Genomic DNA, 57359 nt, shown 5'->3' on the forward strand with positions numbered 1-57359 from the left:
GCCACCGCGTCCGCGCTGACCGCCTCGAACACCACGGCTTTCGCCTGCGCGTCGGCCGCGCAGTACTCGACTTCCTCGGGCTTGGCGCGCCAGTTCAGCGGGGTGGCGATCACGCCCAGGAACTGGCAGGCCCAGTGCAGGGTTGCCATCTCGATCCGGTTCTGCAGGACGATCAGCAGGTGGTCGCCGCGTCCCAGGCCCAGCGCGGCCAGGCCGGCCGCGGTGCGCTGGATGCGCTCGTACCACTCGGTATAGGTCAGGCGCTGCTCGCCGTCGACCACCGCCGGCGCATGCGGGCTGCGCTCGACGCTTTGCAGGAATGTGCGTCCAAGGTCCAGCACGATGTTCTCCTCCTTTTGATTTCGAATATGTTCTGTTATGCGTTCACCAGGCGCGCCTGCTCGGCCGGCCCGACCTCGGCATGGCCGGCGGTGTCGGGCGCCATCCCGGCTCCACGCGGGACGCCGCGGCGCTCGGCCGCCGTCTCCAGCACGGCCTTGACGATGTTGGTGTAGCCGGTGCAGCGGCACAGGTGGCCCGACAGCATCTCGCGCACCTCGGCTTCGGTCGGATCCGGATTGCGACGCAGGTAGTCGGTGCAGGACATCAGGATGCCGGCGGTGCAGAAGCCGCACTGCAGCGCGTGGTTGCGGCGGAAGGCCTGCTGCAGGTCGGACAGCTCGTCCTGGCCCCGGTTCAGGCCCTCGACAGTGTCGACCTTGCAGCCTTCGGCCTGGACCGCCAGCGTCATGCACGAGCGGCCGGCCACGCCGTCGATGTTCACGGTGCAGGCGCCGCAGACGCCGTGCTCGCAGCCGACGTGGGTGCCGGTCGCGCCCAGTTCATGGCGCAGGAAATCCGAGAGCAGGGTGCGCGATTCGCACGTGCCGCTGCGGCGCTGGCCGTTCAGGACCAGCTCGATGCGCAGGAGGCCGTCTTTTCGGTAGGTCTTCATGGGTTTGCCTTATGCGTTTGCCTTGTGAATCGCGGCGCGGCCGAGATGGCGCACCAGCTGCCGCCTGAAGCTGGCCGAGGCGTGGTGGTCGTCCTTCGCTCCCAGCTCCCAGGCGAAATCGTTGATCGCGGCGTCCAGGTCGGCGCCGCCGATGCGTCCCCAGCTGCGCACCCGCGGCCGGTCCGAAACCCCGCCCACGGCCAGGCGGATGCTGTCCGGGCCGACCACGGCCGCCACCGCGCAGATCGCGAAGTCGCCGTGGCGCCCCGCGAACTCGTCGAAGGCGTAGCGCAGGCCCTGCCGGGCCAGCGGGTAGCGCACTTCCTCGACCAGCTCGTCGGCGGCGCGCGCCGTCATCAGCATGCCCTGGAAAAAATCCTCGGCCGCGACCACGCGCCGGCCGCGGCGGCTGCGCAGCACCACCTCGCCGCCCAGGGCCAGCAGGGCCAGCGGCAGCTCGGCGCTCGGGTCGGCGTGGGCGACCGAGCCGCATACGGTGCCGCGGTTGCGGATCTGGAAGTGCGAGATGTGCGGAAAGGCCTGGGCCAGGAGCGGCACTTCCTGCGCCAGGGACGGGCGCCATTCGACGCTGCCCTGTGTGGCGGCGGCGCCGATCGCCAGGTGGCTGTCGGTCGTGCGGATGTAGTTCAGGTCCGGCACGCGCGAGATGTCGATCAGGACGCTGGGCTGGGCCAGGCGCAGGTTCAGCACCGCCATCAGCGACTGGCCGCCGGCCAGGATGCGCGCGTCTTCTCCAGCATCGGCCAGCAGGGCGACGGCTTCGTCGGCACTGTCGGGACGGGCATAGTCGAATGCTTGCGGTTTCATCGTTTCACTCCAAACAGGGCCAGCAGGCGTTGCCACAGGCCGGGTTTCGGAACAGGCAGGTCTGCGGCCACTGTCGTGGCACCGGCTGCGCCCTTGCCGCCGGCCTCCTTCCCGAGCTGCTCGAACAGCTGGTTCAGCACGATCTTCGCCGCGCCCTCCAGCATGCGGCTGCCGACCGCGGCAACCTTGCCCGACACCTGCGCGGCATAGTCGTAGCGCAGCAGGGTGCCGCCGCCTTGCGCTTCGAGCGTGACCAGGCCGCTGCCGCTGGCGCTGCCCACCGAGGACAGGCCCGAGCCCGCGAGGCGCAGGCTGCGCGGCGGATCGAGTTCGGACAAGGCGACTTCGGCCGAGTAGCGCGCCTTGATCATGCCCACGCCCACGGTGACGTCGGCGCGGTAGCGGTTTTCGCCTGCCGGCTCCAGGGCATTGCAGCCGGGGATGACCTTGGCCAGGGCCTGCGGGTCGAGCAGCACCCGGAACACGGCGTCCGGTGCGGCGTCGAGCACGACCTCGCCGCGCGCGGCCAGCGATTTACCGCCCTTGGCCGGCCTGCTTGCCGCACTCTGCGCGGCGTGGGCGCCCGGCGCCGAGTCGGCCGCCAGCGGCGCATGGTCCGGCGCGGCCGGCGCGACCTTCGCGTTCTTCGAGGGCGGCGGTTCCTCGCCTCCGATCAGTGCCATCACCTTCGAGGGCGTCATCGGCAGCACGATGTCGGCCACGCCGAGGGCATCGGCGATGGCGTTGCCGATGCAGGCCGGGGTGCTCATGTTGTTGCCTTCGCCCAGGCCCTTGGCGCCCAGCGGCGTGAAGGGAGAAGGCGTTTCCAGGTGGATGATCTGGGGTTCCGGCACCTCGCAGGTGGTCGGCATCAGGTAGTCGGCGAAGGTGCCGGACTGGAAGCTGCCGTCCTCGCCATAGCGGAACTCTTCCATCAGCGCCGCGCCCAGGCCCTGGGCAAAGGCGCCGCGGATCTGGCCGTCGGCCAGGGCCGGGTTCAGGATCTTGCCGGCGTCGTGCGTCGTGATGTAGCGGTCGATGGTGACGCGGCCGGTGTGGCGGTCGACCTCGACGCCGCAGGCGTCGAACGCGAAGCCGTACGCGGCCGAGGTGTTCACGCGGTCCTGCTCGTCGGGTGCGCCCAGTTCCGGCGCGGTCCAGAAGGCGGTCTCGCGCAGGCCCGCTTCCACGCCGGCCGGCAACAGGGCCGGCGCCCAGTGCGGGCTGGCGGCCATGCGCAGGAAGGGTAGCGACCTGCCCGGGTCGCCCTGCACATGCACCTTGCCGTCGGCGAACACGACCTCGCCTGCGGTCACGCCCAGCTGCGGGGCGGCGATCGCGGCCAGCTTGTCGCGCAGCTTGACGGCGGCCAGGTGGACGGCGCCGGCCACGGCGCCGGCGAAGCGGCTCGAGTAATTGCCGGCGGCGACGGACCAGGCGTCCTTTTGCGTATCGAATTCGACGTTCACCGCGACGCCATCGGGCACGATGCCGAACACGTCGGCCACGACCTGGGCGCACACGGTGCGGTGGCCCTGGCCGGCCGGCGCCGAGGCGATCGTGACGTTGACGCCGCCGAGCGGGTCGATGGCCACGCTGGCCGAGGCGATGGCGCCGTTCTTCGGGCCGGCCTTGGCGCGCGCCTCCTTCGGCAGCACGGTGGTGATGTAGCCCATGTTCGAGATCGAGGGCTCGACGATGGCGGCGAAGCCGATGCCGTACAGGCGCCCTTCGGCGCGGGCGCGCTCGCGCTTTGCGTACAGCTCGGCCAGGCGGCCTTCGCTTTCCAGCAGTTCCAGCGCGCGCTGGTAGTTGCCGGAGTCGATCAGGGCGCCGGCCGCCGCATGGTAGGGGAAGGCGTCGGCCGGGATGAAGTTGCGGCGGTAGAGTTCGAGCTGGTCGATCTGCAGTTCGACCGAAATACGCTGCATCAGGCGCTCGAGCGCGAAGTAGACCTGGGGCCCGCCGAAGCCGCGCACCAGGCCGGCCGGTGTCTTGTTGGTCAGGACCACGCGGTTGCGCACCGACAGGTTCGGGATCGCATAGGCGCCGGTCAGGCAGCCGTGCATGCGGTAGAAGGTGGCCGGCTCGGGCGCGCGCAGGTAGCCGCCGCAATCGTCGAACTGGTCGTAGTCCAGGGCCGTGATGCGGCCGTCGGCGTCCAGCGCCGCGCGGATGGTCGAAAGGCGGTTGGTGGCCGAGGTCAGGCCGGACAGGTGCTCGAGGCGGTCCTCGACCCACTTGACCGGCGCGCCGGCCTTGCGCGAGGCCAGGCACATCAGCACCGCGTACTGGAACACCGCGTGCTTGACGCCGAAGCTGCCGCCGGAATCGCGGAAGGTGCGGTGGCGCAGCTTGTGGCCGGGCACGCGCAGGGCCAGGGCCATCACGGTATGCAGCGAAAACGGCCCCATGAAGTTCGAGGCGACGTCGTAGCCCTCCTCTTCCGACAGCCAGTCGGCCACGACCACCGCACCTTCGATCGGGGTGCAGGAATTGCGCGGGTAGCGCACCGTGAGCGCGACCGTATACGCCGCGTTGGCGAACGCCGTCTCCGGGTCGCCGTAGCGGAAGCTGCGGTCGCTGACCACGTTGCTGCCCACCCCTTCGTGCAGCACCGGCGCGTCCGGCAGGATCGCTTCGTCGATGGTGGTCACAGGGTCGAGCTGGGTATAGTCGACCATGACCAGGTCGGCCGCATCCTCGGCCAGGTAGCGGTTCTCGGCGACCACCACCGCCACCGGTTCGCCGACGTAGCGCACGCGGTCCACGGCCAGCGCCCACATCTCCATCGGCGCCTTGACGCCGACCACGAAGGGTTTCGACCAGGCCGCGATGTCGCGGCCGGTGAGCACCGCACGCACGCCGGGGGCGGCCTCGGCGCGGGCGGTGTCGATCGCGTTCACCACGGCGTGGGCATGGGGCGAACGCACCACGACCGCCTGCAGGGTACCCGGCTTGACGCCGACGTCGTCCCCGTACTGGCCGCGGCCGACGAGCAGCGAGACGTCTTCGATGCGCTGCATCGGACGGCCCAGGAAAGGCTGCTGCTGCGTCTCCTCGGCGCGGTGATGAATCTTCATTTCCATGCTCTCAAGCCTCCCTGCGGTGATGCCTTGTTTGCTCGATTTCAGTATAGGGATGGCAAAGCATCACGACAAATAATGTTTAATGAACTTATCCATCAGAAATCGTGATGAATAGGGCGGCAGTTCCCCGCCCGCATCGGCCAGGCTTACTGCCCGGCCTGCCTGGCCTGTCGCTTCGCGCGCTGCCTGCTCAGATCGTCCGTGCCGGCTTGGCCCGGCGTGCCGATGCCGAGCGCGCGCTTTTCTTCCTCGCCCATGCCGGCGTGGCCGCTGCCGTGGAACAGGGTGCGCCACAGGCCTTTCCTGAGGTCGCTGGTGCCGAACAGGGCGTCGCAGATCGGGAAGGTGAGGTTGAAATTGCGGGTCGCCATCAGTTCCGGATGGTGGTGGATCACGTGCATGCGCCGCACCGTGTTCACCAGCGGCAGGCGGTCGAGGAAGGGGCTGTCGACCACGTGCGAAGCCGTGTGCAGGGCCTCGTACATCAGGAAGTAGGCGGCCATGGTCAGCATCGCGATGTAGCCGGCATTCGCCGACCAGAGCCAGCCCACCAGCAGCGCCGGCGGCAGCGCCGCCAGCACGAACATCACCGGGGCGAAGGGCGGGAAAAGCAGGGCCCGCCATTCGCGCTGGCCCTGGTATTCCAGTGTCACGTGGGTGAAGAACTGGTGGTGCACCGCGCAGTGCCGCTTGTAGACGGCATTGAAGTACTTGCTCGGGCGGTGCAGCAGGTAGCGGTGGGCCGCCCATTCGGCCCAGTTCCCGAACAGGAAGATCGGCAGGACGATCATCCATTCCTGCCAGCGCGCATTCTCGATCTGCATTGCGCACCAGGCGATCACGCCGCCGGTGAACAGCAGGGTGAAGCCGAGGTGCATCTCGCCCCGGTACCAGGATGGCGTCGCGGCGACGTAGTCCTGGCGGAAGCGGTGCGAGCGTTCATGGATCTTCTGGTCTTTCGCATGCATGGCTGTCTCCTCCATGTTGATTCTGTCGATACGTGCGACGCTCAGTGCTGCTCGGCCGGCTCGTCCAGCTTGCCGATGGTCTCGGGCACGATCAGGGCGCCGATCAGGAAGATCACGCTGATCCCGGTCAGGAACAGGGCCAGCGACATCGGCACGTCGGTCGGCATCGGCGAGGCGAGCGAGACGAAGGTCGGCAGCACGCCGCCGATGGCAAAGCCGATGTTCCAGGACAGCCCGGTGCCGGTGGCGCGGATCGTGGTCGGGAAGCGCTCGTTCAGGAAGATCAGGATGGGCGCGTAGCCCATGCTGCCGAGCATGCTGAAGACGATCACGAAAAAGCCCAGGGTCACGGCGTCGGTCACGCCCGGCATCAGCAGGGCGATCGCCGGCAGCAGGATCAGGCGCAGCACGCCGACCCAGACGAAAGTCTTCTTGCGGCCGATGAAGGTACTCAGGTGGCCGGTGGCGATCGAGGCCACGATCACGCCGATACTGGCCAGCATCAGGATGAAGCCCGCGGTTTCGGCCGGGGTGCCGTTGACCACCTTCAGGTAGGTCGGCAGGAAGCCGGAAGTGAGGTAGTAGCCGGCGCCGCCGCCGATGGTCAGCAGCAGGTTGACCAGCAGGATGTTACGGTACTGGCCGGTGAACAGGGTGCGGATCGGATTGGCCATCGGGGCCGCGGCCGCCTTGCTGCGCGCCTTGGCTTCCTGCAGCTTCTTGAACATCGGCGACTCTTCGAGCTTGCCGAAGATGGTGATGCCCAGTACGGCGCTGATGATGCCGGTGAAGAACATGCAGCGCCAGCCCCATTCCTCGAACTGCTCGCCCGGGAACGCGGCCGACAGCGCGTAATAGGCGATCGAGGCGAACAGGGCGCCCAGGCCGGCGCCGCCGCCGCCGATCAGGCCCGAAACGGCGCCGCGCCAGCGCGGCGCCACCGACTCGGTGCCGATGGTGTGGGTCGCCGCCACCACGCCGCCCACGAACACGCCCTGGATCAGGCGCAGGATGATGAAGAGAATCGGCGCGGCGATGCCGATGGTGGCGACCGTCGGCAAGAGGCCAAAGGCGGCCGTGGAAACGCCCACGCCGATCATCGACGCGATCATGGCGCGCTTGCGGCCCTTGCGGTCGGCGTAGGAGCCGAACAGGGCCGAGCCGAGCGGGCGCATCAGCAGGGTGACGCCGAAGGAGGCGTACACGGCCGCCAGCGACAGCATCGCGTGTTCGGACGGGAAGAAGAGCTTGCCGATGATCGGCGCCACGAACAGCAGGATGAAGAGGTCGTACAGGTCGAGCGACCAGCCGATACACGAGGCGACGACCGCCCTGAGTGTATGGCGGTTGTTTTCCCGCTCTGCGATGAGGGTTTGGTTGGTGAGCACAGCCATTTTTCGTCTCCTGGGTATGTGTGACATCCGGCGCCAGCCGGCGCCGTGGATTTGCTGCTGGATTGTGGTTCTGCGGTGCTGCGGCGACGGGGGTGTCAGCCGGGCTCGACCAGGACGGGCTGGCCGCGCGGGTGGGGCGTTCGTCGTCGCGCGAGGATGGCGTCGGCGATCTTCTCGGCCATCATGATCGTGGGGATGTTGGTGTTCGCCGAAGGCAGGCGCGGCATCAGCGAGGCGTCGACCACGCGCAGGTTCCGCACCCCGTGCACGCGTCCCTCGAAGTCGGTGACGGCGTCGCGCTCGCTCGCGGGCCCCATGCGGCAGGTGCCGCTGGCATGCCAGACGCCGAACACGCTGCGCCGGATGAAGTCGTGCAGCGCGGCCTCGTCGGCCAGCAGGGCGCTCATGCGCTGGCCGCCGGTGACGAAGCGCTCGATGATCCAGCGCCGCAGCGGCGCCGGCACGTCCAGCGCGGCGCCCAGCACCCGGGTCAGCAGGGCATTGGCGGGCGTGTGGCGGCTGAGCGCCTTGACGCGTTTCGAGAACGCGGCCGGGAAGAAGTCGCCGGCGTGGCGGTGCAGTTCGCTGTTCCGGACCACCTCGGCCAGGCGGCGCACGCCGATCGCCATGCGCTGCAGGTCGCGCTCGTCCGACAGCAGGTTGAGTTCGACTTCGGGCGGCGCCAGCGGATCGTTCGACGCGATGCGCACCTGGCCGCGCGAATACGGCCGGTTACACCAGAGGAAGAACAGGCCGAGGCGGTTGCCGAGCGCATGCCAGGCGGCGCGGGTCGCGCTCGACAGGTACATGTCGGACGCGTCGCAGCCCTCCAGGTTCGAGGAAAAGCGGGCGGCCGCCATGCTGGCGCGGCGGCGCGCCAGCGGCATGCGAAATTCCGGCGCGAGGAAGTGGCAGAAGGTCAGGGCCGGGTGGTCCTGCAGGTTGCGCCCGACGCCCGGCAGGTCGGCGGCCACGGGGATGCCGAGCCGGCCCAGCGCCTCGGCGTCGCCAATGCCGGCATGCAGCAGCAGGGCCGGCGACTGCAGGGCGCCGGCCGAAACGATCACCTCGCCGGCGTCGAAGCGTACCCGGGTCCCGGCGGCGTCGATTGCGGTGACGCCTTGCGCGGCGCCGCCCGCCAGGTGGATGCGCTCGACGCGCATGCCCGCCAGGATGCGCAGGTTGGGCCGGGCGCGGGTGGCGGTGTCGAGATAGCCGACCGCGGTCGAGACGCGGCGGTCGTCGATGTTCGAGAAGGCGGCCGGGAACAGGCCGTCGCCGAAATCGCCGTTCTGGTCCGGCAGGTAAGGGAGGCCGGTGCGCTTCAGGCCATCGGCGAAGACGTGGCAGAAGCGCGGCCAGTCCTGCGGCCCGATGCGGCGGATCGGCACCGGCCCGCTGCCCCCGTGCAGGGGCGAGTTGCCGTAGTCGAGGTCGCGTTCGAGCTTGCGGAAGTAAGGCAGCACCTCGTTCCAGCTCCAGCCGGCGGCGCCCTCCGCGGCCCAGCCGTCGTAGTCGCGCGGCAGGCCTCGGTTCGCGGCCTGGACGTTGATGCTCGAGCCGCCGCCCATGACCCGGCCCTGCTCGTACACCTTCAGCGGGGAGCTCGCGGTGGCTTTCGCCTGCAGCGCCGGCCAGATGTAGCGTTCGCCGCAGAACAGCGGCATCGGGTAGCTGTCGAGGATCTCGGCCGGCACCGCGCCGGGCGGCGTGTCGGCGCCGGCTTCGATCAGAGCGACCCGCAGGTCCGGATTGCTCGAGAGCCGGTTGGCCAGCACGCAGCCTGCCGAGCCTCCGCCCACGATGAGGTAATCGAATCGTTCCTGCGCCGTCTCCACGTGCGTCTCCTTCCATGTCTGGTGCAGGGACGGCGCCTTCAGGCCGCCATGCCACTGCTTATATGACAGAAGGGTAACGCGGAACGATCATCTATTCTAATAATGTTTGTTTATGCGTAATATCACTTTATCTGATGGAGGCCCGGGGCGAAGCGAGGGCGCCGGGCCGTTCAAGCGTGCTCGACAATAAAGCGGCCGGCCTCGGCAATGATGCGTTCGGCGGCCTCGCGGTAGGGCGAATGCCCGCAGCCGGGCAGGATCAACAGCTGCGTCTGTGGCGCCAGGCGCGCGATGCCGCGCACCTGCTCGAGCGTGCCGTATTCGTCGTCCTCGCCCTGGATCGCCAGCAGCGGCACGCGGATGCGGGCGACTTCCTCGCGGATATCCCAGGCGCCAAACGCCGGGTCCAGCCAGGCATCGTTCCAGCCCCGGAAGGCCGAGTCGACGTCCAGGTGGTAGCGCGCCAGCCGTTCGCGCAAGGGACCTTCCAGCCAGGCGCTGCGCGCCTGGCGGATCGCGGCCAGGCCGACTTCCTCGACCATGATGTGCGGCGCCATGACCACGATCCCGCTCAGGGCGTCACTGTGGCGCGCCCCGTGCAGCAGCGCGATCGAGGCGCCGTCGCTGTGCCCGAACAGCCAGGGGCGTTCGATGCCGAGTTCGGCCAGCAGGGCCGGCAGCACTTCCCAGGCCTGCTGGTGCATGAAGTCGAAGGGCAGGGGCTCGTCCAGTGGACGCGGCGTGGAGCGGCCGTAGCCGTAGCGCGAGAACACCAGGCCGCGCAGGCCGTTGGCACGGCAGAAGCGTTCGGGAAAATCCTTCCACAGCGCCACCGATCCCAAGCCTTCGTGCAGGAAGACGACGGTCGGGTAGCGCGAGTCGGGCAGGCCGACCCAGGCAATCTCATGGCGCAGGATACGGCCGCGCCAGGCGATGTCGGCGAAGTCAGGATTGGGGGCGGACGAAGTCATCGGCATGGGCAGTGAGAGCAAATGGTGCGGGCGCAGCGGCGGCAGACCCCTGCGCGCCAGGTGCGGGGCATTCTAGCATGCCATGTCGCGCAATCCGGGCTTCGGATACCTTGCGCAATTCAGATACCGACCGGTATAATTCGCGCCCCTTCAAGTTTTGGTCCCCCATGAGCTCTCCCACCTGCCTGCGCCTCGGCGTATCCGCTATCCTGTTTGCGCTGAGCGCCTGCACGGTCGGTCCCGACTTCCGCCGTCCCGCCACGCCGGCCGTCCAGGCCTCGTTCGCCTCCGCCGACACTGCGCAGCCGAGCAAATTGGTCGAAGGCGCGCTCGATCCCTCCTGGTGGAAGCTGTTCAAGGATCCGGTCCTGGTCGACCTCGAGCGCGAAGCGATCGCCGCCAACCTCGACCTGCAGGCCGCCGCGGCACGTGTCGCGCAAAGCCGCGCCGCGCTGCAGGTCAGCGGCGCCAGCCTGCTGCCGAGCGTGAGCGCCGGCGCCTCCACCACGCGCCAGCGCGCCAGCGGGAAAGGCACGAATGCGCTGGCCGGCAAGACCGCGTCCTCGCCCTTCAGCCTGTCGCAGGCCGGCTTCGACGCCAGCTGGGAGCTCGACCTCTGGGGCCGCGCGCGCCGCCTGCAGGAGGCCAGCGCCGCCCAGGTCGAGGCCGCGCACTACGACGCGGCGGCAATGCGGGTGTCGATGACGGCCGAGGTCGCGCGCGTCTACCTGGAACTGCGCGGCGCGCAGAACGACCTGCGCGTGGCCCGCTCGAATGCCGAGATCGCGGCCAAGAGCCTGCACGTGGCCGAGCGCCGCCGCGCCCAGGGCGTGGCCACCGAATTCGACACCTCGGTCTCGAAGGCCCAGTTGGCCAGCTTCGAAGCGGCCATTCCCGAGCTGGAAGGGCGCCGCGATGCGCTCATGAATGCGTTGGCCCTGCTGCTGGCGAAACCGCCGCGCGCGCTCGACGCCCAATTGGCTTCGGCTGCCGAACTGCCCGGCCTGCCGGCAGAAGTCCCGGTGGGCCTGCCTTCGGAACTGGCGCATCGCCGTCCCGACATCCTGCGCGCCGAAGCCCGGCTGCATGCGGCGACGGCGGCGATCGGCGCCGCCAAAGCCGATTTCTACCCGAGCATCAGCCTCGGCGGCAGCGCCGGCTTCCAGGCGCTGTCCTTTTCGCAGCTGGGCGATTGGGGCGCACGCCAGTTCGCCCTCGGCCCGGTGCTGCACCTGCCGATTTTCGAGGGCGGGCGCCTGGCCGGCAACCTGGCGCTGACCGAGGCGCGCCAGCAGGAAGCGGCGATCGGCTTCCAGAAGACCGTGCTGGCCGCCTGGCATGAAGTCGACGACGCCTTGTCGGGCTACCGCCGGGTCCAGCAGCGTGCCGAGCGCCTGGACGTCGCCGTGCTGGAAAACCGCAAGGCGCTGGTCCACGCCGAGCGCCGCTACGCGCAGGGCGCCGCCGACTATCTCACCGTGCTGGTGACCCAGCAGCGCCTGCTCGACAGCGAGAACGCCGCCTCGCGCGGCCGCACCGAGACGGCGCTGGCGATGGTCGCCCTGTACAAGGCCCTGGGCGGCGGCTGGGAACCGACGGGAGCCGGGCAATAATGGCGGCGCACGGTTTGTCCGCAGCCGCTGCGACCCCGGCCGGCACGCCGTCGCCTGCCGCATCAGTGGCCGCGGTGGCCCCGGTGGCCCCGCCTGCGGCCCACCCGTTCGGACTGCGCCTGCTCACCGGCGTCTTCGGCGTTTTCGTTGCCGCCATGATGTCGGGCCTGAACAGCCGCATCGGCGGCCTGGCCCTGGCCGACATCCGCACCGCCTTCGGCATGGGCGTCGACGACGGCAGCTGGATCAACAGCCTGTACGCGGCCTTCGAGCTGGCGGCGATGCCGTTCTCGGCCTGGTTTGCCGTGACCTTCTCGTTCCGCCGCTACCACCTGGCGGTGGTGGCCGGCTTCGCATTGTTCGGCATCCTGACGCCGCTGGCGCCGAACGTGACCGTGCTGCTGGCGCTGCGCTGCCTGCAGGGCTTGTTCGGCGGCCTGCTCATCCCGGTGCTGATGGCCGCGGCGCTGCGCTTCTTCCCGCTGCCGCTGCGCCTGTACGGCCTGGCGCTGTACGCGATGACCGCGACCTTCGCGCCGAACGTGGCGACCTGGCTGTCCGCCACCTGGACCGATTCGCTGCACATGTGGCAGCTGCTGTTCTGGCAGACCGTGCCGCTGGCGCTGTTTTCCATGTGGGCGGTGGCCTGGGGCATTCCGCAGGACCCGGTGCGCCTCGAGCGCTTCAGGCAGATCGATTGGCCGGGCCTGGCGGCGGGACTGGCCGGCCTGGTCATGCTCGGCATCGGCCTGACCCAGGGCGAACGCCTGGACTGGTTCAACAGCACCCTGGTGTGCTGGCTGTTCGGCGCCGGAGGAGGGCTGCTGGCCATCTTCCTGGTCTGCGAATGGTTCCACCCCATGCCCTTCATTAAGCTGCAGCTGCTGAACCGGCGCAACCTGGGCCTGGGCTTCACGGTCTTCGTCGGGCTGCTCGTGGTGCTGCTGTCGAGTTCGCTCCTGCCGGCGAACTACCTGGGCCACGCCTGGCATTTCCGCACGCCGCAACTGGCGGTGATCGGGCTGGAAGTCGGCCTGCCGCAGTTCCTGCTCGGGCCGGCGGTGTCGTGGCTGCTCTATAAGAAGTGGGTCGACGCGCGCTACGTGTTCGCGTCCGGCCTGGTGCTGATCGCGCTGGCCTGCCTGGCCGGCTCGCGCATCACGCCGAACTGGATGGCCGACCAGTTCGTGCTGGCCCAGGCGCTGCAGGCCTTCGGCCAGCCGATGGCGGTGATCTCGCTGCTGTTCCTGGCCACCAGCGTGGTGCAGCCGATGGAAGGGCCGCAGGTCTCGGGCATCGTCAATGCCCTGCGCGTGCTCGGCACCCTGGTCGGCAGCGCCGTGGTCGGGCGCCTGCTGGCCGTGCGCGAAGCCATGCACGCCAACGTGCTGCTGGACGGGGCCGCGAACGGACCGCGCCTGGCCGGGGCGCTGCCGCCCGAGGCGCTGGCCGGCGTGGCGCACCGCGTTTCGCACCAGGCTTTCGTGCTCTCGATCGCCGACAGCTACCTCGTGCTCGGCGTGCTGGCGCTGCTGCTGGTGCCGCTGGTGCTCTCGCTTCATTACATCGTGCCGCCGGCCCTGCCTCCAAAGAACAACTGAAAACCATACCGACATCATCAAGGAAAACCATGTCGCTACCAAAAACCGCAAAAATCACCGTTGCCGTGTTGCTCGCCGCCGTGCTGGTCGGCAGCGCCTATTCGTACAGCTACGGTGGGGGCCATGGCCCGCGCCAGAGCACCGACGACGCCTACATCGCGGCCGACTACACCCTGGTCGCGCCGAAGGTGGCCGGCAACGTGGCCGAAGTGCTGGTCGAGGACCACCAGGCGGTGAAGAAGGGCCAGCTGCTGGCGAAGATCGACGACCGCGATTACATTGTGGCGGTGGACATGGCGAAGGCCGACCTGGCCCAGGCCGAGGCCGACCTGGCGCGCCTGCGCGCAGCCATCGCCCAGCAGGGCAGCGCCATCGAGCGCGCCGCCGCCGCGATCGCCGCCGGCAACGCCACCCTGAAGTTCGCGCGCGCCAACGAAGCGCGCTACCGCGACCTGTCGTCCGACGGATCGGCCACCCTGCAGGACCGCCAGCAGGCCGAGTCGCAGGCCGAAGCGGCCGCCGCCCAGCACAAGGCCGACACCGCGGCATTGGCCAGCGCGCGCCAGCAGGTCGACATCCTGAAGGCCCAGGCGGCCCAGGGTGAAGCCCAGGTGGCGCGCAGCAGGGCCGCGCTCGAGGCGGCGCAACTGCATCTGTCGTACACAAAGATCCATGCGCCGATCGACGGCGTGGTCGGCCAGCGCACCGTGCGCGTGGGCGCCTATGCCCAGGTCGGCGCGGCCATGCTGGCCGTGGTGCCGCTGCAGTCGGCCTATGTGGAGGCAAACTTCCGCGAGACCCAGCTGGCGCGCATGCGCGTCGGCCAGGCGGTCGACATCGCGGTCGACATGCTGCCGGGGACGACCCTGCACGGCCATGTCGCGAGCCTGGCGCCGGCCAGCAGTGTTTCCTTTTCTCCAATTGCACCGGATAATGCGACCGGCAATTTCACGAAAGTGGTGCAGCGCCTGCCGGTGAAGATTCTCATCGATCCGGGCCAGGATGCCGCGCGCCTGCTGAAGGTGGGCATGTCCGTGACCCCGACCGTGATGCTGGAAGGCGGCGCATCCTGATCGCGCCTGCCGATTGACCTGCCGGCCCTGGCGCCGGCCTGAATGGAACAGAGGATGATGACCGAACACGACACCGCCACCAGGGACCAGCCCCTGCCCCGACGGCCCGCCCGCCTGACGCGCGAGCAGAGCCGGGCCCAGACCCGCGAGCGCCTGCTGGCCTCGGCGGCGGTCGTGTTCGCGCGCGAAGGCTACGCCGGCGCCTCGGTCGACCGCATCGCGGAAGAGGCGGGCTATTCCAAGGGCGCGCTGTATTCCAACTTCGCTTCGAAGGACGAGCTGTTCTTCGAGCTGTTCGACTACCATGCAGGCGGCCAGGCCGAGGAGTTGTGCCGGCGCCTGGATGCGGCTGCCGACGCCGACACGGCGATCGCCACCGTGTGCGAGTGGGCCAGCGGGCTGCGGCACGAGCCCGACCTGCGCCTCCTGGTGCTGGACCTGACGCGCCTGGCGCGCAACGACACCGCACTGTTCGAGCGTCATACGCGCCTGTTCGACGAGCAGTGGACGGCGGTCGGCGAGCGCCTGGCCAGGATCTTCCCGGAAGGGCGTTCGCCGGTGGCGCCGCTGGTGCTGGGCGCGCTAGTGATGGAGCTCACCTACGGCAATGCGATGCAGCTGCACGCCGAGCTCAGCGCGGGAGACCTAATCGGGGTGGCCCTGCGCGCGCTGCGCGACGCCCACCGCAAGGCGGCCGCACGATGATCCTGAAGACCGCACTGCTGTTCGTCGCGACCGCCATCGCCGAAATCGTCGGCTGCTTCCTTCCCTACCTGTGGCTGCGCAAGGGAGGCTCGGTCTGGCTGCTGCTGCCGGCCGCCGCCAGCCTGGCGCTGTTCGTGTGGCTCCTGACCCTGCATCCGGCCGCGAGCGGGCGCGTCTATGCGGCCTACGGCGGCGTGTATGTCGCCACCGCCCTGGCCTGGCTGCGCTTCGTCGACGGCGTCGAACTGTCGCCCCTGGACTGGATCGGCGCGGCGATCGCCCTGTGCGGCATGGCGATCATCGTCTCGGGCTGGAGCCGGCAGGGCTGAGGCCAGGTCCCGTTTCTTTCCTTCGCATCGCCAGCCTTCCCGGTCCTTCCGGCGCAGGCGCGCCATCCCGCTTCCTTCATGTCCGGTCGCCTCGCGTGCGTCCTTGGCCGGCACACGCTCGTCTTTTTCGCTAATGATTTTGAATTCTCATCTTTTAATGATACTGAATTCTCATTATAATTAGCCCAGCCGCTTCTCGCGCTCCCAACAAGAACTCAACGCCATCCGATAAAGGAACCGTCCGATGCACCACTTCGCCTGCAAACGCACGCCGCTCACCTTGTCCATCATGCTGGCCTTCGCGCCCCTGGCCGCGCACGCCCAGACCGACACTTCCCGCCTCCACGCCGATCCGGACAGCATCCCCACCGTCGTGATCTCGGCCAGCGCGCTGGGCGTGCTGAGCGACGACATGGTGACGCCCGTGACTTCCCTCGGCGGCGGCGAACTGGTGCGCGCCCGCGAATCCACGCTGGGCGAAACCCTGGGCAGCCAGCCCGGCATCACCTCCAGCCACTTCGGCGCCGGCGCCAGCCGCCCGGTGATCCGCGGCATGGACGGTCCGCGCGTGAAGATCCTGTCCGACGGCGCCGAGATCCAGGACGCCTCGACCATCAGCCCCGACCACGCGGTCGCCTTCGAGCCGGTCCTGGCCGAGCGCATCGAAGTGCTGCGCGGCCCCTCGGCTCTGGCTTATGGCGGCGGGGCGGTGGGCGGCGTGGTCAACATCCTGGACCGCAAGATCCCTACCGCGATGCCGGAAAAGCCGGTCGAAGGCTCGATGGAGCTGCGCGCCAACACGGTGGCGCGCGAAAAGACCGGCGCCTTCGAGCTGACCGGCGGATCGGGCAACGTGGCGGTCCACGCCGAGGGCGTCAAGCGCGACGCCGGCGCCTACCGCGTCGGCAGCGGCTGGGAGGGGAACGAGGGGGGCGGCCGCGTTCCCGGCAGCTTCAAGAAAACGGAAACCGGCAGCGTCGGCCTGTCCTGGATCGGCGAGCGCGGTTACATCGGCGTGGCCTACACCAGGGAAAGCACCGAATACGGCATTCCGGGCCACCACCACGAATTCGGTTCCTGCCACCCGCACGGCGACCACCTGCACTGCGGCGGCCACGAGGAAGAGGAAGGCCACGAGGGCCACGACCACGAGCACGAACACGAGGAAGGCGAAGTGCCGGTCGTGAAGCTCGACAGCGACCGCTGGGACATCCGCGGCGAATACCGCGAACCGCTCCCCGGTTTTGCCAGGCTGCGCGTGCGCGCCTCGACCACCGACTACCGCCACGACGAACTCGAGGACGGCATCGTCGCGACCAGCTTTTTCAATAAAGCGCACGACGGCCGCGTCGAGTTCGAGCACAAGCCGCTGGCCGGCTGGCGCGGCGTGGTCGGCGCCCAGGCCAGCCGCCGCGACTTCAGCACGGTCGGCGAGGAAGCCTATGTGCCGGCCACCGTCACGAAGAAGCACGGTGTGTTCGTCACCGAAGAATACAAGTGGCAAGACTGGCGCTTCGAGGCGGCCGCCCGCCACGAGTGGCAGGACATTGCGGTGGACAGCAACATTCAACGCGACACGGATGCACGGGCCACCTCGCTGGCGGCGGGCGCGGTCTGGAAGTTCAGCCCGCAGTATTCGCTGCGCGCCTCGCTCTCGCGCAGCCACCGCCTGCCGACCGCCGAGGAGCTGTATGCGGACGGCGTGCACCTGGCCACCAGCACCTACGAGATCGGCAACCAGGACCTGGGCAAAGAGACCTCGAACAACCTCGACCTCACGCTGCGCAAGTTCGCGGGCGCCACCACCTTCTCGCTGAGCGCTTTCCACAACCGCGTGAAGAACTACATCCACGCCAACACGCTGGATAAGCACGAAGGCTTCCAGCTGGTCGAATACGCCCAGCGCGACGCCGTCTTCACCGGCCTGGAAGGCGAGGTGCGGCGCCGGTTCTCGCCAGTCTTCAGCGCGACCGTCTTCGGCGACATGGTGCGCGCCCGCTTCGAGGATGGCGCCAACCGCAACATCCCGCGCATCCCGCCGCACCGCTTCGGCGCGAAGCTCAACGCCGACTGGCAGTCCTGGCACGGGATGGTGGAGCTGGTGCGCGTCGGCCGCCAGGACGACGTCGCCCGGTACGAGGGCGAGACCGGCGGCTACAACATGCTCAACATCGGCACCCACTACACGACCCGCATCGGCAACGTGCCGGCCCAGTTCTATGCGCGCGTGAACAACCTGACGGACGAGCTGGCCTTCAACCATACCTCCTTCATCAAGAACGCGGCGCCGCTGCCCGGCCGTAACCTGACGGCCGGCCTGCGCCTGGTGTTCTGATCGCACAGCAGCAGGGCGCCATTCACATTCTGGAGAATCCGATGAAAAACCTGATCAGGCTCGGCGACTATGCGGGCATCGCCGCTTCCATGCTCTGCCTCGTCCACTGCGTCGCGGCGCCGCTGCTGGTGCTGGCCTTCCCGGTGCTGGGCCTGGGCGGGCACGACCACGCCTTCCACGACATGCTGCTCGCAGCGGTGACGCTGCCGGTGCTGCTGGCCCTGCTGCCGGGCTACCTGGCGCACCGCGATCCGGTCGTGCTGCCGCTCGGGTTGCTGGGCCTGGCCTGCTTCCTGGCTGCGGTCTTCTTCGTCGGCCCGCGCTACGGCCAGGGCGCGGAAACGGCGCTGGCGATCGCGAGCAGCGTGCTGCTGGTGGGGGCGCACCTGCGCAATCATCGTGGATGCAAGCGCTGCGTGGCGGCCAAGGGCGACGGGCGGGCTGTGCACTGATCGTTGAACGCGTGGGCGGCAAAGCCGCCTATCGTGGCCCGGTCCACCCTACGGGTCTACGGGAGAAGTACACGAAAGGCGGGCAGCAGGACGTAGGGTGGACGGGTTCCCCGTCCACGCGTTCAAATCACGCCTGCATGGACGCGCCAATGGACCTTGTTCAACGGCACTGGCTGCACAAGCCGTACAAGGTCAGTTCGTGCGACTCGAGCACGAAGCCCTCGGGCGTGAGCTTCTTCATGTCGCCCGGGCAGGCGTGCACTTCATACACCTTGTCGCAGCCCCGGCAGTGGAAATGGTGGTGATGTTCGTGTCCGGCGACCTCGTAGCGGTCGCCTCCGCCCGGCAGCGACACGGTCGCAATGTCGCCGGACTCCAGCATGGCCTTGATGTTGCGGTAGATGGTGGCCATGCCGATCCCCGGCACCACGCCTTGCGCGTGTTCCAGTATTTCCTGCGGCGAGAGCGGGCGTCCGGCAGCGGCAATGCACTCCTGGATGGCCTTGCGCTGTCGTGTGTTTCGTTCCATTCGATCGATCCTTCGGCGGGCGGCATGAGCAAGGCGGTATTATCGCGCGATTCGCCTCCGGCCGGTACTGCGCGGCCCGCCGGCCGCCCGAAGTCCTCGAGCCCTTACGCTTTCCCGCGCCACACCACGCGGTTGCGCCCGTCCTGCTTGGCCCTGTACAGATGCCGGTCCGCCGCCTCGAACAGGGCGCAGACCGCTTCGCCGCCGGCCGGATCGAAGGTGGCGCCGCCGGCGCTGGCGGTGAGCCAGGGCGCCACGCTCGAGCCTGCGTGAGGGATCGCCAGCAGCGCCACCGCTTCGCGGATCGTGTTTGCCACGTGCGTGGCCTGGCCGGCGTCGGTGTCGGGCATCAGGAGCACCAGCTCTTCGCCGCCGTAGCGCGCCGCCAGGTCGGCCGGGCGCCGCATGTGGGAACCGGCGGCGCGGGCGACGGCGCGCAGCGCGCGGTCTCCGGCTGGATGCCCGTACAGGTCGTTGAACTGCTTGAAGCAGTCGACGTCGAGCAGGGCCAGCGACAGCGGCTGGCCGGTGCGGCGTGCGCGCTGCCACTCGACCGCATAGACCTCGTCGAAGCGGCGGCGGTTGGCCAGTTCGGTCAGGCCATCCACGTTCGCCAGGTGCTCGAGCATGCGGCGCTGGCGCACCAGCTGCAGGTGCAGGGCCACCCGCGCCAGCACGACGGTGGCGTTGAAGGGCTTGGCGATGTAGTCCGAGGCGCCCATCTTCAGGCCCGCGGCCTCGTCCTCGGGACGGTCCAGGCCCGAAATGAAGATCACCGAGACATGCTCGGTGGCGGGCGCGGCGCGCAGGCGGCGCAGGACTTCATAGCCGTTCATGTCAGGCATCATGACGTCGAGCAGGACCAGGTCGGGCACGTGGCGCGCGGCGCGTTCGAGCGCCTGGGCGCCGTTTTTCGCGAGCAGCACCGTGTACTCGGGCTGCAGCAGTTCGCACAGGACGTCGCGGTTGATGGCGTCGTCGTCGGCGACCAGGACCTTTTGCGGTTCCGGGCTCATGCAGGTTCCTTCAGGTCGACGCCCAGCGCCTGCGCCAGTTGCGCCAGCGGCGCCAGCGCGGCCTGGTATTCCAGCTCCTCGACCGCGGCATGGATGGCGCCGACCAGGGCCGCGTATTCCGGGCCCGGCAGCAGGGCCTGCAGCTCGCCGGCGGCGTCGCGGGCGCGCGCATCGTCGTCGGTCAGCCACGCTGCCAGCCGCCTGATCAAGCCCGGCAGCAAGCCAGCCGGCGCCGGCGCTTCCGGGCGCGCCGCACGCGGGCTGACCAGTTCGCCGAAGCCGTCGAGCACCGTGTCGAGCGCCTGGATCAGGGACGGGACCAGGGCCGCCGGCGCCTTGGCGTCGCCGGCCCGCAGCTTTTCTTCCACCTGGGCTGCCTGGCTCGAGAGCGCATGCGCGCCGACATAGGCCGCGCTCGACTTCAGGTTGTGCGCCAGCGCCTGCACCGGCGCGCGCTTGCCGGCCGCCAGGGCGTCGGCCAGCTGGCGCGGCGCCTGGCGGTACTCCTGGAGGAAGCTGCGCACCCGCTTGAGCAGGCGCGCCTGCTGGCCGTTGACCCCGGCCAGGGCAAGCTCCCAGTCGACGCCCGCGATGGCGGGCAGCACCACCGGGACGGCCGGCACGGCCAGACTGGCGCGCGGCAGCGGCGCGCCCGCGTTGATCCGGCCCGCCAGGCGCTGCGGGTCGATCCAGGTGAGCAGGGCGCGCAGCAGCTGCTCCGGGTCGATCGGCTTGGTGATGTGGTCGTTCATGCCCGCCGCCAGGCTCTTGTCGCGGTCGCCCGCCATCGCGTGCGCGGTCATCGCCACGATCGGCAGCGCGCGCAGGCGCTCGATCGCGCGGATGCGGCGCGTGGCGGTAAGGCCGTCCATCTCGCGCATCTGGATGTCCATCAGCACCAGGTCGTAGTCGCGCTCCTGCACCATGCGCAAGGCCTCACGCCCGTGCACCGCCACCTCGACCTGCACCGGCGCCGCGGCCAGGAAGTCGAGCGCCACCTCGCGGTTGTTGGTGTTGTCCTCTACCAGCAGGACGCGCGCGCCGCGCAGCCTGGCCAGCTCGCGCGCGCCGGTGTCCACGCGCGCCGGCGGGTTCGCCCCGGCCAGTTCCGGCCGCAGCACCTGCAGCAGGCTGTGGTAGAGCAGGGCCGGACCGACCGGCTTGTTCAGGAAGCCGTGCAGCGGCAGCTGGCCCTCGTGCTGCTGCACCGTCTCGCGGGTGCAGGCGCTGACCATCAGGATCGCCGGCGGCGCCGCCAGCCCGGGCTCGGCATGGATGCGGCGGATCGTCTCGACCCCGTCCCAGCCCGGCATCATGTAGTCCATCAGCACGACGTGGTACGGCATGCCGCGTTCGCTGGCGCTGGCCAGCAGCGACAGCGAACGCTCGCCTGAATCCACCGCGTGCGCCGTCACGCCGAAGGCGTCGAGCATTTCGACCAGGGCCTCGCGCGCGCTCTCGCTGTCGTCCACCACCAGCACGCGCACCTGCTGCAACGGCGCGCCGGGTGCGGCCACGGACCCGGCTTCCTCGCCCACGCCCAGTTTCACCGAGAAGCGGAAGCAGCTGCCCACGCCGGGGGTGCTGGTGACGTCGATGCTGCCTTCCATTAGTTCGACCAGCTGCTTCGAGATCGACAGGCCCAGGCCGGTGCCGCCGTACCTGCGCGTGATCGAGCCGTCGGCCTGGCTGAAGGACTGGAACAGCTGCGCCAGCTGGGCTTCGTTCATGCCGATGCCGGTATCGCTGACGGAAAAGCGCAGGGTGGCGGCGTCCGGACCGTGTGCGGCCGCCTCGACCGCGACGACGATCTCGCCGCGCTCGGTGAACTTGACGGCGTTGTTGGTCAGGTTGATCAGGATCTGGCCCAGGCGCAGCGGGTCGCCCACCAGGCGCGCCGGCACGCCGCGCCCGACCCGGAACACCAGCTCGACGCGGCGGGCGTCGGTCTTGATGGCGGTCAGGCTCGACAGGTGTTCGAGCAGCTCGTTGAGGTCGAAGGGAACGCGCTCGAGCGTCATCTTGCCGGCCTCGATCTTGGAAAAGTCGAGGATGTCGTTGACGACGCCCAGCAGGTGTTCGCCGGCGCCCAGGATCTTGCCGAGGTAGTTGCGCAGCTTCGGGTCCGGATCGGACTTCAGCGCCAGGCGGCTCATGCCGATGATGGCGTTCATCGGGGTGCGGATCTCGTGGCTCATGTTGGCCAGGAAGTCCGACTTCATGCGCGTGGCCGCTTCCGCGCGCAGCATCGCGCTCTGGATCGCCTTGGTGCGCAGGCCCAGGATGCGCATGAAGATCAGCATGTCGATCGCATTGCCGAACTGCAGCGCATGCATGGTCCAGAAGTTCGCCGGCAGGGCGCCGTTGATCATCTGGCTCAGCACCAGGGAGCTGGAGAAGCTGATGGTCCAGCCGACCAGGAAGTAGATGCCGACCGGGTCGCCGCGGCGCGCGCGCATGAAGGCGCCCGGCAACCCGAGCAGCATCGGCATGATGCCGAGGGTGGAAACGATGGCGACCAGCATGTCGACGCCGATCAGGTCGAAGCCGTAGGCCAGCGCGGCGATCACGCACAGCGCCGCGCCGCTCTTCATCAGGCGGCTGAAGGTGCGGTCCATGCCGGGCCGGGCCAGCGCCTGCTCCACGAAGAGATAGGCGCCGCAGGAAGCGGTCAGTGCGAACAGGCCGCCGGCGTGGATGTTGAGCCAGGCGTTGTTACCCCAGAAGTACTGGCTGCCCAGGCCGAAGAACTCGGCCGAGAAGAGCGTGGTCCCGACAATCATCAGCACGAACTTGGCGAACAGCGGCTCGCGCAGGTTGAACCACTGGGCCAGGCCGTAGAGCACCAGGCACAGGAACAGGCCTGCGAGCATCCCCTGCAGCATCTGCTCGCCCAGGGCCGCGGCGTGGTAGACGGTCGGCTGGGCGAAGCGGATCGGCAGGATCATCGCGCCCGTGTTCTCGATGCGCAGGTAGATGTCGTGGCGCTCTCCCGGCGCCAGCTCGAGGATGAGGGCTGGCGTGCGTGTGCTGCGCGCGGCCTCGCTGAGCGGCTGCAGGTTGCCGGCCAGGCCATGCTGGCGCACGCGGCCGTCGACCGTGACGAACATCTCGACCCGGTTCAGCACCGCATAGTCGATCGCCATGATCCAGCGCCCGACGCTGTGCTCCGGTACCGTGACCGGAATGCGCAGCCACAGCACGTCCTTGTGCACGCCGAGGGTGGCGTAGGCGAGCGTAGGCGGTGCAAAACGCGCGCCGCTTCCCAGCACGGCATCGATATCGAGCCTGCCGCCGGGGTCGGCCAGGATGGTGACGGCGGGCCAGGCCTCGACTTCGCCGACGCGGTCGTCCAGCACCAGCGCGGCTGGCGTCTGCACCGGCTGCGCCGCCTGCGCGGACAGCGGCAGGAAACCCAGCAGCGTGACCAGCAGCGGCAGGATGGCCAGGAACGGCGCACGGAGCAGGGCTGCGCAGGCCGCGCGCAGGAAGGACCGGCCGGGCAGCTGGCGCGCCATCATGCGGCCTTGCGCTGTTCGCGCATCGCGGGACGGGCCGGCGCCGACGCCGCCGGTCGCAGGCGCTGTTCGAGCGCGTTCATCCACTTCGGCGCCTTCGGGGGCAGGCCCCAACGATGCACCGCCTGGCCGAAGAACCAGCCGTAGCGCGAGCCCAGCACCTCGCTGGCCCAGCCGGTGGCGCCGGCGATCAGGACGATATGCAGCGCCGCGCGCACCCGGCAAGTGGATGGCGCTGCTCCAGCAACAGGCGAACATCGCCAGCGATCCGATGATCAGGAGCCGCGTGGTGTCGCCCGGTCCGCGCGTCGCAAGAAGCGCGAGGGACAGGGCAAGCAGGATGAACATGATGCGGGGGAGCCGGCGCTGCAAGGACTTCATGACATGACCCTTGTGGGAGAGTGATCAGAAGCGGTAGTCCATGCGTACGGCGACCGAGCGCGGTTCGCTCGGCACGGTCATGCCGAAGCTGTCGATGGTGACCGGCGCGACCTTGTCCTCGAGGTTACGCACGCGCAGCAGCACGCTCCAGGGCGAACCCGGGGACGCATAGCCGAGCGTCAGGTCGGTCTCGCTGCGGCCGGGCACGCGATAGCGCAGCAGCTGGTTCGGGATGCCGATCTGGTAGTCGCTGGAGATGCGCGAGAACAGGCCGGCCGTGAGGGTGCCGTCGGCCACTGCGAAACCCTGCTCGGCGCCGAGCGTCAGGACGGCGCTCGGTGCGCGGTCGAGCTTGTTGCCGGCCCAGGAATGCACGCCGTCCGGGCTGTAGGACACGTAGTGGGCGTCCATCAGCGCGAGGGTGGCGGACAGGCGCGCGCTGGCCGTCGGCCTGAGCGCGCCTTCGATTTCCAGGCCCTTGACGCTGGCGACCCCGGCATTGCTGGTGACGAAGCGCGGCACGCCCTGCACCATCGTCACGCCGGACAATTGCAGGTTGCTGTAGTCGTAGCGGTAGGCGGCGAGGTTCAGGCTGGCGCGCTTGGCCCAGAAGCGGCTCTTCATGCCCAGTTCGAACGACTTCAGCGTCTCGGGGCGGTAGAGCAGGGTGTCCGCGGGCACGGCGATGATGGCCGGGCACGCGACTCCGAGCGTGCGCGAACCCGCCGCGCAGCCGTCGTTGAAACCGCCGGACTTGTAGCCGGTGGCGACCGTACCGTAGAGCAGCGTGGAGGGACCGGCGTCGACTTCCAGGCCGAGGCGCCAGGTGGTCTTGCCTTGCTCCAGCGCGGCGGCGTTGGGCATCGCAAAGTCCGTCCCAGGATTGAACACCGGCCCGGCCTGCAGGTTGGTCGAGCCGATGCGCGACTTCTCGTCCTCGGTGCGGCGCGCGCCCGCGGTCAGGCGCAGGTTGTCCAGCACGCGCCAGGTGGCCTGGCCGAACACGGCGCGGCTCTTCGAGACCACGGGACCGGCCGGGAACACGTAGTAGGGCGGCAGGCCGATCGGTTCCAGGTCGCGGAAGGTCGCGAGCTGCGTCATGTCTTCGCGGAACCAGTAGACGCCGGCCTGGGCCGACACCGGGGCGCGCTCGTCGCTAGCCAGGCGCAGCTCGTGCGAATCCTGCTCGTACTCGCCTTCGAAGAACTGGCGCACGCCGAGCGCGTAGCCCGGCACGATGCGGTAGTAGTAGTTGACCAGGAAGTCGTGATCGAACTGGCGGTGGGCGCCCAGGTAGTGCAGGGTGGCCGGACCCAGTTTCCATTCGAGCTGGGCCGACAGGCCCTGGGTGTCGCGGCGGCTGTGGCCCTGCTCGGGTACCGTGTTCGGCGGCACGAAGGCGTTCGTGAGGCGGGCTTTCGTGCCGGCGTCGTAGGGCACCGGACTGCCGGTCTCGACGCCGCGGTAGAAATTCGTGTCCGGGACGATCACGTCGTTGTTGTCGTGCTGGACCGTGCGGTCGTAGCGCAGCAGCAGGGAGGCGTCGCCACCGATGCGCAGCCGGGCTGACAGGCGCGCGGCGCGGTCGTCGCGGTCCAGGCCGAGTTCGTGCGGCGTGCCCTGGGCGTTGTGCAGCAGGCTGTCGCGGCGGTTCACGGCCACCGCCGCGCGCAGCGCCAGCGCATCGTTCACCGGCAGGTTGAGCACGCCGTCCGCCTTGCGGCTATTGTGATTGCCGAGCTCGACGCCGACGGCGCCTTCGAGCCTGTCGCCGGGCTGGTGCGAGATCACGTTGACGACGCCGGCCGTGGTGTTGCGGCCGTACAGCGTGCCCTGCGGGCCGCGCAACACCTCGACGCGGTCGACGTCGAGGAAGTCGAGGTTCTGGCTGTGCGGACGGGCGATGTACACGCCGTCCAGCATGAAGGCGGCGGAGGGCTCGCCTTTCTCGGTCGCGTCGGCATTGCTGACGCCACGGATGGTGATTCTCAGGCCGTCGGCGGCCCCGTCCAGGTGCACGCCGGGCAGGCGGGCGGCAAGGTCGGATGGACGACTTAAACCGGCTTTGGCCAGTGCGGCGCCGCTGAGCACGGACAAGGCCACCGGCGTCTTCGATTCCGGCGCCGCGGTGCGTTGCGCGGTGACGACAACTTCCTGGATCTGGCCGCCATCGGCGGCCGGTACTACTTGTGCCTGCGCACCACCCCAGGCCAGGCCCGAGATGGCGGCAGCCAGCAGCGTAAGGTTCGAACGAACCTGACGGTTGGACATGCTTTCCCCTAGTTTCTGTTTTATTGCGCCAGCAGCCATGAGCGCCTGGGCCGTCCGGCGCTGGCCTCGCCGTGTGTGTTTTTTCTTTCGACACATCGTCCGGCTGAGTGTGAGCTTCGCAGTCTATCAGGACACGTAACCGGGAAATAGGATTTTTGAACGTTGACGTATGGAAACGACAACGGCGCACTGTCCAGTGTAAACAAACAAGCGAAGAATGTTGGCTAGACAAGACGGTAGCGCGCCCGGTAGGGCTGGAAGCCGACGCGGCGCTTGAATTCGCGCAAGCCGTGCTGGGCCCCGAACCAGGTGTCGTACATGAACCAGTTGACGCGGCGCGTTTCGATGAGCCCGCAAATAATGTGCGACAACAGCAGATACATGATGCCGTCGTTGCCCCTATAGCCCATCAGCTGGTCGGTTGCGACAAAATTGCCGTACAGGGCAACATTGCAGTAAGCCGCCAGCCGGCCTTCGGCATCGAAGACGCCGTGGCACTCGCAGTGGGGTTCGTGCGGATAGGCGCTCCTGCGCGTCAGGTAAGAGGCGTCCATTGGCCGCCCCTGGCGTTCGGGGGAAGAAGTGTGGATGGCATGGATTTCGTCGAGGTGTTCGTTGCGGTCGATGCGCTGCAGCCGGTATCCGCGCGCCGTCGCCTTGCGACTCTGGTGGCCGGCATGGCCGTGCTGGCGCACGGCATGGAGATAGGATGCGGGGGTGTCGAAGCGGCTGAGGTCGATCAGGGCGGCGCCCATGGCCTTGTTGCCGAACACCTTGTAGCGCGGGTGCGGACGCGTGAAGTTGGCGTAGACATCGGGGATGGCCGCCGGGTTCAGGCGGCGTTCGAAACAGAGCTGGGCCACCGGAAGACGAGCCAGTTCGAGGGCAAAGTTCGCAGCTTTCATCAGTTTTGCTAATGGTTCGGGCGTTTGCATAAGCTCACCTCATACTGTTGGGGTGGAGGAGGTCCCGTCCGTCTGCGACCATGACTGGTGTAGCGTCAGGACCGTGCGCGTAAGAAGCAAAGCCATCCCTAGCGACTACGCCCGGCTGTTCTCGCCGGTTGACATTGACTTGCACGAGTATGTCAAGTTGGAACGTCATATAACTGAACAGTTCCGTAACAACGGCTGATTTTGCACAAACCGCAAGCGAGGCCGGGCCGTAAGCTTGGTCGCATTCCCTGTCCAGGCGCCGCCCATGGAAGCGAGCACACAGCCGACCGATCGCAGCATCATTCCTCCCTGCCGGGAGCCTTGCCCCTGGCCGAATGAGGCCTTTGCGGCGCGGGAGGGACGCCATGAGCGCTGACATGCACGCCGACACGGGCGCACCACCACGCGTGAGCGTGCTGGTGCCGACCTTCGAGCAGGCCGCCTTCCTGCCGCGTGCGCTGGACAGTCTCTTCGCCCAGACGCTCGCCGACTGGGAAGCCATCGTCATCGACGACGGCAGCATGGACGACACCCGCGAGGTGCTCGCGCCCTGGCTGGAAGACCCGCGCCTGCGGCTCGTCGCGCACGAGCGCAACGAAGGCCTGGGACGCACCCTGAATACCGGCCTGTCGCTGGCGCGCGCGCCCCTGGTCGCCTACCTGCCGAGCGACGACCTGTTCTACCGCGAACACCTGGCCCGGCTGGCCTCGCTGCTGGAGCACGACAGCGGCGCCGTGCTGGCGGTGGCGGCCATGCGCCACCACTACAACCGCGAAAGCGAGGGCGCGCTGCCCGGGCAATGGCTGCAATTGGTGCAATGCATGCACCGGCGCTGCGACCTGCGCTGGATCGAGCGCGCCGAACTCGAGTCCGACGACCTGGACCGCCTGTTCTGGACCCGCTTGCGCGCACGCGGGAAGCTCGTCCACACGGGCGCCGTCAGCTGCGAATGGGTCGACCATCCCGACCAGCGCCACAAGCTGATGCAGGAGCCCGAGGGCGGCCTCAACCCCTTTCGCCAGCGCTACCGCGTGGCCGGACCGCTGCGCTTTCACTCGACGAAAGGCAATGCGGTCGACGAAGCGGCGCAGTACCGCGCGGCGCGCGCGCAGGCGGCAGCGCCGGCAGGTGCGCAGGAATCTGCAAATCCGGCGCAGGACGGGCCGGGAGGCGGGCTGAAGATCCTGCTGGTCGGCGAGCTGGCCTACAACGCCGACCGCGTGCTGGCGCTGGCCGAGCGCGGTCACGCCCTGTACGGCCTGTGGATGCGCCGCCCCTACTGGTACAACACCGTCGGGCCGCTGCCCTTCGGGCAGGTGGAAGACCTGCCGTATCCCGGCTGGCGCGAGGCGGTGGCGCGCCTGCAGCCCGATATCATCTACGGCCTCCTGAACTGGCAGGCCGTGCCCTTCGTCCACGAGGTGATGCTGGCCACGCCCGGCATTCCCTTTGCCTGGCATTTCAAGGAAGGCCCCTTCATCTGCCTCGAGAAAGGGACCTGGCCGCAGCTGGTCGACCTCTACCGCCGCGCCGACGGACGCATCTTCAGCAGCCCGGAAATGCGCGACTGGTTCGACACCGTCGTGCCCGGCCTGTCGCACACGCGTCCCTCGCACGTGCTCGACGGCGACCTGCCGCGCCGGCACTGGTTCGCGGGCGAGCACGCCGCCCTGCTGTCCGCCGGCGGGGACGCGCTCCACACCGTGGTGCCGGGCCGCCCGATCGGCCTGCATCCGCACACCGTGGCCGAGCTGGCGGCGCACGACGTGCACCTGCACTTCTATGGCGACTACACCCAGGGCCAGTGGCGCGCATGGATAGACAGGACGCGCACGCTGGCGCCGCGCCACCTGCACCTGCATCCGAACGTCGACCAGGACCGCTGGGTGCCCGAATTTTCGCGCTACGACGCCGGCTGGCTGCACGCCTTCGAGAGCGTCAACGGCGGCGAGCTGCGGCGCGCCAACTGGGACGACCTGAATTACCCGGCGCGCCTGGCGACCCTGGCCGCAGGCGGCCTGCCGATGATCCAGCGCGACAACGCCGGTGCCATCGTCGCCACCCAGGCGCTGGCGCAGAAGCTGGGCATCGGCGTGTTCTACCGGACGATTCCCGAACTGGCCGCACGCCTGCGCGACCGCCAGGCAATGGGCGCCACGCGCGAACGGGTGCTGGCCGCGCGCACGGCATTCTGTTTCGACACCCACGTGCCGGCGCTGCTCGACTTCTTCCGCACGGTGATCGCGAGCGAAGGGGCGGGGAGCCGGAAGCCGGGGTAAGGCAGGCGTGCGGCCGTCCACGCGTTCAGCCAGAAATGGCGCCCCGCATTCGCAAGGCCGCGCCCGCACGCGCCCCGCTGTCGCCAGGCCTGCGTCTCCTCGGCAAAAAAAAAGCGGCGCAAGCTTCTCCGCTTGCGCCGCCGCCGGCAATCACCGCCACACACGGTGGCGCCGGCCCGGTACTCAGTACGACATCGGCACCCGCAGCATCAGCGTCACGTCCGGCGTATCGCGGGTCAGGCCGGCGCCGACCGCCACGCTGAGCGTTCTCTTGTCGCTCAAGCGGTAGGAGTAGCCGATCAGGAGCGTGCCGAGCTGGGTGCGCACCGAGCCCGGCACGGCGCGGCCGGCCTGCTTGGTGCGGCCGACGGAGTTGTGGTCGTAGCCGACGCTGAACGAGGCCTTGTCGTTCAGGGCCAGGCCCATGCCGAAATTGAAGCCGAACACGCCGCCCGGCGCCACCTCGCCCAGCGGCTCCTTCTCGCCGCCCAGCACGGTGCGTTCGACATTGCTGCGCTTGAAGTTGTGCAGGTAGCTGAAGCTGCCGAAGAACACCGCCGGGTCGGACGGGAACAGCCAGGTCAGGCTCGGCTGCAGCGAATAGAAGCCGGAGCCGGTCGGCAGTTCCAGCGGCAGGCCGCTGCCGGTGACGTTCTCGCCGATGCAGCGGCGGGTGCAATCGGTGATGACTTCGAAGGGGTCCTTGCCGGTGCGCGACTTGAAGCGCAGGCCGCCGATGAAGAAGGGCTTGTCGACGCCGCCGTCGTTGAGCTGGTAGCGGGCCGCCAGTTCGACGTCGCCCACGGCGTGGCCGCTGGTCTCGAACGCGCGTTCGACCGCGGTGCCGGTAAAGACTTCGCGGCTGACGGTGGCGTCGCTGCGGTAGACGTAGGGCAGCTTGGCCTCGACCTCGAAGCGGTTGGTGAGGCCGCGGCGCAGGGTGACGCTGGCGGTGGTGGTGTTGCGCTTCACCTCGCGCACGTCCACCAGGCCGATCAGGAGCGCGGGGATCACCGTGTAGCCGACCAGGGCCACGCGGTTGCTCGACGAATAGCCGTACTGGATGGCCGGCTCGAACACGTACTTGCCGCGCGGCGTGAGCACGCCGGGCTGCTCGAAGATCGGCGCCACCTCGGGCGTGCGGCTTTCCGGCGCGCGGCCGACGGCGGCGGTATTGGTGCCGGCGGCCGGCGCACTCGCCGGGCCTCCGACGGGGGCCGCCGGCGCCGCCGGCTGGGGCACGGCGGGCCGCGCGGGCTGGGCCGGCTGCTGCGCGAGCTGGCTGGCCTGGGCGCCCTGTTGCGCGCCTTGTTGCGCATTCTGTTGGCCGTTGCGCTGGCCGTTTTGCGGAGCAATGCGTTGCGGATGTTGCGGTGAGGCCTGCGCCGCGCTGGCCTGGCCGGCGCCGCCGGTGCCGCGCAGCAGGTCCAGGTCGGCTGCCGGGACGGGGACCGTGAGCCCGGCCGCCAGCGGCGAAGCCGCCGCGGCGTTGGCCGGGCCCATGCCGGCGCCGCGCGTGGCGTCGAGCTGGTCCAGGCTGACGGGCAGGGCGGGCGCGGCCGGCGCAGGCGCAGGTGGAAGCTGCGCCTGGCGCGCGCTGCGTACATCGCGCTCGAGTTCATCGATGCGTGCGCGCTGGGCTTCCAGCTGCTGGCGCATCGCCTTGACTTGTTCCACCAGTTCATTGACGGACGGGGCGACGGACTGCGCTTGCGCCGGGAGGGCGCAAAAGGCCGCGCTCACGATGAGCGCGCCGACACAGGGTGCCGGGAAGGTGTGCATAAATCGCTCCATGTTCGAAACACCGTCAGCGGGGCGCCACGGCTGTTGACAAAGCATTATTCAATCCTTCTGCGAAATTGAGCGCACGTAACATCCCGGCGGTGTTGACGGTGGCGTTGATCGTCGTCTGGTTGTTGATCAACTGGTCGTTCAGGGTGTTCTGGATGATGGTGCCGCCCAGCAGGGAGGTGTTGGCGTCGCCGCGCAGGGCGCTGGCCACGCCGTTCTGGATCAAACGCAGTTCGCCCAGCGCTTCGCTCGACACCAGGCCGTTGCCCTGGGCCAGCTTGCCGATGTCGCCCAGCTGCAGCTCGCTGCGCTCGACGACGTCGCCGTTGATGGTGACCATGCGCTCGATGCCGAGCGTGACCGTGAGGCCGTCGGCGACCAGGAAGCCGCCGCGCGCCTCGTCCAAAGCGCCGCTGCCGACGGCGTTGGCCGCGTTGAACAGCGACAGTGGAGCAGCGGCCGCCGGTACGCCCCGTACCGGCGCACCGGGCGGACCGTCGGCGGCGTGGGCGCCGGGCAGGGCCAGCAGGAGGGAGAAGGCAAGGGGGAGCCGCATGGTGGTGTTTCCTCAAAAATCGCCAGGACCGAATTTCGGCAGCGTGTAGGTGGTATCGATGGCGCGGTTCACGCCTTCGCCGAGCGGGGCGCGCGGCGCGCTGCGCCAGTCGGCGGCCTGGTTGAATGCGGGTGTGTTCGGGCCCTCGTGGATCACGAACAGGATGCGGTTGGCCCACATCTCCTCGAAACGCGCGCGCGCGATGCTGCGCGTGCCGCGCGAGGGGTCGCCCAGCAGGATGCGGCCGTCCTCGGCGCCCTTCACGACCACGAAGTGGTGGTAGCCCTTGTCGGAGATGAGCACGATCGCGGGCAGCTTCGCTTCGATCAGCTTGTCGAGCGGGAGCTGGAAGCCGTTGGCGGTATAGCCGCGGCTTTTCAGGAAGCGCTGCATGTCGAGCAGCGAAAAGCCTTCGCGCCGGATCTTCTGCTGGTCGCCGCTGAGGAACATGGCCTGGAAGGCGTCCTGCTCGCTCGTCGGCGCCCCGTAATGGTGGGTCAGCAGCGTGGCCAGCGCGGCCGAACCGCAGCTGAAGTCGTACTGCTGGCGCAGCGTGGCCTGGAAGCGCAGGTCCTTCATGCTCTTGACCGGCATGCCGATGCGCATGCCGCTGGGCAGCGCCATCTCGGCCGCGCCGGCGCTGGCGGCGCCCAGCAGCAGGGCCATGGCGCACAGGACGGTGGATGGATTCATTGGAACTGCAGGTTGATGACGGTGGCGTTCTGGATCAGCACGTTGGCGCCGCTGTTCTGGATCACGACGGGAATGCCCGACATGTTGGCGAAGGAGCCGGCGTCGATCGTGTTCGAGCCGGTGTTGACGTTGACGGCGCTGTTGTTGGCGACGTCGCCGTTGAGCTTGGTGTCGTTCAGGACCGTGTCGGCCTTGCCGCGCTCGTGCTCGAGGCGTTCGAGGTCGACGGCGGCGACGGCTTCCCCGCCGATGTTCGGCGTTGCCTTGATCTCGGCAGGCCGGGCGAAGGCCTGGGCGAGGTCTTCGCGCGCGGGCACGCCGGTGAGGTCGCGCGCCTCCAGCAGGGGCGGTTCGGCGGCCCAGGCCTGGCCTGCCAGGCCGAGGCCGAAGGCGAGGGCGCAGGCACGGCGCATCCGCGCGTGTGCAAAAATCGTTTTCATCGTTTCTCCTGGTCCGCGTGGGACCGCCGCACCTCCGGGTGCAGCAGTCCACGCCTTGTCTGCTTCCTTTGTTGCTGCTTTTGTTACGCTTTCCGATCCTGCTTTGCTGCCGGACCGCCCGGCAGCGCCGCGATTACGGGCCGACGGCCAGGTTCGACTGGACGTTGACGCTTTGCTGGATCAGCGAGGAGAAGCCGTTGTTCTGGCTGATCACCATCACGCCGGCAGCCGACTGGCCAACGCTGGACATCGTGTTGGACATGTCGAAGGTGCCTGCGGTGACGGTGTTGGTGCCGCCATTGCCGCCGGTGGCCGCGCCACCCGCGCCGCCGGTGCCGGTGCCCGCGGTGTTGGTGCCGCCTGCGCCGCCCATGCCGCCGGTGCCGGTGCCGCCGGTGCCGCCCGCGCCGCCGTTGCCGGCCGTCGCGCTGCCCGAGGTCGAGGTGCCGCCGGTGGCCGAGCCGGTGGTGCCCGAGCCGCCCGCCGCGCCCGAGCCCGAGGTGTTCGAGGCCAGGCCGGTGCTGCCGCCCGCGCCGCCGGCGCCGCCCGCCGCGCCGCTGCCCGCGGTCGAGCTGCCGCCCGAGCCTGCGCCGCCGGTGCCGCCGCTGGCCGTGCCGCCCGCTGCGCCGGCGCCGCTGCTGGTCGAGGCCATGGCGCCCGAACCGGCCGTGCCGCCGCTGCCGCCGGCCGCGCCCGCGCCGCCTGCGCCGCCCGTGCCGGTGCCGGCCGATGCGGTGTTGTTGGCGCCGGTCACCGAGCCGCCGGTGCTCGACGAGGTGCCGCCATCGGATGCACCGCTGCCGCCTGCTTCGGGGGTGCCCGAGCCGCCGCTGTTGTCGGCCAGGTTGCCGCTGCCGGTGGCGCCCGCGCCGCGCGCGTCGCCGTTGGCCGAGGCGTCGCCGACCATCACGTTGCCGCCGGCTGCACCGCTGCCGCCCATCGCACCTTCGGCGCCGTTGCCGCCCGCGCCGCCGGTGGCCGAGCCGGCTGCGCCGCCAGAGCCGCCCGCGCCCGCCAGCACACGGCCGGCGTTGCCGCCGTTGCCGCCCGCGACGTCGCCGTTCGAGCCGCCCGCGCCGCCGACGCCGCCCGCGCCGCCAGCCGCACCCGAACCGCTCTGTGCGCTGCCGGTTGCGCCGCCCGCGCCGCCTGCGCCGCCCGTTGCCGAGCCGGCGATCGCCTCGCCGTTGCGGGCGTTGCCGCTCGTGGCGTTGCCGCCGGTCGAGCCCGAAGCCGCCTGGCCGCCGTTGCCGGCCGCGCCGCGGCCGCCGTCGCCGCTGGCATTGCCGCCCCAGCCGCCGGCGCCCGCGCCGCCGGTCGCGCCGGCGCCATTTGCGCCGCCGGTGTTGTTGGCGACATTACCGATGTTGCTGATCGCGTTGCCGGTGACGGCGCCGCTCAGCGAGCTGGTCGCCGTGGCGCTCGAGGTGTTGAAGGAATTCGCGAAGCTCGAGGTCGCGCTGCCGCCATTGTTGGCCGATGCCGCGCCCATGGCGCTGGCGGTCGACGCGCCGGAGCTGCGGTTCTGGCCCGAGCTGTCGCGGCTGGACGAGTCGTTGTTCTGGTTCGAGTTGTCGCGCATCGACGAGTCGTTGCCCTGGTTCGAGTTGTCGACCGTGCGGGTGGTCGTGGTGGTCGACGAATCGTTGTTCTGGTTCGAGCTGTCGGAGGTGTTGGTCGACGAGTTGTTGCCCTGGTTCGAGTTGTCGACGGTACGGGTCGTCGTCGTGGTCGACGAGTCATTGTTCATGTCCGAACGGGTCGACGAATCGTTGCCCTGGTTCGAGTTGTCGACAGTGCGGGTCGTGGTGACGGTCGAACCATCGGTGGAGGGGTCCGTCGTTTGGGCGTGGGCGTTCAGGCCGAAGGCCAGCGACAGGGCGGTAACGAGCAAGGTCTTGTTCATGCAAAATTCCCCTAGGGTGTGTGGTTGAGTTCCGACTGGCAGTCGTACCAGCTGTCCTCGCTTATGCAAGACCAGTGCCACAGTGGGGTAAATATCCGCAAGTTGTTGAAACCACAGTATAAATCCACTGGGAAACTCGATAATTGCGAATAGACATTGTTGTCGGGAATTTAATGCGTGGTGGGTGTAACGGAAGTGGAACAGTTGTGTACCGTCGCGCGAGACCGGCGATGGACACTCCTGCGAGGAAGTGTCCACCCGCGGTGCATACGTCATGTGACAGTCCGTACTGACAACAGGTCAGCTCGCATTCCTACACGTACAAAGGAAGCCCGCCGTCGGCCTGGAACGGTCAAGCCTGGAACGCATGAAAAGCGCCGGCATGCCGGCGCCAAGAGAGGAAGAAGGGAGCGCGGAGACTCAGGGGCGCATGCCGTGCTTGGCGAGCAGCCGGTACATCGTGGTGCGCGACACGCCCAGGTCGCGCGCGGCGCGGCTGACGTTCTGGCCGCTGCGGTCGAGGCAGGCGCGGATCGCGAGGCGCTCAGAGCTGCAGCGCGCATCGTCGAGCATGGCCTCGATCGGCGGCGAGGGCATTGCCAGGTCGAGGTCGTCGGGCTCGATCCACTTGCCGTCGGCCATGACCATCGCCCGCCGCACGCGATTGATCAGTTCGCGCACGTTGCCGGGCCAGTTGTGGGCTGCGATCGCGGTGACCGCCCTGCTGCTGAAACCCTTCAGGCGCGCCGGCCGATCGGCCGCATGCAGATGGAAGAAGTGCTCGGCCAGTTCGACCAGGTCTTCGCGCCGCTCGCGCAGCGGCGGCACCGTGACCGGCAGCACCGACAGCCGGTAATACAGGTCTTCGCGGAAGTCACCCCTGGCAACCGCCTGCTGCAGGTTCACGTGCGAGGCCGAGATCACGCGCACGTCGACGGGAATGGCGCGCGTGGCGCCCAGGCGGATGATGGTCCTGTCCTGCAGGAAGCGCAGCAGGTTCGCCTGCAGGTCCTTCGGCAGGTCGCCGATCTCGTCGAGGAAAAGGGTGCCGCCGTTGGCCGATTCGATCAGGCCGACCTTGTCGCGCGCCGCGCCGGTGAACGCGCCGCGTTCGTAGCCGAACAGCTCGGAATGGATCAGGTTGGGCGCGATGGCGCCGCAGTTGATCGGCACCAGCGGCCCGGTGGAACGCAGCGACTGGCGGTGGATCGCCTGGGCAGTGAGTTCCTTGCCGCTGCCGCTTTCGCCCCAGATCAGCACCGGGGCGTCGACCTTGGCGACCCGCTCGACCTGGCCGCGCAGGCGCTGCATGGTCTCGCAGCTGCCGATCAGCGCCGAGGGCGGCGAGCCGGGACGCGGCCGCGACGCGCGCAGCAGCGCATGCCCGTGCACGTGGCCGAGGGTATCGGCCAGGCGCCGCATGTCGGGCGGCGCCGTGTGGTAGTCGCACAGGTAGTCGGCGACCAGGTCGCGGCAGGCAGGAATGACGAGGGTCTCGGCGCGCAGCACGCCGACCCACTGGACCTGGCTGTGCTGGCGCAGGAAGCGGTCGAGCCCGGAGTGGGGGCGGGCGCCGATCACGTGCATCAGCAGGCCGACCAGATACGCTTCCTGGCGCAGTGCGGTGCTGGCTTCGTCGAGGCTGCCGACGGTATGGATCTCCCAGCCGGGCAGGTCGGTCTGCAGCATCGCGGCGGCGGCAGGCTTGTCGGCGGCAATGCAAAGTAGGCGCTTCGGGGTCATCCAATCTCCTGAATCCGGTCCGGCAGCGGCGCAGGACACGCCGGCAGTTGCCGGCTCACGCCAGCGCTGTCTGTAACCGCCGGTAAGCATACCGCATCACGCAAGCTGCACACCCGACAATTGAATGCCCCGTATCTTGTTACCAACTCGTCAATATTCAGGGCTTGACCGTGGCGCTGTCCTGGTGCAGGTCGAGGAGGTCGGCGCGCGGATAGCCCCATTGCGGGAGCGGCGACGGGCAGGGCATGCCCGCCTGCGCCTGGGCCGCATAGGGCAGGGTCGAGAAGTTATGGCTGCCATGCGGACCATAGCGCACGTCGGTGGCGTAGCCGCCGGCCAGCGAGGGCGTGCGCGCGAAGCGCAGCCAGGCGTCGACCCGGCAGTCGGATGCGCGCAGCGCCTGCAGGCGCGCTTTCGAACCGCGCTCCTCCCAGGCCCAGGCCAGGCCGCCCGGCGCCTGCCCCACGTTCTCGCCGTGGATCTTGAAGGGACAGGCCGCCACCGGGTTGCGCTGCGGCGCCAGGCTCAGTACGCCGCGTCGCACCCGGTAGTCGTCGCCGCTGCCGGTGACGCTGATGACGGTCCAGCACAGCGGGTTGGCCGGAAAGGCCGACAGCGCCGTGTCGAGGATGCGCAGACCCGGCTCGCCCTGGCGCAGGGCCGCCGCGACCCGTTCGCGCGCCAGCTGCACGCTGCCCGCCTGCACCAGCACGAAGCCGAGCACGACCGCCACGCCGGCGACCAGGGCGCTGCGTTCGCCCGCGCGCCGGGTCAGCCAGACTGCCAGCAGCCAGATCGCGGCCAGGGCGGCGAACGAGCCCCATTGCAGGAAGCCGAAGAGAGTGAAGGCGCCCGGCGCCAGCAGGAGCAGCGCCAGGTAGCTTCGCCGCAGCCAGGGCCGCGCCACATGGGCCGCCAGGGGCGTGCCGAGCGCGACCCAGAACACCGGCTCGACGATGAACACCATGTCGCCGTAGAACCAGCGCGGATCGAAGGGCGCGAACGGATGGATGCCGTAGACGTTCATCGCGTCCATCCCGAAGTGCAGCAGCAGTCCGAGGACGATGCTGGCGAACAGGCCGGTGCGGGCCGCGGAACTGGTGCGCAGCAGGGTGCGCGCGGCCGGCCACAGCAGCCATAGCGCCGCCAGCAGCAGCAGGGCCTGGGGCAGGGCGTACAGCAGGGTATGGGTATGGCCGCGGTGGTGCAGCAGGTAGCCGAGCGGCTCGGGCGCAAGCGGCGTGAGCACCAGGTCGAGGTCGGGGAAATTGCTGGCCAGTGTGGCGCAGGTGAGCAGCAGGCGGCGGCGGGTGCTGGCGCGTGCTGCATCCGGTTCGGCCGGCAGCAGGCGATGGGTCAGTTCGCCCAGCGCGAGGCCGGCGAGGGAGTGGGTAAGGTTGTCCATCCAGCAATCTTATCATTCTGCATTTTGCGTTGCGCTTATGGTACGAAGCGGCCTCTGCAGGTCCACGCGCCCTTGCGGTTCAGGCAAGTTTTGCCGGCCGGCGCGCTGTGCTCGCGTACAATCGCCCTCAAATTTTGCTTTAAGGAAACAAGGGAGAGCGCAGTGCGTACCAATCTGCCGGTCACCGGCATCGAATACCGGATGAAAGAAGGCCAGTCGATCGTCTCGAAGACCGACACCAAGGGCCGCATCACCTACGTCAACCCGAGCTTCGTCGAGGTCAGCGGTTTCAGCGAAGAAGAATTGCTGGGCAAGGCCCACAACATCGTGCGCCATCCAGACATGCCGCCGGAAGCCTTCGCCGACATGTGGTCCACCCTGCAGTCGGGCCGGCCCTGGACCGCGATGGTCAAGAACCGCCGCAAGAACGGCGACTTCTACTGGGTGGTCGCGAACGTGGTCCCGGTCAAGGAGCGCGGCCAGGTGATCGGCTACATGTCGGTGCGCACCACGCCGGCGCGTGCCCAAATCGAGGCCGCCGACGCGCTGTATCGCACACTCCGCGCCGGCGAGCAGGGCAAGCTGGCGATCCGTGGCGGCCAGGCCGTGAAGACCGGTTTCGCCGGACACCTGCAGGGCCTGCGCCGGCTGCCGCTGGGCCGCCGCCTTGGCCTGGCCATGGGCGCCCAGGCCGCGTTGCTGGCGCTGCTGGCCGTCGTGGTCGATGGCGCGCTGTGGCGCACGCTTGCAGGCCTGGGTGCGCTCGGCACCCTGGCCGCCTGGGCCCACCTGCAGCACAGCATCGTGGCGCCGCTGCGCCATGCGACCAACACGGTGTATGCGCTGGCCGGCGGCGACCTGTCGCATTCGGTCGAGGTCGGGCGCGACGACGAGATGGGCCAGCTGCTGCTGGCGCTGCGCCAGATGAACATCAACCTGCGCGCCATCGTCGGCGACGTGCGCGGCAACGTCAGCACGATCGAACAGGCGACGCGCGACATCGCCGCCGGCAATACCGACCTCGCCGGCCGCACCGAAGCCCAGGCCGCCAGCCTCGAACAGACCGCCGCCAGCCTCGGCCAGATCGCCGCCGCCGCCACCCGCAACGCCGACAGCGCCCAGCGCGCCGACGGCCTGGTCGACACCGCGGCCGACGTGGCCGGCCGCGGCGGCGAGGCGGTCGACCGCGTCGGCGGCACCATGGGCCAGATCAGCACCTCGGCCACGCGCATCGTCGACATCATCGGCCTGATCGACGGCATCGCCTTTCAGACCAACATCCTGGCGTTGAACGCCGCGGTCGAGGCCGCGCGCGCCGGCGAGCAGGGCCGCGGCTTTGCCGTCGTCGCCGGCGAGGTGCGCAGCCTGGCCCAGCGCTCGGCCGGCGCCGCCAAGGAGATCAAGGCCCTGATCGACGACTCGGTGCACAAGGTCGGCCAGGGCAATGCGCTGGTGGGCGAGGCCGGCCGGACCATGCGCGAGGTGGTCGCTTCGGTGCAGCAGGCCGCGACCATCATGCACGACATCACCCAGGCCAGCCGGGCCCAGGGTGGCGACATCGCCCAGGTGAATGCGGCGATGGCGGAACTCGATGCGATCACGCGCCAGAATGCGGCGCTGGTCGAGCAGTCGGCTGGCGCCTCGGCGAACGTGGCGGAGGAGGCGGCGCAGTTGGGGCAGGCCTTGTCGGTGTTCAAGCTGGGCCGGGAATAGCGTGGCCGATGCCCCGCCCGGGCGGGGACCGAATGATGCCGATCTGCCCGGGAGTGCCTCTGTGTCCGCCGCATTTGATGCAAGTCAAGGATTTTGCTGATGTGCATCAATAGACTTCTGCTATCGAGCTGTGCCGCACCCTGCGGCGCAGCAGGCAGCAGGAGTCACTCAACATGCTTCACCAGGAAATCCCGTTCGCGTCCAGACGCATCCCTCCGGTCGTTGCCGCCAACACCGTCGAATTCGACCCCGAGCTCGTCAAGCGCCTGAGCAAGAACGGCCCGCGCTACACCTCCTACCCGACCGCCGACCGCTTCGTCGACACCTTCAGCTACCGCGACTACCTGCATGCCGTCGCCTCGGTCCGCACCCGGGGCGCGCGGCCGCTCTCGCTCTACCTGCACATCCCGTTCTGCGACACGGTCTGCTACTACTGCGCCTGCAACAAGATCGTCACGAAAAACCGCGAGAAGGCCGCGACCTACCTCGGCTACCTGAGGCGCGAGATCGCGATGCAGGCCGGGCTCTTCGCCGGCATGAACGAGGTCGAGCAGCTGCATTTCGGCGGCGGCACGCCGACCTACCTGAGCGACGAACAGATGGGCGAGCTGATGGCCCACCTGCGCCGCAACTTCAAATTCGCGCCCGACGAAGCGGGTGAGTACTCGATCGAGGTCGATCCGCGTACGGTGTCCACGGAACGCGTGCACAGCCTGCGCCGCCAGGGCTTCAACCGCATCAGCCTGGGCGTGCAGGACTTCGACCCGGAGGTGCAGAAGGCCGTCAACCGCGTCCAGCCCGAGGCGGAGACACGCGCCATCATCCGGGCCGCGCGCGACGCCGGCTTCCGCTCGGTCAGCATCGACCTGATCTACGGCTTGCCGAAACAGAGCCTGGAAAGCATGGCGGTCACTATCGACAAGGTGATCGACGCCAGCCCGGACCGCATCTCGATCTATCACTACGCCCATCTGCCGCACGTGTTCAAGCCGCAGCGCCGGATTCTCGAAGCGGATATGGCTTCGTCGAACGAGAAGCTGGCCATGCTGGCGCTGTGCATCGAGCGCCTCACCGACGCCGGCTATGTCTACATCGGCATGGACCACTTCGCCAAGCCGACTGATGACCTGTCCGTGGCCCAGCGCCAGGGCCGGCTGCACCGCAACTTCCAGGGCTATTCGACCCATGCCGACACCGACCTGGTCTCCTGCGGTGTCTCGGCCATCGGCGCGGTGGGCGCGACCTACAGCCAGAACGCGAAGACCCTGGAAGCGTATTACGAGGCGCTGGACAACAACGAGCTGCCCGTCGTGCGCGGCATCGCGCTCGGCATGGACGACCTGCTGCGCCGCACCGTGATCCAGAAGCTGATGTGCCAGTTCGAGCTGTCGATGCCGGCCATCGAGCAGGCCTTCCCGATCGCCTTCGGCCAGTACTTCGCGGCCGAACTGGCGGTGCTGCGCCATCTCGAGCGCGATGGTCTCCTGACCCTGGAGGGCGACTGGATCTCGGTCACGATGCGCGGGCGCCTGCTGATCCGCAACGTCTGCATGGTCTTCGACCGCTACCTGGCGGCGCCGACGTCCATGCCGCGCTACTCGCGTACCGTCTGACACCATGGGCGTCAGCCTGTTTCCCGTGTTCGTGGTGGGCCTGCTCGGCAGCGTCCACTGCGCCGGCATGTGCGGCGGCATCGTCGGCGCGCTGTCGTTCGCGCCGCCGCGGCCGCGCGCCGGCACCACGACCATCGCCCTGCGTCCGGTGGCGGCTGCGCCAGCCAGCCTGAACGTGGCCGCGTACAACCTCGGGCGTATCGCCAGCTACATGACGGCCGGTGCGATCGCGGGTGGCGCCGCGCAGGGCGCCGGCGCGCTGTCGGGCCTGCCCCTGCTGCAGGCCGCCGCTTACTGGCTTGCGAACCTGATGCTGGTCGCGATGGGCCTCTACCTGATGGGCGCCTGGTCCGGCATCGCCCACGTCGAGCGAGGAGGACAGTGGTTGTGGCGCCGCGTGCAGCCGCAGTTGAAGCGCGTCGGTCCGCCCGACACGCCGGGCCGCATGTTCGCGGCGGGCGCCCTCTGGGGCTGGCTGCCCTGCGCGATGGTCTACAGCGTGCTGGTGACCGCCATGCTGAGCGGTTCGGCCACCTCGGGCGCCCTGACCATGCTCGCCTTTGGTCTGGGAACGCTGCCGATGATGCTGGCGCTCGGCCTGGCCGGGGCGCGCCTGCGCGGCTGGCTGCGCCTGCCGGCGGTGCGCATCGCCTGCGGCGCCGTGGTGCTGGCCTTCGGTGTGCTCGGCCTGCTGCGCGCGGCGGGTGGACTGCCGGCGAGCTGGCTGCACACCCTGTGCGTCACCACGGGGGGGGCGCCATGAGAGACGGTACGGCAGCGGATGCGATAGACGCGGCCGTGCATGCGCCGGCGCGGGACGGCTGCTTCCACTGCGGCCTGCCGCTCCCTGCGCAGCGCCACTGGCGCACGACCATCGGCGGCGCCGAACGCGCCATGTGCTGCCCCGGCTGCGCGGCCGCGGCCCAGGCCATCGTCGACGCCGGCTGCACCGATTACTACGAGACCCGGACCGGCTATGGCGCTACTGTCGAGAGCCTTGATGCGCCCGAGCTGGCGCTGTTCGACAGCGTGGAAAACACGGGCGAGGGCGGTTTCACGGTCGAGGGCATCCGCTGCGCCGCCTGCGTCTGGCTGATCGAGCGCCGCATCCAGGCGCTGCCCGGCGTCCAGGAGGCGCTGCTGAACGTCAGCACCGAACGCCTGCAGGTGCGCTGGGATCCGGCGCAGTGCAAGGTGAGCGACATCCTGCGCGCCCTGCGCGCGATCGGCTACACCGCTTATCCCTACGACGCGAAACGCCATGGCGAGCAGTTGGAACGGGCGAGGCGCACGCTGTTCCGCCAACTTTTTGTTGCCGGCCTGTCGATGATGCAGGTGATGATGTACGCCGTGCCGGTCTACATGGCCACCGACGGCACGATGGATGCCGACATGGCCGCGCTGATGGGCTGGGCTTCGCTGCTCCTGACCCTGCCGGCCGTCTGCTATTCGGCGCTGCCATTCTTCGCTGGCGCCTGGCGCGACCTGCGCCGCGGCCTGCCCGGCATGGACGTGCCTGTCGCGCTGGGCGTCGCCGCCGCCTTCACCGGCAGCACCGCGGCCCTCGTCAACGGACGGGGCGAGGTCTATTTCGATTCGATCACGATGTTCGTCTTCCTGCTGCTGGGCAGCCGCTACCTCGAGCTGCTGGCACGCCGGCGCGCGGCCGGTGCGCTCGAAGCGCTGCAGGAGGGCATGCCGGCGTCCAGCCTGCGCATGCCGGGCTATCCGGTTGACCGCGCGACCGAACTGGTGGCGGCCGGCAGCCTGCAGCCGGGCGACGTCGTGCTGGTCGCACCGGGCCAGGCGGCGCCGGCGGACGGCGTCATCGTCGAGGGCGAGACCGAGGCCGACCTGTCGCTGCTCACCGGCGAAAGCCGCACCCGCCGCCTGGGGCCCGGCGACACGCTGCCCGGCGGCGCGGTCAACGTGGCGCAGGCGGTGGTGCTGCGCGTCGCCGCGGCGGCGCGCGACAGCACGCTGGCCCTGCTGGTGCGCCTGGTCGAGAAGGCGGGGCAGGGCAGGCCGGCGCTGGCCCTGTGGGCGGACCGCGTGGCCGCCTGGTCGGTCGCGGCCCTGCTGGTGCTGACCGTCGTCGTGTTTGCAAGCTGGCAGATGATCGACCCGGGCCGCGCCTGGCCGGCGGCAATCGCGGTGCTGGTCGTGACCTGTCCCTGTGCGCTCTCGCTGGCCACGCCTACCGCGCTGGCGGCGGCCACGGACAAGTTGCTGCGCCGCGGGGTGCTGGCGGTGAGCCCGCACACGCTGGAAACCCTGGAGCGCGCCACCCACGTCGTGTTCGACAAGACCGGCACCCTGACCCTGGGCCGTCCTGTGCTGCGCGCGGCCCGCGCCTTCGGCGGCATGGCCCCGGAGGCGGCGCTGGCCGTGGCGGCGGCGCTGGAGGCGGGCAGCGCGCATCCGCTGGCCCAGGCGATCCGCGCCGCGGCGCCGTCGACAACGGCCCGGGCAAGCGGCACCGCCTGCACGGTCGGGCAGGGACTGGAAGGCGAGGTCGACGGCGTGCGCTACCGTCTCGGCAGCGCGGCCTTTGTCGCGGCGCTGGCCGGCAGCACGGCGCCGCTGGGCGATCCGGGCGAGGGCAGCGCGGTCTGGCTGGCCAAAGCCGGCGCCTGGCTGGCCCGCTTCGATATCGCCGACGGCCTGCGGCCCGAAGCGGCCGAAGTGGTGCGCCGCTTCGAAGCCGCGGGCAAGACGGTGGTCCTGCTCAGCGGCGACGAAGCGCATGCGGTGCAGGCGGTGGCGGGCCAGCTCGGCGTCAAGGTCGCGGCAGGCGGGCAGTTGCCGGACCAGAAGCTGGACTTCGTGCGCAGGCTGCAGGGGCAGGGCGCCGTGGTGGCGATGGTGGGCGACGGCATCAACGACGCCGCCGTGCTGCGCGGCGCCGACGTCTCGTTCGCAATGGGCGGCGGCGCGGCCCTGGCCCAGTTGCATGCGGACGGCGTGCTGCTCGGCGACAGCCTGCTGCCGCTGGTCGAGGCCGCCGACACTGCGCGGCGCACCTTGACGATCATTCGCCAGAACCTGGCCTGGGCCAGCGTCTACAACCTGGCCGCGATTCCGCTGGCGGCGGCCGGACTGCTCAATCCCTGGCTGTCGGGCATCGGCATGGCGGCCAGTTCGGCCATCGTGGTGCTCAACGCGCTGCGTCTGAGGAAATAGCATGGAAGCCCTGTATCTCCTGATTCCCCTGAGCCTGGTGCTGGTCGCCGTGGCGATCTGGGTCTTCTTCGGCGCCGCCGACAGCGGCCAGTTCGACGACCTGGAAGGCCCGGCGCTGCGGGTGCTGCGCGACGACGACCGCGCGCCCTGAAGGCGGTGGTGCACTACCCGGACGGCTGCGGGTTTGCGCGCGCGAGTTGTTCCACCACATCTCTGCGTTTTTGAAAGCTTTGGCGGCTTCGCGCAGTCGCCGCCGTCGATGCCGCTGGTGATCCTCATCACCGGTTCGGAGAACAACCTGAGGCCGGGACGCACGGCCGCCGACGTGGAAAGGGAAGAGGCCGGCCTGCTGTTCACCAGCAGCCTGCCGGGTCATGCCGTCGCCAATCCGCTGCCGCTGTACAAGCGCGACCGGTGGTTTGCGGCACTGCCCCAGCGCCTGCCGCCGACCCTGGTCATCCACGGCGACCGCGACGGCAAGACCCCGCACGACGCGGCCCTGCGCCACATCGGCGCATTGCGCCAGGCCGGAGCGGTCCGGCTGTACACGGCCGCGGGCAAGGGACACTTCGTCCTGTGGACGGACCGCTGCGCACGGCAAGCGGTCAGGAACTTCGTGCTCGGCACGGATGTCGGCCAGCGCTGCCAGGCGCCGGGGGGCAGCGACTGAGCAGGGGGTGCGCTACATCGTCGGCCCGCGCCCCGTGTGGCCTTCCTTCTCGATGCGGTCCTGGCACTGGATGCAGGTCTGCACCGTGGGCGTGGCCAGCAGGCGCTCTTCCGGGATGTCGCAGCCGCAGGAAACGCAGATGCCATAGCCGCCGGATTCGAGGCGGCCGATGGCGGCGTCGATCTCGTGCAGCAGGGCGGTTTCGTGGTCGGCGAAATGCTGTTCGTCGTGGGCCGTCATTTCGGCTTCGGGCGCATCGTCGCCGATGGCCATGTGGGCACCGGGGCTGATCTGGGGCGGGGTGTCGCCGTCGGTGTCTGTGCGGGCGCGGACCGTGGCAAGGGTTTCTTCACGGGCTTGCTGCAGGCGTTTCGAGACTTCGTCGTGCAGGGATTGCGAGATGGGCATGGGATTTTCCTGTCGATGTATTGGACCGTAGGGTGGGCACGCCGTGCCCACGCGTTACATGTTCATCCTTGAACCGGCGGCCTCGACGATTCGCTCCGCGGCGTGTCCATCCGGGTAACGCTAACGTAATGCATTTTGACCCGCTAACACGACGCATCGTTCCGCGTGGGCAGTGGGGCTGGCTAAATGCCAGCACCACAAACTGCCCACCCTACGGTCCTATCCTGAGTGAAACTGAACATTTTGATTCACATCAAGGATTTTTAAGGTCCAGAAAACTACTCTCCCGGCTGTGATCGCAGTCAATCCATCGGGAGAATAACTTGGAAGGCAGTCTAAACTATAACTACAAGATCGTGCGCCAGTTTGCCGTCGCCACGGTCGTGTGGGGCGTCATCGGCATGGCCGCCGGCGTCTTCATCGCGGCGCAGCTCGCCTGGCCCGCGCTCAACTTCGACATCCCCTGGCTGTCCTACGGCCGCCTGCGTCCGCTGCACACGAATGCGGTGATCTTCGCCTTCGGTATCTGCGGCCTGTTCGCCACCTCGTATTACGTGGTGCAGCGTACCTGCCAGGTGCGCCTGTTCTCCGACAGGCTGGCCGCGTTTACTTTCTGGGGCTGGCAGGCGGTGCTGGTGGCGGCCGCCATCACGCTGCCGATGGGCTTCACGCGCGGCAAGGAATACGCCGAGCTCGAGTGGCCGATCGCCCTCCTGATCACGGTGGTGTGGGTGGCCTATGCGGTGGTCTTCTTCGGCACCATCGTCAAGCGCAAGGTCCAGCACATCTACGTGGCGAACTGGTTCTTCGGCGCCTACATCATCGCGGTCGCGGTGCTCCACATCGTCAACGGCGCGGTCGTCCCCGTCTCGGCCTTCAAGTCGTATTCGGTCTACGCCGGCGTGCAGGACGCCATGATCCAATGGTGGTACGGCCATAACGCGGTCGGCTTCATCCTCACCGCCGGCTACCTGGGCATGATCTATTACTTCATCCCGAAGCAGGCCGAGCGCCCGGTGTATTCCTACCGCCTGTCGATCGTGCACTTCTGGGCCCTGATCTTCACCTACATGTGGGCCGGCCCGCACCACCTGCACTACACCGCGCTGCCGGACTGGACCCAGTCGCTGGGCATGGTGTTCTCGCTGATCCTGCTGGCGCCAAGCTGGGGCGGCATGATCAACGGCGTCATGACGCTCTCGGGCGCCTGGCACAAGCTGCGCTCGGACCCGATCCTGAAGTTCCTGATCGTCTCGCTCTCCTTCTACGGCATGGCGACCTTCGAGGGCCCGATGATGTCCATTAAAACCATCAACTCGCTGTCGCACTACACCGACTGGACCGTCGCCCACGTGCATGCCGGCGCCCTGGGCTGGGTCGGCTTCATCACCATGGGTTCGATCTACTACCTGGTCCCGCGCCTGGCCGGGAAAAAACAGATGTGGTCGATGCAATTGGTCGAAACGCATTTTTGGGTCGCCACCATCGGCATCGTCCTCTACATCGCGTCGATGTGGATCGCCGGCGTGATGCAGGGCCTGATGTGGCGCGCGGTGAACCCGGACGGCACCCTGACCTATACCTTCGCCGAGAGCGTGAAGGCCACCTATCCCTACTATGTGATCCGCTTCACCGGCGGCTTCCTCTACCTGTCGGGCATGGTCCTGATGGCCTTCAACACCTGGAAGACGCTGGCCGGCACCGTCAATGTGGACGCGCCGATCCCGCAGCCGCACAAGCCCCGGCACGCGGCCGATCACGTCGAAGCCTGCGCCGTCGAGACCCGCGTACCGACGCACGCCTGAAACTGGAGTCATTCGCAATGAAAAAATTTACCCATGAATGGATCGAGAAGAATCCCTGGCTCCTGATCGGCCTGGTGATCCTGGTGATCTCCTTCGGCGGCCTGGTCGAGATCGTGCCGCTGTTCTTCCAGAAGTCGACCACCGAGCCGGTCGCCGGCCTGAAACCCTACTCGCCGCTGCGCCTGGCGGGCCGCGACATCTACATCCGCGAAGGCTGCTACAACTGCCACTCGCAGATGATCCGGCCCTTCCGCGCCGAGACCGAGCGCTATGGCCATTATTCGGTGGCCGGCGAATTCGTCTACGACCACCCCTTCCAGTGGGGCAGCAAGCGCACCGGTCCGGACCTGGCGCGCGTGGGCGGGCGCTACAGCGACGAATGGCACCGCACCCACCTGGACAATCCGCGCGACGTGGTGCCGGAATCGAACATGCCCGGCTACCCGTGGCTGGCGAAGACCAAACTGGTCCCGGCCGAGATCGTGCCGAAGATGCGCGCGATGCAGACGCTTTCCGTGCCCTACGGCGAGGAAGAGATCAAGAACGCCCCGGCCGAGCTGGCCGGGAGGACCGAGCAGGACGCGCTGATCGCCTACCTGCAAGGCCTGGGCACCCAGATCAAGACGAGGAACTGACATGGCTATCGAACAACTCTTTGACAGCGCGAGCAGCGTGATGACGGTGGTCTCCTTTGCCACCTTCATGGGCATCGTGCTGTGGACCTTCCTGCTCAAGCGCAGCAGCGACTTCGACCGCGCCGCCGCGCTGCCCTTTGCCGACGAGGAGAAAGACCATGTCTGACTTCACCTCCGGCTTCTGGAACTGGTACGTCGCCCTGATCACGATCGCCTCGATCGCCGGCTGCGCGATCCTGCTGTGGTCGCAGTCGCGCTTTCGCGTGAAGATCGGCCAGGATGGCCAGCCCGAGAAAACCACCGGCCACGTCTGGGACGAGGACCTGACCGAGCTGAACACCCCGATGCCACGCTGGTGGATGGGCCTGTTCTATCTCACCATCCTGTTCGGCATCGGCTATCTGGTGCTCTACCCGGGCCTGGGCAGCTATGCGGGTAAACTCGGCTGGGCATCCACCGGCGAATACAAGGCCGAGCTGAAGCAGGCCGAAAGCGACTTCGGCCCGCTGTTCGGGCGCTACGCCAGCCAGGACCTGAAGGCAGTCGCGGCCGACCCGCAGGCGCGCGCCATCGGCGAACGCATGTTCCTGAACTACTGCGCCCAGTGCCACGGCTCCGACGCGCGTGGCAACAAGGGCTACCCGAACCTGACGGACACGGACTGGCTGCACGGCGGCGAGCCCGACACCATTAAAAAGACCATCATGGCGGGCCGCATCGGCCAGATGCCGGCGATGGGCGCGGCGCTGGGCTCGGACAAGGACATCGAGGCCGTCGCGCATTACGTGCGCAACCTGTCGGGCCTGACCGCCGACCCGGTGAAGGTCACCTTCGGCAAGCCGAAGTTCGCCGCCTGCGCCGCCTGCCACGGCGCGGAAGGAAAGGGCAACACCATGCTGGGCGCGCCCAACCTGGCCGACAAGGTCTGGCTCTACGGCGGCAGCGCCGACACGGTCATGGAGACCATCCGCAAGGGCCGCACCAACACCATGCCCGCCTTTGGCGAATTCCTGGGCGAACCCAAGGTGCACGTGCTGGCGGCTTACGTGTGGAGCCTGTCGAATCCCGCGTCCGGTACGGTTGAAGAGAACAAGGTAGCGTCAAAATGAATGCCCCCCATGAAGCGGTCGTGAAGATGTATGCCGCGCGCGAGGAGATCTATCCGCGCGAGATCAAGGGCCGCTACGCCACGTTGCGCTGGGCCTGCGTCTGGCTCACCCAGCTCCTGTTCTATGGCCTGCCCTGGCTGGCGTGGAACGGCCGCCAGGCGGTGCTGTTCGACCTGGGCACGCGCAAGTTCCACCTGTTCGGCCTGGTGCTCTGGCCCCAGGACTTCATCTACCTGGCGGGCCTGCTCATCATCTGCGCCTATGGCCTGTTCCTGGTCACCGCCGTGGCCGGACGCGTGTGGTGCGGCTTTGCCTGCCCGCAGACCGTCTACACCGAACTCTTCCTCTGGATCGAGCGCAAGATCGAGGGTGCGCGCAGCGCCCGCATCCGCCTCGACCGCCAGCCCTGGACGGTCGAGAAGATCTGGAAGAAGGGCGCCAAGCACGCGGCCTGGCTGGCGGTGGCGCTGTGGACCGGCTTTACCTTTGTCGGCTACTTCACGCCGGTGCGCAGCCTGATGCAGGAGATCGCCGGCTGGCGCGTCGGCCCCTGGGAAGCCTTCTGGGTGCTGTTCTACGGCTTCGCCACCTACGGCAACGCAGGCTGGATGCGCGAGCAGGTCTGCAAGTACATGTGTCCCTACGCCCGCTTCCAGAGCGCGATGTTCGACAAGGACACCCTGATCGTCACCTACGACCGTGCGCGCGGCGAGCCGCGCCGCCCGGGACTGCGCGTGACCGGCGACAAGTCCGCTGAGCGGGTAGGGGATTGCATCGACTGCAGCATGTGCGTGCAGGTCTGCCCGACCGGGATCGACATCCGCAACGGCCTGCAGTACGAATGCATCGGCTGCGCCGCCTGCGTGGACGCCTGCAACAGCGTGATGGACAAGGTCGGGAAGCCCGCGGGCCTGATCCGCTACGCGACCGAGAACGCGCTGGCGAAAGGCTGGGGCACCGCCCGGGTCAGGCGCCGGCTGATGCGCCCGCGCGTGCTGGTCTACACGGCTGTGCTCGGGCTGCTGGTCGCGGCCATGACGTCCTCGCTGGCGCTGCGCACACCCTTGAAGGTGGACGTGATCCGCGACCGCGGTTCGATGGGCCGCGAAGCCGAGGATGGCCGTATCGAAAACGTCTACCGCCTGCAGCTGATGAACACGAGCGAAACGCCGCGCCGGTTCCGGCTTGGGGTAAGCGGCATGGCCGGCGCGCAGATTGTCGATGCGGACGTGGTCGCCCTCGACGGCGCCAGCACGCGTGCGGTGCCGGTGCGGGTGCGCGCCGAAGGCGCCGGCCAGGCCGGCTCGCACCGCATCGAATTCACCGTCACCGCGCTCGACGATCCCGGTGTCGCCGTGCGGGAAGAAGCGGCCTTCATCGTGCCGCGCTAAAGGAGAGGATCATGCAAACCGTTTTGCCCACCTCGGCGCCCTGGTACCGCCACCGCTGGCCCTGGTTCATCATGCTGGGTCCTGTCGCAGTGATGCTGGCCACCGCAGTCACCGTCTGGCTGGCGCTGCGGCAGCCGGACGCGATGGTGGTGGACGACTACTACAAGCAGGGCAAGGCCATCAACCAGGACCTGCGGCGGGACCGCGCCGCCACCAGCCTGAAGCTGGTGTTTGATGCGCGCTTCGATGCGCAAGCCGCGACGCTGGCGGGGCGCCTGCTCAGCTTCGGGCGGCCGATGCTGGCGCCGTTTCGCATCCACCTCGCGCACCCGACCCAGCCGCAGAAGGATCTCGTGCTGGAAGCGCTGCCGGACGATTACGGCAACTTCAGCGTTGGTGTGCCGGGGCTGGAGATGACGCACTGGCATGTCGTGGTCGAAGGCGAGGGCAGGCAGTGGCGCCTGGCGCGCGGCTGGAGTCCGGGGAAGGATGCCGGATTGCGGATCGCAGCGGACGGGGTGTTGTAGGGTGGGTTCTCGAACCCACGCGGTCTCACCGTTCGCGTGTCGGCGACGGCACGACCGCCACGGGCCACGATAAACGGTGCGGGTAAGCGACGGCCCCATACCGCATGGACTCGGGAGTCCACCCTACGATACTGTAGGCGCCGCGGAAACACGGCCGATGAAACGGCGTGGGTTCAAGAACCCACCCTACGAACCCGACCGGCGCATTCGACGTCCGATTCCACCCCGCGCACCGCAGCTGTAAAGACTGTCCTTCCCTAACTCTTCCATGTTAGATTTTCGTCACGGCAATTTGCCGTACGACTAACTAGAAGAGACACCCATGCCCGCACGCTCCCAGCGCATCCTGCGCACCGCCATCGCCTCCCTGTTCGTTCCGCTCGCCATCGCCGGCGCCGTCCTTCCGCAAGCCGCGCTCGCCGCCCCGGCTGCGGCAGCATCGGCGCCAGCCGTCAAACCGAACGCTGCCTTCGACAAATGGGCCGACCAGTTCGCCCAGGAGTGGGTGCGCGGCAATCCGCAGTTCGCCACCGCCACCCAGTACTTCAGCGGCGCCGAACAGGACGCCCTGGACCGCCAGCTCACGCCGCAAACCCCGGCCCAGCGCAAGAAGATGATCGCCAAGGCGAAAGAGGGCATCGCGCGCCTGGACAAGTGGATGGCGGGCCCGCTGGACGAGACCCAGCGCATTTCGGCGGCGGTGATGCGCTGGTCGCTGGCCAACACGGTGGCGAACGAACCTTTCGAGGACCACGGCTTCGTGTTCCAGCAGTTCAGCGGCGCCCAGGTCAGCCTGGTCAACTTCATGACCCAGACCCACCCGATGCGCCGCGCTTCGGATGTCGACAGCTACCTGGCGCGCCTGGAGCAGGTCGGCACCCGCATGGACGAGGCGCTGGCGCGCGCCCGCGCCGCCGCCGCGAAGAAAATGATCCCGCCGCGCTTCATCCTCGAGCGCGCCCAGTACCAGGTCGACACCTTCCTCAAGCCTTCGGCCGCCGAGAACGTGCTGGTGACCTCGCTGGTGCAGCGCACCGCGGCGCTGAAGGACCTGGCGCCGGAGGCGCGCACCGCCGCGATCGCCCGTGCGACCCGCATCGTCGAGGACAAGGTCCGTCCGGCCTACGCCCGGGTGCAGGCCTTCATGGCCGAGCTGCACCCGAAGACGGATGACGTCGCCGGCATTTCGCGCCTGCCGAACGGCCTGGCTGCCTACAACCGCGCGCTGGCGAACTACACCAGCACCAACCTGACGGCGGAGCAGATCCACGCGATCGGCCTGCGCGAAGTGGCGCGCATCGAAGGCGAGATGGACAAGCACCTGCGTTCGCTCGGCTTCAATGAGGGCAGCATCGAGGAGCGCATGAAGCAGCTCGACGCCACTTTCCAGCCCAAGGGCGAGGGCGACCCGCGCCCGGCGATCCTGGCGAAGTATGCCGAGATGGTCAAGGACGCCGAGCGCCGCAGCGAGTCGCTGTTCAACCTGAAGCCGCGCGCGCCGGTCGAAGTGCGCCGCGAACCGCCGCTGACCGAAGCCTCGGCCGCCGCCCACTACAGCCTGCCGGCGCCGGACGGCAGCCGTCCAGGCGTGTTCTGGGTGCCGATGCGCGGCCCGACCTTCAGCATGATCCGCATGCGCAGCCTGTCCTACCACGAGGCCGTGCCGGGCCACCACTTCCAGCTGGCGATCCAGCAGGAGCTGGCCGGCATTCCGAAGTTCCGCAGCCAGCGCATCTTCAGCGGCGGCAGCGCGCACAGCGAAGGCTGGGCGCTGTACACCGAGCGCCTGGCGGTCGAGCAGGGCTGGTATAAAGATGACGTCCCTGGCCTGCTGGGCGCGCTGGGCTCCGAACTGTTCCGCGCCCGCCGACTCGTCGTCGATACCGGCCTGCACACCAAGGGTTGGACGCGCCAGCAGGCGGTCGACTACGGCATCAACGTCGAGGAAGTCGACCGCTACGTCGCCTGGCCGGGCCAGGCCACGGCCTACATGATCGGCATGCTGCGCATCGTCGAACTGCGCGAGAAGGCCAAGGCGGAGTTGGGCGACAAGTTCTCGCTGCCGGGCTTCCACGACATGGTGCTGAGCGCGGGTTCTGTGCCGCTGGACGTGCTGGGGCAGCTGGTCGACCAGTGGATTGCGAAGGAAAAGGCGAAGGCGTAATCCGTCCGGCAAACGGTTGACGTTTCGCGGCGCATGTTGCGGCTGCCAGCGTCAACCGTAGGGTGGGCACTTTGTGGTGCTGGCATTTAGCCAGCCCCACTGCCCACGCGAACGCTTGATCAATCGACTGCTTCGGCCCGAATAGCGCTGCCAGCGTGCAGGCGGAAGCGTTCCGGATATGCATTGGGACGCATTTCCTTGACGCAGCTTCACAGGTACTGAACGCGGCGACGCAACGCAAGCGTCCGCGTGGGCACGGGGTGCCCACCCTACGGTTCGCTCCAGCTTTCCTGTCACCGATCGCTTCTCAACACGCGTCATCTCTGTCACGCCAACTGAGGCATACTCTGGACTCCGTCGACCACTCTACAAGGAGCGCAGCATGGAAACCCAGGAATTGCACCGCGGACGCCTGATCGACCACATCCAGCTCGTCGTACGCGACCTGCCCGCATCCAGACGGTTCTACTCGGCCGTCTTTGAGGTGCTGGGCGTGCCGATGGGCGGCGAGGGCGAGGGGTATTTCTGGGCCGACGAGCTCTTCGTCTCGACGCCGGACAGCGAGGCGGCGCAGGGCGTGCTGACCGGCCGCCACCACCTGGCCTTCCAGGCCGCCGACCGCGCCATGGTCGACGCCTTTTACGAGGCGGCTTTGAAAGCGGGCGGCAAGGACAACGGCGCGCCCGGCGAGCGCAACTACCATCCGGGTTACTACGGCGCCTTCGTGATCGACCCGGACGGCAACAACATCGAAGCGGTATTCCACGGCCCGGCCACGCGCAGCGCGCCGTCGGTCAAGGTCACGTTCTAGGCGTCCAGGGAATTCACGCCATCGGGCTGCACTGCTCGGTGCCGGCCGCGATCGCACGCAGGCGCGCCGGCTCGAGCAGGGTGACTTCGCGCTTGTCGACGGCGATCCAGCCCTGCTTCTTGAAGCGCGACAGCAGGCGGCTGACGCTTTCGATGGTCAGGCCCAGGTAGTTGCCGATGTCCTCGCGCGACATGCGCAGCGCGAAGCTGGTCGAGGAATAGCCGCGCGCGGCATAACGCGCCGACAGGTTCACCAGGAAGACTGCGAAGCGCTGCTCGGCGCGCATATTGCCCAGCAGGAGCATGACGTTCTGTTCGCGCGTGATCTCCTGGCTCATGATGCGGTGGAAGTGGCGCAGCAGGGCCGGCACTTCGCCGAACAGTTCCTCCAGGCGCGAGAAGGGGATTTCGCAGACCTCGCTGTCCTCGAGCGCGACCGCGTCGCAATGGTGGCGGTCGCCGCTGATCGCATCCATCCCCAGCAGTTCGCCGGCCATCTGGAAGCCGGTAATCTGCTGCTCGCCCGCCGCGTTCACCTGGTAGGTCTTGAAGTGGCCGAAGCGCACCGCGTACAGGCTGCGGAAGGGCTCGCCCATGGCGTACAGGCGCTCGTCGCGCTCCAGGCGCCGGCGGCGGCCGATGATCTTGTCGAGGCGGTCGATGTCCGCGTTTTCCAGGCCCATCGGCAGGCACAGCTGGTGCATGCTGCAGGCGCTGCAACTGGCCTTCAGCGCCTTGATGCTGATCGGAGAAGCGGCAGGGGAAGAGGGGGCTTGGGTCATCGGTCCTCGAACAGTCGCGGTCAATACGGGAATTATAGTCCGGTCTGCCACCGCGCCCCAGTCTTTTGACCTGTCGCTGTCCGGCTGGAAAAGGCTGATGAGTGCGTGCAATAGCTCGAGGCGATGCAGCTGTACAGGGCGTCAAGGCGTGGCCAGGTTGCCAATTGTGCGCATGTCCAACCGTGCTAGATTCTGGACACCGCAGATCACGAGGAGTGCTCATGTTCGGCCTATCGGCGTTGGATCTGGCCCGCATCCAGTTCGCATTCACGATGTCGTTCCACATCCTCTTTCCCGCAGTGACCATCGGCCTGGCCAGCTACCTGGCCGTCCTCGAAATGTCCTGGCTGCGCACGAAGCGCCAGGTCTACGTCGACCTCTACCACTTCTGGCTGAAGATCTTCGCCGTCATGTTCGGCATGGGCGTGGTGTCGGGCATCGTGATGGCCTACCAGATCGGCACCAACTGGAGCAACATGTCCGAGTTCGCCGGCAGCATCATGGGGCCGGTGCTGTCCTACGAGGTGCTGACCGCCTTCTTCCTCGAAGCCGGCTTCCTGGGCGTGATGCTGTTCGGCTGGAACCGGGTCGGCCCGCAACTGCATTTCGTGGCCACCTGCATGGTGGCGATCGGCACCCTGATCTCGGCCACCTGGATCCTGGCCGCCAACAGCTGGATGCAGACGCCCCAGGGCTATGCCATCGAAGGCGGGCGCATGGTGCCGGCCGACTGGCTGGCGATCGTCTTCAATCCCTCCTTCCCGTTCCGGCTGATGCACATGGTGGTGGCCGCCTATCTCACCACGGCCCTGATCGTCGGGGCCACCGGCGCCTGGCAGCTGTTGCGCCGGCGCGACAATCCGGCCGTGCGCAAGATGCTGTCGATGGCGATGTGGATGCTCCTGATCGTCGCCCCGATCCAGGCCGTCATCGGCGACTTCCACGGCCTGAACACCGCCGAGCACCAGCCGGCCAAGCTGGCCGCGATGGAAGGGCACTGGCAGAACGAGCCGGGCGAGGCCATCCCCCTGCTGCTGTTCGGCATTCCCGACATGGAGGCCGAGCAGACGCGCTACGCGGTCGGCATCCCGCGCCTGGGCAGCATCATCCTCACTCATAGCTGGGACGGCCAGTTCCCCGGCCTGAAGGATTTTCCGAAGGACGAAAGGCCGAACTCCCTGATCGTGTTCTGGAGCTTCCGCCTGATGGTCGGGCTGGGCCTGCTGATGATCGCGCTGGGCCTGTGGAGCCTGCTGCTGCGGCGCGGTGGGCAACTCTTCACCAGGCGACTGTTCCTGCGCGCGGCCTTGTGGATGGGGCCGGCCGGGCTGGTCGCCATCCTGGCCGGCTGGGTCACCACCGAGGTCGGGCGCCAGCCCTGGGTGGTGTACGACGTGCTGCGCACGGCCGATGCGGTCTCGCCGCATGCTGCGCCGGCGGTGGCGCTGACGCTGGCGATCTTCGTGGTGGCCTACTTCTTCGTGTTCGGCGCCGGCACGGCCTACGTGCTGCGCCTGATGCGCAAGGGGCCGCAGCACTTCGAACTGAACCGGGCGCCCGAGGGCGGGCCGGGCGAGGAGCGCACACCGATGCGTCCGCTCTCGGCCGCGGACGTGGACAACGACGACGAAGGCACGGCCGAAGGCACCGGCGGCGATCGGAAGGGGACCTGAGAGAGGAGCAGACTATGGGCATCGACACCTCGGTCATCTGGGCCGTCATCATCTACTTCGCCGTCTTCATGTACGTGCTGCTGGACGGCTTCGATCTCGGCATCGGCATCCTCTTCCCCTTCGTGAAGCAGAAGCGCGACCGCGACACCATGATGAATACCGTCGCCCCGGTCTGGGACGGCAACGAGACCTGGCTGGTGCTGGGCGGGGAGGGCCTGCTGGCGGCTTTCCCGGTCGCGTATTCCATCATCCTGTCCGGCCTCTACCTGCCGCTGATCTTCATGCTGGTGGGCCTGGTGTTCCGCGGCGTCGCCTTCGAATTCCGCTTCAAGGCCAAGGAACACGAGCGCCACTGGTGGGACAAGGCCTTCATCGGCGGCTCGGTGACGGCGGCCTTCTTCCAGGGCGTCTCGCTCGGGGCCTTCCTGGACGGGATCGCGGTGTCTGGCCGCAGCTATGCCGGCGGCGTGCTCGACTGGTTCGCGCCTTTCCCGATCCTGGCCGGTTTCGGCGTGATCATCGCCTACACGCTGCTGGGCAGCACCTGGCTGATCATGAAAACCGAGGGCGAGCTGCACGAGCGCATGGTGCAGGTGGCGCGCCCGTTCGCGCTGATGCTGCTGGGCGCGATCGTGGTGGTCAGCATCTGGACCCCGCTGCGCGACCCGGCGGTGGCCGACCGCTGGTTCACCTTCCCGAACATCCTGTTCCTGGCGCCGGTGCCGGTGCTGGTGCTGCTGTCGATTGCGCTCCTGCTCGGCTCGCTCAAGGGCAAGCCGCACCGCTGGCCTTTTGTTGCGGCGCTGGCCCTGGTCTTCCTCGGCTACACGGGCATGGCGATCAGCATCTGGCCGCACATCGTCCCGCCCCACATCACGATCTGGGAAGCCGCCTCGCCGCCGGCCAGCCAGGGCTTCGCGCTGGTGGGCACGCTGTTCATCCTGCCGATCATCCTGATGTACACGATCTGGTCGTACTGGGTGTTTCGCGGCAAGGTCAAGGCCGACGCGGGGTATCACTGATGCGCGCCCGCCTGCGCCTCGGGAAGCGGCCGGCGCCCCTGTGGCTGCGCCGCCTGGGCTGGATGGCCGGGCTGTGGGCCGCCGGGGTGGCGGCTCTGTTCCTGGTCGCGAGCCTGATCCGCCTGATCATGCACGCCGCGGGCATGCGTTAAGTGGGCAGCAAGGAACACGACAAGGAGCTCGACATTGACTTGTTGGTAAGTGTCGAGATATGCAAGCGGTTTCAAACGTGCGCGCCTC

General features: G+C 68.6%; 48 protein-coding genes (1 of these 48 only partly in view). 25 read left to right on the forward strand and 23 right to left on the reverse strand.

Translation table 11 applies throughout. The features are described 5' to 3' along the window. The 8 genes from ACSUZJ_RS09935 to ACSUZJ_RS09970 form a co-directional block, all read right to left on the reverse strand. Positions 1-341, reverse strand: the 5' end (the start) of a protein-coding gene (locus tag ACSUZJ_RS09935) for an AMP-binding protein (RefSeq protein WP_499415628.1). The gene continues 1264 nt to the left of window position 1, outside the view; 341 of the gene's 1605 nt are visible here — the first part of the coding sequence; it begins with the start codon at positions 339-341; the stop codon falls past the left edge of the window. A 35-nt stretch (positions 342-376) separates the two neighbouring features. After that, on the reverse strand, positions 377-955 hold the full coding sequence (locus ACSUZJ_RS09940) for a (2Fe-2S)-binding protein (RefSeq protein ID WP_499415630.1): 579 nt from the start codon (positions 953-955) through the stop codon (positions 377-379). Positions 956-964: 9 nt separating this feature from the next. Then, complete coding sequence (locus ACSUZJ_RS09945) at positions 965-1783, reverse strand: FAD binding domain-containing protein (RefSeq protein ID WP_499415632.1); 819 nt, start codon at positions 1781-1783, stop codon at positions 965-967. Further along, positions 1780-4866: a xanthine dehydrogenase family protein molybdopterin-binding subunit gene (locus ACSUZJ_RS09950; protein WP_499415634.1), complete on the reverse strand. Its 3087-nt coding sequence runs from the start codon at positions 4864-4866 to the stop codon at positions 1780-1782. Before ACSUZJ_RS09950 ends, ACSUZJ_RS09945 begins: the two co-directional genes overlap by 4 nt. A 152-nt stretch (positions 4867-5018) precedes the next feature. Then, entirely contained in the window at positions 5019-5840 is an 822-nt protein-coding gene (locus ACSUZJ_RS09955; RefSeq protein WP_499415636.1) for a sterol desaturase family protein, read from the reverse strand. 41 nt (positions 5841-5881) lie between these two features. Further along, complete coding sequence (locus ACSUZJ_RS09960) at positions 5882-7234, reverse strand: MFS transporter (RefSeq protein WP_499415638.1); 1353 nt, start codon at positions 7232-7234, stop codon at positions 5882-5884. Between the two features lie 95 nt (positions 7235-7329). Next, positions 7330-9072: a GMC family oxidoreductase gene (locus tag ACSUZJ_RS09965; RefSeq protein WP_499415640.1), complete on the reverse strand. Its 1743-nt coding sequence runs from the start codon at positions 9070-9072 to the stop codon at positions 7330-7332. 170 nt (positions 9073-9242) lie between these two features. After that, a complete protein-coding gene (locus tag ACSUZJ_RS09970; RefSeq protein WP_499415642.1) occupies positions 9243-10049 on the reverse strand; it encodes an alpha/beta fold hydrolase in 807 nt (268 codons plus the stop codon). Between the two features lie 161 nt (positions 10050-10210). On the opposite strand from ACSUZJ_RS09970, the gene ACSUZJ_RS09975 reads away from it, so the two are divergent. From ACSUZJ_RS09975 to ACSUZJ_RS10005, 7 genes are all read left to right on the forward strand, one after another. Beyond that, entirely contained in the window at positions 10211-11656 is a 1446-nt protein-coding gene (locus tag ACSUZJ_RS09975) for an efflux transporter outer membrane subunit (RefSeq protein WP_499415644.1), read from the forward strand. A 14-nt stretch (positions 11657-11670) separates the two neighbouring features. Beyond that, positions 11671-13257, forward strand: coding sequence for an MFS transporter (locus ACSUZJ_RS09980; protein ID WP_499415646.1), 1587 nt, complete (start codon positions 11671-11673; stop codon positions 13255-13257). Positions 13258-13286: 29 nt separating this feature from the next. Then, positions 13287-14330, forward strand: a complete 1044-nt coding sequence (locus tag ACSUZJ_RS09985; RefSeq protein ID WP_499415648.1) for an HlyD family secretion protein — start codon at positions 13287-13289, stop codon at positions 14328-14330. Positions 14331-14384: 54 nt separating this feature from the next. Continuing rightward, on the forward strand, positions 14385-15035 hold the full coding sequence (locus ACSUZJ_RS09990; RefSeq protein WP_499415650.1) for a TetR/AcrR family transcriptional regulator: 651 nt from the start codon (positions 14385-14387) through the stop codon (positions 15033-15035). Then, a complete protein-coding gene (locus tag ACSUZJ_RS09995) occupies positions 15032-15364 on the forward strand; it encodes a YnfA family protein (RefSeq protein WP_499415652.1) in 333 nt (110 codons plus the stop codon). Before ACSUZJ_RS09990 ends, ACSUZJ_RS09995 begins: the two co-directional genes overlap by 4 nt. Positions 15365-15608: 244 nt before the next feature. Then, positions 15609-17699, forward strand: a complete 2091-nt coding sequence (locus ACSUZJ_RS10000; RefSeq protein WP_499415654.1) for a TonB-dependent receptor domain-containing protein — start codon at positions 15609-15611, stop codon at positions 17697-17699. 41 nt (positions 17700-17740) lie between these two features. Then, positions 17741-18151, forward strand: a complete 411-nt coding sequence (locus tag ACSUZJ_RS10005; RefSeq protein ID WP_499415656.1) for a MerC domain-containing protein — start codon at positions 17741-17743, stop codon at positions 18149-18151. A gap of 160 nt (positions 18152-18311) precedes the next feature. Here ACSUZJ_RS10005 and ACSUZJ_RS10010 read toward each other — a convergent pair whose 3' ends face one another. From ACSUZJ_RS10010 to ACSUZJ_RS10035, 6 genes are all read right to left on the reverse strand, one after another. Continuing rightward, positions 18312-18680, reverse strand: coding sequence for a Fur family transcriptional regulator (locus ACSUZJ_RS10010; protein WP_499415658.1), 369 nt, complete (start codon positions 18678-18680; stop codon positions 18312-18314). 104 nt (positions 18681-18784) lie between these two features. Continuing rightward, a complete protein-coding gene (locus tag ACSUZJ_RS10015) occupies positions 18785-19696 on the reverse strand; it encodes a diguanylate cyclase domain-containing protein (protein ID WP_499415660.1) in 912 nt (303 codons plus the stop codon). Beyond that, on the reverse strand, positions 19693-23217 hold the full coding sequence (locus ACSUZJ_RS10020; protein ID WP_499415662.1) for a hybrid sensor histidine kinase/response regulator family protein: 3525 nt from the start codon (positions 23215-23217) through the stop codon (positions 19693-19695). The genes ACSUZJ_RS10015 and ACSUZJ_RS10020 overlap by 4 nt, the downstream gene beginning before the upstream one ends. Then, on the reverse strand, positions 23214-23432 hold the full coding sequence (locus ACSUZJ_RS10025; protein ID WP_499415664.1) for a hypothetical protein: 219 nt from the start codon (positions 23430-23432) through the stop codon (positions 23214-23216). Before ACSUZJ_RS10025 ends, ACSUZJ_RS10020 begins: the two co-directional genes overlap by 4 nt. A gap of 187 nt (positions 23433-23619) precedes the next feature. Beyond that, positions 23620-25866, reverse strand: a complete 2247-nt coding sequence (locus ACSUZJ_RS10030) for a TonB-dependent receptor (protein ID WP_499415666.1) — start codon at positions 25864-25866, stop codon at positions 23620-23622. Positions 25867-26090: 224 nt separating this feature from the next. Further along, a complete protein-coding gene (locus ACSUZJ_RS10035; protein ID WP_499415668.1) occupies positions 26091-26771 on the reverse strand; it encodes a hypothetical protein in 681 nt (226 codons plus the stop codon). A 395-nt stretch (positions 26772-27166) separates the two neighbouring features. Between ACSUZJ_RS10035 and ACSUZJ_RS10040 the strand changes: the two genes are divergently transcribed. Next, positions 27167-29080: a glycosyltransferase family 2 protein gene (locus ACSUZJ_RS10040; RefSeq protein WP_499415670.1), complete on the forward strand. Its 1914-nt coding sequence runs from the start codon at positions 27167-27169 to the stop codon at positions 29078-29080. A gap of 183 nt (positions 29081-29263) precedes the next feature. Here the strand turns inward: ACSUZJ_RS10040 and ACSUZJ_RS10045 are convergent, their stop codons facing one another. The 7 genes from ACSUZJ_RS10045 to ACSUZJ_RS10075 form a co-directional block, all read right to left on the reverse strand. After that, positions 29264-30862: a hypothetical protein gene (locus tag ACSUZJ_RS10045; protein ID WP_499415672.1), complete on the reverse strand. Its 1599-nt coding sequence runs from the start codon at positions 30860-30862 to the stop codon at positions 29264-29266. Between the two features lie 25 nt (positions 30863-30887). Beyond that, complete coding sequence (locus ACSUZJ_RS10050; protein WP_499415674.1) at positions 30888-31427, reverse strand: hypothetical protein; 540 nt, start codon at positions 31425-31427, stop codon at positions 30888-30890. A gap of 12 nt (positions 31428-31439) precedes the next feature. Then, the gene (locus ACSUZJ_RS10055) at positions 31440-32120 is read right to left on the reverse strand and encodes a C39 family peptidase (RefSeq protein WP_499415676.1); all 681 of its coding nucleotides are present in this window, start codon (positions 32118-32120) and stop codon (positions 31440-31442) included. Next, positions 32117-32560, reverse strand: coding sequence for a hypothetical protein (locus ACSUZJ_RS10060; protein WP_499415678.1), 444 nt, complete (start codon positions 32558-32560; stop codon positions 32117-32119). The genes ACSUZJ_RS10055 and ACSUZJ_RS10060 overlap by 4 nt, the downstream gene beginning before the upstream one ends. A 133-nt stretch (positions 32561-32693) precedes the next feature. Next, on the reverse strand, positions 32694-34466 hold the full coding sequence (locus ACSUZJ_RS10065) for a hypothetical protein (protein ID WP_499415680.1): 1773 nt from the start codon (positions 34464-34466) through the stop codon (positions 32694-32696). Between the two features lie 420 nt (positions 34467-34886). After that, entirely contained in the window at positions 34887-36209 is a 1323-nt protein-coding gene (locus ACSUZJ_RS10070) for a sigma-54 dependent transcriptional regulator (protein ID WP_499415681.1), read from the reverse strand. 157 nt (positions 36210-36366) lie between these two features. After that, positions 36367-37614 (reverse strand): metal-dependent hydrolase, encoded by a 1248-nt coding sequence (locus ACSUZJ_RS10075; RefSeq protein ID WP_499415682.1) that lies wholly within the window; start codon positions 37612-37614, stop codon positions 36367-36369. Positions 37615-37776: 162 nt separating this feature from the next. Here ACSUZJ_RS10075 and ACSUZJ_RS10080 point away from each other — a divergent pair, with 162 nt between their 5' ends. The 6 genes from ACSUZJ_RS10080 (at position 37777) to ACSUZJ_RS10105 (ending at position 44793) form a co-directional block, all read left to right on the forward strand. Beyond that, complete coding sequence (locus tag ACSUZJ_RS10080) at positions 37777-39327, forward strand: methyl-accepting chemotaxis protein (RefSeq protein ID WP_499415684.1); 1551 nt, start codon at positions 37777-37779, stop codon at positions 39325-39327. A 173-nt stretch (positions 39328-39500) separates the two neighbouring features. After that, positions 39501-40940, forward strand: a complete 1440-nt coding sequence (hemN, locus tag ACSUZJ_RS10085) for an oxygen-independent coproporphyrinogen III oxidase (RefSeq protein ID WP_499415686.1) — start codon at positions 39501-39503, stop codon at positions 40938-40940. Positions 40941-40944: 4 nt separating this feature from the next. After that, complete coding sequence (locus tag ACSUZJ_RS10090; RefSeq protein WP_499415688.1) at positions 40945-41703, forward strand: sulfite exporter TauE/SafE family protein; 759 nt, start codon at positions 40945-40947, stop codon at positions 41701-41703. After that, on the forward strand, positions 41700-44123 hold the full coding sequence (locus ACSUZJ_RS10095) for a heavy metal translocating P-type ATPase (RefSeq protein WP_499415690.1): 2424 nt from the start codon (positions 41700-41702) through the stop codon (positions 44121-44123). The genes ACSUZJ_RS10090 and ACSUZJ_RS10095 overlap by 4 nt, the downstream gene beginning before the upstream one ends. A 1-nt stretch (position 44124) precedes the next feature. Further along, a complete protein-coding gene (ccoS, locus tag ACSUZJ_RS10100; protein ID WP_499415692.1) occupies positions 44125-44274 on the forward strand; it encodes a cbb3-type cytochrome oxidase assembly protein CcoS in 150 nt (49 codons plus the stop codon). 117 nt (positions 44275-44391) lie between these two features. Further along, positions 44392-44793, forward strand: a complete 402-nt coding sequence (locus tag ACSUZJ_RS10105) for an alpha/beta fold hydrolase (protein WP_499415694.1) — start codon at positions 44392-44394, stop codon at positions 44791-44793. Positions 44794-44805: 12 nt separating this feature from the next. Here ACSUZJ_RS10105 and ACSUZJ_RS10110 read toward each other — a convergent pair whose 3' ends face one another. Further along, positions 44806-45201: a TraR/DksA family transcriptional regulator gene (locus ACSUZJ_RS10110; protein ID WP_499415696.1), complete on the reverse strand. Its 396-nt coding sequence runs from the start codon at positions 45199-45201 to the stop codon at positions 44806-44808. Between the two features lie 323 nt (positions 45202-45524). Here ACSUZJ_RS10110 and ccoN point away from each other — a divergent pair, with 323 nt between their 5' ends. The 8 genes from ccoN to ACSUZJ_RS10150 all read left to right on the forward strand — a co-directional run bounded on the left by ccoN (position 45525) and on the right by ACSUZJ_RS10150 (position 53643). Continuing rightward, positions 45525-47006 (forward strand): cytochrome-c oxidase, cbb3-type subunit I, encoded by a 1482-nt coding sequence (gene ccoN / locus ACSUZJ_RS10115; protein WP_499415698.1) that lies wholly within the window; start codon positions 45525-45527, stop codon positions 47004-47006. Positions 47007-47023: 17 nt separating this feature from the next. Beyond that, positions 47024-47641: a cytochrome-c oxidase, cbb3-type subunit II gene (ccoO, locus tag ACSUZJ_RS10120; RefSeq protein WP_499415700.1), complete on the forward strand. Its 618-nt coding sequence runs from the start codon at positions 47024-47026 to the stop codon at positions 47639-47641. 1 nt (position 47642) lies between these two features. Beyond that, on the forward strand, positions 47643-47807 hold the full coding sequence (locus ACSUZJ_RS10125; protein WP_499415702.1) for a cbb3-type cytochrome oxidase subunit 3: 165 nt from the start codon (positions 47643-47645) through the stop codon (positions 47805-47807). Continuing rightward, entirely contained in the window at positions 47800-48750 is a 951-nt protein-coding gene (gene ccoP, locus ACSUZJ_RS10130) for a cytochrome-c oxidase, cbb3-type subunit III (RefSeq protein ID WP_499415704.1), read from the forward strand. Before ACSUZJ_RS10125 ends, ccoP begins: the two co-directional genes overlap by 8 nt. Further along, positions 48747-50141: a cytochrome c oxidase accessory protein CcoG gene (gene ccoG / locus ACSUZJ_RS10135; RefSeq protein WP_499415706.1), complete on the forward strand. Its 1395-nt coding sequence runs from the start codon at positions 48747-48749 to the stop codon at positions 50139-50141. Before ccoP ends, ccoG begins: the two co-directional genes overlap by 4 nt. Before the next feature lie 11 nt (positions 50142-50152). After that, positions 50153-50668 carry a FixH family protein gene (locus ACSUZJ_RS10140; protein ID WP_499415708.1) on the forward strand — a complete coding sequence of 172 codons (516 nt, stop codon included), beginning with the start codon at positions 50153-50155 and terminating at the stop codon, positions 50666-50668. A 322-nt stretch (positions 50669-50990) separates the two neighbouring features. Next, entirely contained in the window at positions 50991-52832 is a 1842-nt protein-coding gene (locus tag ACSUZJ_RS10145; RefSeq protein WP_499415710.1) for a DUF885 domain-containing protein, read from the forward strand. 382 nt (positions 52833-53214) lie between these two features. Next, positions 53215-53643 (forward strand): VOC family protein, encoded by a 429-nt coding sequence (locus tag ACSUZJ_RS10150; RefSeq protein ID WP_499415712.1) that lies wholly within the window; start codon positions 53215-53217, stop codon positions 53641-53643. A 13-nt stretch (positions 53644-53656) separates the two neighbouring features. On the opposite strand, the gene fnr is transcribed toward ACSUZJ_RS10150, so the two are convergent. Then, positions 53657-54424: a fumarate/nitrate reduction transcriptional regulator Fnr gene (gene fnr / locus ACSUZJ_RS10155; RefSeq protein ID WP_499415714.1), complete on the reverse strand. Its 768-nt coding sequence runs from the start codon at positions 54422-54424 to the stop codon at positions 53657-53659. A 221-nt stretch (positions 54425-54645) separates the two neighbouring features. On the opposite strand from fnr, the gene ACSUZJ_RS10160 reads away from it, so the two are divergent. The 3 genes from ACSUZJ_RS10160 to ACSUZJ_RS10170 are packed head-to-tail and all read left to right on the forward strand — an operon-like array spanning position 54646 to position 57271. Further along, entirely contained in the window at positions 54646-56097 is a 1452-nt protein-coding gene (locus tag ACSUZJ_RS10160; RefSeq protein ID WP_499415716.1) for a cytochrome ubiquinol oxidase subunit I, read from the forward strand. A 14-nt stretch (positions 56098-56111) separates the two neighbouring features. Further along, a complete protein-coding gene (gene cydB, locus ACSUZJ_RS10165) occupies positions 56112-57119 on the forward strand; it encodes a cytochrome d ubiquinol oxidase subunit II (protein ID WP_499415717.1) in 1008 nt (335 codons plus the stop codon). Beyond that, positions 57119-57271, forward strand: coding sequence for a DUF2474 domain-containing protein (locus ACSUZJ_RS10170; RefSeq protein WP_499415719.1), 153 nt, complete (start codon positions 57119-57121; stop codon positions 57269-57271). The genes cydB and ACSUZJ_RS10170 overlap by 1 nt, the downstream gene beginning before the upstream one ends. Positions 57272-57359: the final 88 nt, after the last annotated feature.

The sequence above is a fragment of the Telluria sp. B2 genome (assembly GCF_051789535.1).
GTDB lineage: Bacteria > Pseudomonadota > Gammaproteobacteria > Burkholderiales > Burkholderiaceae_D > Telluria.

Coding starts and splice junctions, on each gene's coding strand:
- ACSUZJ_RS10040 (WP_499415670.1), top strand. CDS start 27,167: ATGAGCGCTGACATGCACGCCGACACGGGCGCACCACCACGCGTGAGC.
- ACSUZJ_RS10160 (WP_499415716.1), top strand. CDS start 54,646: ATGTTCGGCCTATCGGCGTTGGATCTGGCCCGCATCCAGTTCGCATTC.
- ACSUZJ_RS10060 (WP_499415678.1), bottom strand. CDS start 32,560: ATGAAAACGATTTTTGCACACGCGCGGATGCGCCGTGCCTGCGCCCTC.
- ACSUZJ_RS09950 (WP_499415634.1), bottom strand. CDS start 4,866: ATGAAGATTCATCACCGCGCCGAGGAGACGCAGCAGCAGCCTTTCCTG.
- ACSUZJ_RS10020 (WP_499415662.1), bottom strand. CDS start 23,217: ATGATGGCGCGCCAGCTGCCCGGCCGGTCCTTCCTGCGCGCGGCCTGC.
- ACSUZJ_RS10055 (WP_499415676.1), bottom strand. CDS start 32,120: ATGAATCCATCCACCGTCCTGTGCGCCATGGCCCTGCTGCTGGGCGCC.
- ACSUZJ_RS10150 (WP_499415712.1), top strand. CDS start 53,215: ATGGAAACCCAGGAATTGCACCGCGGACGCCTGATCGACCACATCCAG.
- fnr (WP_499415714.1), bottom strand. CDS start 54,424: ATGACCCAAGCCCCCTCTTCCCCTGCCGCTTCTCCGATCAGCATCAAG.
- ACSUZJ_RS10170 (WP_499415719.1), top strand. CDS start 57,119: ATGCGCGCCCGCCTGCGCCTCGGGAAGCGGCCGGCGCCCCTGTGGCTG.
- ACSUZJ_RS09940 (WP_499415630.1), bottom strand. CDS start 955: ATGAAGACCTACCGAAAAGACGGCCTCCTGCGCATCGAGCTGGTCCTG.
- ccoP (WP_499415704.1), top strand. CDS start 47,800: ATGTCTGACTTCACCTCCGGCTTCTGGAACTGGTACGTCGCCCTGATC.
- ACSUZJ_RS10125 (WP_499415702.1), top strand. CDS start 47,643: ATGGCTATCGAACAACTCTTTGACAGCGCGAGCAGCGTGATGACGGTG.
- ACSUZJ_RS10070 (WP_499415681.1), bottom strand. CDS start 36,209: ATGACCCCGAAGCGCCTACTTTGCATTGCCGCCGACAAGCCTGCCGCC.
- ACSUZJ_RS10110 (WP_499415696.1), bottom strand. CDS start 45,201: ATGCCCATCTCGCAATCCCTGCACGACGAAGTCTCGAAACGCCTGCAG.
- ACSUZJ_RS10045 (WP_499415672.1), bottom strand. CDS start 30,862: ATGCACACCTTCCCGGCACCCTGTGTCGGCGCGCTCATCGTGAGCGCG.
- ACSUZJ_RS09990 (WP_499415650.1), top strand. CDS start 14,385: ATGATGACCGAACACGACACCGCCACCAGGGACCAGCCCCTGCCCCGA.
- ACSUZJ_RS10050 (WP_499415674.1), bottom strand. CDS start 31,427: ATGCGGCTCCCCCTTGCCTTCTCCCTCCTGCTGGCCCTGCCCGGCGCC.
- ACSUZJ_RS10010 (WP_499415658.1), bottom strand. CDS start 18,680: ATGGAACGAAACACACGACAGCGCAAGGCCATCCAGGAGTGCATTGCC.
- ACSUZJ_RS09960 (WP_499415638.1), bottom strand. CDS start 7,234: ATGGCTGTGCTCACCAACCAAACCCTCATCGCAGAGCGGGAAAACAAC.
- ACSUZJ_RS10140 (WP_499415708.1), top strand. CDS start 50,153: ATGCAAACCGTTTTGCCCACCTCGGCGCCCTGGTACCGCCACCGCTGG.
- ACSUZJ_RS10000 (WP_499415654.1), top strand. CDS start 15,609: ATGCACCACTTCGCCTGCAAACGCACGCCGCTCACCTTGTCCATCATG.
- ACSUZJ_RS09985 (WP_499415648.1), top strand. CDS start 13,287: ATGTCGCTACCAAAAACCGCAAAAATCACCGTTGCCGTGTTGCTCGCC.
- ACSUZJ_RS09975 (WP_499415644.1), top strand. CDS start 10,211: ATGAGCTCTCCCACCTGCCTGCGCCTCGGCGTATCCGCTATCCTGTTT.
- ACSUZJ_RS10030 (WP_499415666.1), bottom strand. CDS start 25,866: ATGTCCAACCGTCAGGTTCGTTCGAACCTTACGCTGCTGGCTGCCGCC.
- ACSUZJ_RS10005 (WP_499415656.1), top strand. CDS start 17,741: ATGAAAAACCTGATCAGGCTCGGCGACTATGCGGGCATCGCCGCTTCC.
- ACSUZJ_RS10035 (WP_499415668.1), bottom strand. CDS start 26,771: ATGAAAGCTGCGAACTTTGCCCTCGAACTGGCTCGTCTTCCGGTGGCC.
- ACSUZJ_RS10075 (WP_499415682.1), bottom strand. CDS start 37,614: ATGGACAACCTTACCCACTCCCTCGCCGGCCTCGCGCTGGGCGAACTG.
- ccoO (WP_499415700.1), top strand. CDS start 47,024: ATGAAAAAATTTACCCATGAATGGATCGAGAAGAATCCCTGGCTCCTG.
- ACSUZJ_RS09970 (WP_499415642.1), bottom strand. CDS start 10,049: ATGCCGATGACTTCGTCCGCCCCCAATCCTGACTTCGCCGACATCGCC.
- ACSUZJ_RS10145 (WP_499415710.1), top strand. CDS start 50,991: ATGCCCGCACGCTCCCAGCGCATCCTGCGCACCGCCATCGCCTCCCTG.
- ACSUZJ_RS09995 (WP_499415652.1), top strand. CDS start 15,032: ATGATCCTGAAGACCGCACTGCTGTTCGTCGCGACCGCCATCGCCGAA.
- ACSUZJ_RS10090 (WP_499415688.1), top strand. CDS start 40,945: ATGGGCGTCAGCCTGTTTCCCGTGTTCGTGGTGGGCCTGCTCGGCAGC.
- ACSUZJ_RS10065 (WP_499415680.1), bottom strand. CDS start 34,466: ATGAACAAGACCTTGCTCGTTACCGCCCTGTCGCTGGCCTTCGGCCTG.
- hemN (WP_499415686.1), top strand. CDS start 39,501: ATGCTTCACCAGGAAATCCCGTTCGCGTCCAGACGCATCCCTCCGGTC.
- ACSUZJ_RS09955 (WP_499415636.1), bottom strand. CDS start 5,840: ATGCATGCGAAAGACCAGAAGATCCATGAACGCTCGCACCGCTTCCGC.
- cydB (WP_499415717.1), top strand. CDS start 56,112: ATGGGCATCGACACCTCGGTCATCTGGGCCGTCATCATCTACTTCGCC.
- ccoG (WP_499415706.1), top strand. CDS start 48,747: ATGAATGCCCCCCATGAAGCGGTCGTGAAGATGTATGCCGCGCGCGAG.
- ACSUZJ_RS10095 (WP_499415690.1), top strand. CDS start 41,700: ATGAGAGACGGTACGGCAGCGGATGCGATAGACGCGGCCGTGCATGCG.
- ACSUZJ_RS09945 (WP_499415632.1), bottom strand. CDS start 1,783: ATGAAACCGCAAGCATTCGACTATGCCCGTCCCGACAGTGCCGACGAA.
- ACSUZJ_RS10015 (WP_499415660.1), bottom strand. CDS start 19,696: ATGAGCCCGGAACCGCAAAAGGTCCTGGTCGCCGACGACGACGCCATC.
- ccoS (WP_499415692.1), top strand. CDS start 44,125: ATGGAAGCCCTGTATCTCCTGATTCCCCTGAGCCTGGTGCTGGTCGCC.